We start from the raw sequence: 44,245 nt of genomic DNA, 5'->3' as shown, positions 1-44,245 counted from the left end.
AAGCTTGCACACGCGGAGCGTTCAAACCATTCAAAGTCTTTCTCTGTCGAGGTTTTAGGCTTTTTCGGCAAGCCCTATTTAGGATGAGTGATTCCCGCGATGAAGGTGTAGAAGTACCTTTGTTGATATGCAGCAGCAAAACGGATTTTGTTGTATCTCATATTGTCATGCGCCGCTGGTCTAAATTTCTTAAAAAAGGAGTTTGCCTTTGGGAATGTCAAGACGGTAGGCATTTTTTTACCCACTTCTATCCCGAAAAACTCGGCGAAAAAACACTAAATTTTGCGATATCTCTACACAGCCGCCAAGCAATTTTAAATTTTAAATTTTATGTCGCTCTTGCTGTTTTTTTTCAAGTGATACCGAAACTTTCTGTGGCAAAGACTACATTAATTCCGGTAGTTCATGGGAATTTTTGCAGAGCTGCTTCTATTGTTTTGGTGCAGTTGCCCCAGTCCATTCCGCCAATTTTAGTTTGTAGGGTTTGGAGGGATGGAGTTTGAGTGAGCATCAGTATTTTTTTTAGATTTTAGAATAATTGTAAAAAATATTTAACATATATTCAGATGTTTGAGTAAATGGTATGCTAATTGTATTGGATTTGTCAATTAGTTTTTTTGAATCAACCGCAGAAGCGCTCTTGACGCAGAGGAAGGTAATAGTAGATTAAAAAGGAATTATTGGCAACGATTATAAAATATTTTAACATCTGGTTAACAAACTCAGCCCTAGCCTGGGCAGAGGGATACTAGGTAGTGAGAGAATTTTAATGACTCGCCCCAACTCCTCAAATAGCGATCGAGCAAGCATATATACTTAAATGTTAGGGCGAGCACAGGGGCACCGCCCCTACCGATTCACAATTTATCAAGAATTATGCCAGCAAGTTTTCTGCCAAAGTCGATCGCACAACTCACAGAATCTACCTCAATTGCCTTAGCCCAAAGCATTCAACGAGAGGCAATTACAACTCCCCTATCTTCTGAGCCAATTGCCACAACCTACGTGCGCCAAGGCAGCGGCAACACACCGATTTTACTACTTCACGGCTTCGACAGTTCCTTGTTTGAATTCCGCCGCCTGTTGCCACTGCTAGCTGCCGAAAATGAAACTTGGGCGGTTGATTTGTTGGGTTTCGGGTTTACAGAAAGATCGGCAGGTTTGGCATTCAGCGCGAGGGCAATTGAAAGTCACCTTTACTATTTTTGGAAAACGCTAATTTCGCAGCCTGTAATCTTAGTCGGTGCTTCAATGGGAGGTGCAGCAGCGATTGATTTTACTCTCAATTATCCCCAAGCTGTAAAACAATTAGTGTTAATAGATAGCGCAGGTTTTGCCATCAGTTCTAATAAGGGAAAGTTTTTAATTCCTCCTTTAGGATATCTGGCAACTTCATTTTTACGCAATCCCAAAATTCGCCAGCGAATTAGCGTCAATGCTTATTTCGATAAAAATTTGGCTTCTCTAGACGCTCAAACTTGTGCTGCTTTACACTTGGAAATGCCCAACTGGAATCAAGCTTTAATTGCGTTTACCAAAAGCGGCGGTTACGGTGGTTTTGGGGAAAAATTATCGCAAATTCAGCAGCAGACGCTGATTTTGTGGGGAAAACAAGACCGCATTTTGGGGACGGCGGATGCGGAAAAGTTTGCAAGGGCGATCGCAAATTCTCAACTAATTTGGATACCCGACTGCGGACACGTTCCCCACTTAGAAAAGCCACAGATTATCGCCCAGCATATTTTAGAATTCATCACGAAAAGCGGACTCACGCAAAAAAATTAAACTTAGGGTGCGCGGCGGCGCACCTTACATATATGTTTTCCCTTGCATATTTGGTATAGTTTGAGGTCAAATAGACAGGTTTCAAACTTTCGGCAAATACTTTTGTACGATCGTCCATCCTGTGAGCAACACAGTCACAAATCCCCCAAACAAGGCCAAATTAGTGCCGATGTGGAGGGGACGCGCCCAAGGATGTTTAGGGCCAATTTGCAGCCCACTTCCAACAGAAACTAACACCAAAGCAACAACAGCTAACCCCGCCGGTAAATGAGCCGAGTGACCCAAATTGCCGTAGTATCCTAGCGTACCGACTACACCAATTCCCAGCAGTAAAATTACCAAAGTCGCCATCCCCGCACCAGTCGCCACATGGAAAGGACGCAGCCATTTTGGGCGTGGTTGTTTGGTACTCCGAGTGGCAAACATCCACGTTCCAGTAACGGCCAGCAACAGGTAAGCTAACAGGGAAACACCCATTGACCAAGCAGCTATTTTCCACAACCACAAGAAAGAAGGCAGATTCATCGGTTGCATCCCTAATTAGGATTTTCCACAAAAGGTTTCACTCCGATTTTACCTGGACTTGAAAGCAAAAATGAATAATTTTGAGAGAAAATGCGATCGGGCTATCCACAGCTTGCTTCCGTCTTACCTTGAAGTCAAACGAACTTTCTCTGATACTCAGCATTTACGCTAGAGATTTGTCCCTACCCTTTTTAGGAGCCGCCTTTCCATTCTAGCTCCCCGCTTTTGCTGTCGAAGGGCATTTTATAAAACCCTAATTTTTGTTCTAAGATTAATCGGAAAAAAGGCAGACCTTCAATTAAATATCTTTTCCACAATCTTCTCGGTTCACTTAAGAGTCGGTACGCCCATTCTATGCCGACTTCGCTCATCCATTTGGGAGATCTTGCTTTGCAACCAGCCTCAAAATCAATGGTTGCACCTACTGCTAAGAAAATTTTGACGTGCGTTAATTTGCTCTTGTATTTAACCAGCCACTTCTCTTGCTTGGGCGCTCCCACTCCTATGGCCAGGACTGTAGCTCCGGATTTATTGATCGTGTCTATTATTTTTTCACACTCTTCCTCATTGTTTTCAAACCCAAAAGAAGGAGAATGTGCTTCAACCACTATTTCTCTACCAATTTTTTGGTTGATTTTTTCTTGGGCTTTCTTAGCAATACCTTCGGCGGCTCCTAGTAAAAATATTTTAATCTCCTGGTTATCTTTATGATACATATAAAATGCAGGGAACAAGTCAGAACCAGAAATTTTTTCTTTGATAGGAGTACCCAAAAACTTAGAGGCATACATCAATATTTGACTGTCGCAGACTCTATAAGTAGAGGTATTGTAAGCTTCATAGAAGTCGCGGTCATACTGCAACTTAATCAAGTGGTCTACATTTGGCGTAAATACGACACCACCTTCGTAGTCGAGTTTTTCAAACAACTCTGTTATTGACAAGTTATCGATGGAGACATTCAATAAATTAACTGTTTTCATTTATTATTCCCTTCCCGCCTTATATTAAACTACCACTCAAACTATTATAACCCAAACTACAGCCTGATGTTTTCACTAATTGGACACTTCAGTGAATATACTTTTCTCAGTATATCCTCGTACACCCTACCTGTCCAGTCAGGATGTTTAAAGATTGTGTAAAGAATCAGCTCGTTTTATAAAAAAGTGTATGAAGCCCATTTGTGTTTACAAATCGCAACACAGATTCAATAAAAAAGCCATTCCTTGCTAAGACTAGAAGCATTGCAAATTAATGGAAAAAATAATTTATTTATGAGATTAAAATTTTAACCTAGTAAGAAATATCGTGCAATTTCCGAACTTGATTTTATCCAAAAATGGTAGATTTTTGACTTTTTGTCTCCAGGGAAGGCAAGATAGTTTCAATCTTGAAGTGAAGCAGCGATCGCATTCCCGAAAATCATCCTGATTTTTGGTGAACCAGCGACTGTCTTCTTGGTGGCGAACTGGTTTTCTTGGCCTTAAGACTTTCTGGAGCTTTTAATACCAGACCTGATATTCCTCCAGCAATCAGCGCAAAAATCGGGTTAGTCATAGCATTCAAAACACAGTCAAACACGTACATAGTTAAGGCTATTCCCAGGGTGGCAGCAGGTGCTACTTTGGGATTAGACCAGGTTCTGGCGGGATACTTGAACACGCAAAAGACGATAACAGGAAGTAACAATGAAGAAAATAAACTAACTAAACCGACTACACCGTTGATGCCAAATGCAATAATCCATAAGCTGTCGGTGACTGAGATATCTTGACCGTATTCGTTATACACGCGGTTTCCGCCCGAATCTCCCCAGCCAAACATAAATCTTTGCCGCGCCTTTTCCCCCAATATCTCTTCATTGTCAAATCTAAACTTCAAAGAGCCGGCTCGTTCTTCGCCAAATACTTGATTGATGAATCCAATCACGTCTTGGCTCGAAAATTGACCCGATGCAGCTATATACAGATAAAACACTATATATCCAATTATCAATAGCAAGGGCAAAGAGGTGCGAAACAACTTGGCAGAGAATAATATGACCAAGGCTATTCCAAATAAACTGTAGGCGCCAGTAGAACGGCACAGGAAAAAAGCGATAGTTAATATAATTGCTAAAGTCTTGATGTTACGCCCCATAAACTTTTTGAGCGTCCCAGTTTGCCACAGCCAAACAGCAATTAAGGCGGCTGTCATCATCCACAGGCCCACCATCAAACCGTGCTGCATAAACACTACTGGTCTCCACCCCCCCAAACGCCTTGCTTGACCCCAGTCCTCAAAGGCATTGACGCCGTAAATCATTTGGTGCAGAATTGGGCCCCTAACCCCTTCAACTAAAGTAAAAGGAATGTAGGCTAACCCACCTGCAAAAATCCCGATCGCCAATTGTCGCAGCCCGTCTAAACTACCCACATACAAGCGTCCTAAAAAATAAGGCAGACCCCAAGTAACGATTTGGTTGACAGTCGGAGAAATCGGGCTGCCACCATTACTAACTTGTGAAACAATTGGACACAAACAGTAAATTACCATTGGCACGTCCAGCCAACCGGGCTTAAAAGAGGTGAGGCGCGCAGTATCGTAGATCAGAGTCCCCAGCAAAATGCCGTAGCAAGCTGCGGAGATTTTGGTATACGGTGGCAATGAGGGGATGGGATAAGAAGCTTGCGGTAAAAAAAGCCACGCTACCACAAAACTTATAATTACTGCCCGCTGAGCCGGAAACCTCACAAACAGGTAACAAACGACTGGAATAAAGCCGAACATAGCAAGTGGGATTAATGCAACCATAGTTTTTTAGTGCAGTAAAATTGTAGAAAGACAACTCAAATTGCCCGATAAAAATTCTCGGGCGTTGCTGATTTACGGTATGAAAGGCTAAATATGCCAGTCATAGAAACCAGTATCCACAAAGCTTCTGGATGTTCAACTTATTTTTTTCATACCCTGATTAAGTAACGCCAATTCTCGCTTAAACGATCGCCCAACCCCAATATTTTAAATCAACCTCAATTTTATGTCTTGTTCGTTAATTGTGCCTGACGTTCCAAAGCAGTGTACAGTGCCGCCTCGAAGAGATTAGTTGCATCCTCCCAGGTATAATTTATCACCGTCTGCAAAGCAGTCTCGGACATTGCCCGCCATTCGGCATCAGACAACTGACAAATCTGCTCGATCGCTTTTGCCATATCCTCTGGGTCTTGTGGCTTGACAAGTATGCCACCACCGCCCGCAAGTAGTTCCGGAGCCGCACCAGCAGGAGTGCCAATGACTGGAGTGCCGCAAGCCATAGCTTCTAAAATTGGCAAGCCGAAGCCTTCGGAGCTGCTGGAAAACAGCCAAGCATCGCATTTGCTGTAATAATTTTTTAGTTGGTCTTGAGTAGGTTCTTTATTATACTCAGTACCCTCAGGCAGCAAATTGGGAGGAGGAGTATCGCCGGAACCAAAGGCAACTAACCGAAGGTTGGGAAATTTTTGAGCAGCTAAAGAGAAAGCTTTCAGGGCTAGATCGCTGCCTTTCCAAGGAGTTGTAGTATAGTACATCCCGACTGTAGGAACTAATTGCTTGCCTCGCGGCTGCTTAGCTCGCGACTGGGGATCGTAAAACTGTTTGGTGTCCACCGTAGGAGGGACGAGAGATACAGACAAATCGCCGTATTGATTCCGAGCTATGTCGGCCAGCCACTGGGCCACAGCGATTTTGTGCATCGGCAGCCGCCAAGTTGCCTCTACTCGACCTTTTGGTACGTAGTCAAAAGCCTCATAATGTTGGAGAAAATATACTTTCGTTCCTTTGCTCGGAGAGAGTTCTGCCACCCACTCGGCAGTTTCCCACCAAGTAGCCATGACAATATCGGCATCAGGTACGTCAAGATCGGTAATTGGACCGTTGGTTTCGATAACTCGGCTTTCGACATCTACCTTGTCAAAGTGAGACTTTGGTGTTTTGGGAGCCGACTCCCAACCCCTACCCCTCAGGAGCGATCGCAATTGTTGGATTAAAGTCGGTTGCGGCAGGGGCATAGAGACGATAAATATTTTGTGTCCTCGTTTTTGGAGAAGTTCTGTGTATATGGATAACACCCTCATGCCACCTGTAAGACTAAGGGTAGGCAGGACAAAAGTAATTTTCATGAATAGATGCTGAAGATTGATAGTGGTTAAAACTCCTCCTTAAAGCAAGTTGGCACTTACCAGCCTCTGTTTGGCTTTTCTGCGGGGTGCGGATCTGTGCTGGAGGCGATCGTCACTCGATAGTCGAGCCGATCTTACTTGGTCGTCAGGGACTTTTCCCAATTACAAATCGGCAGATGTTTGACGACTAGACAAGTTTAACCTGTAACGGAGCCAGCCTTAAAACCTCCGTTGCACTCTAGTTCAGATTTGGGCAGATCAATTTATAACCACTATTCCCTCGTCGCTGCAGTCAGAATTCGTGTCGAGACTGCTGCGTAGAAAAGAGGACAGAGGCGATTTTAGTTGGGGGCAGAAGCACCCCACCAAATGATGTTGAGTTTCTGGCCAGAAATCCGGCGCCGAAAACGCGGGTAGCGCCGAATTTCAAATGGCAGCAGTTAGCCAACCGGAATTTTTCCATAGGGAGAAAACGAAACAATCTTAACTTCGCGCTGTTTAGATTTGTCTATAGCAACTTTCAAGGCCGCTTCAAAATGATCCGTGGCATCTTCCCACGTATAATTGTTCACCTTGGCATAAGCTGCTTCAGACAGGGCTTGCCACTTGGAATTTCGCAACTGACAGATAGACTCTATGGCTTTTGCCATTTCTTGGGGATCTTCAGGTCTTACAAGTATGCCAGTACCCCCGCTTAAAATTTCAGGAGCAGCGCCTGCTGGGGTACTGATGACGGGAGTGCGGCACGCCATCGCTTCGATAATAGGCAAGCCGAAGCCTTCTGAGCGACTCGCCAGCAGCCATACATCGCATTTGCTGTAATAGTCTTTGATTTTGTCTTGGTCTGGTTGAATTACATACTCGGCATTTGCCGGTAGGGGCAATTCCGAGGATGGGGCGTCTGTACCGAAGGCAACCAGACGCAGGTTGGGGATCTTTTCAGCCGCTAGGGAAAAAGCTTTGAGGGCGATGTCGGTTCCTTTCCAGTAGACTGTAGAGTACATTAGGCCAACTGTAGGAACCGATTGTTTGTTGCGAGGACAGGCGTAAAATTGCTTGGTGTCCACGGTAGGAGGAGCTAAGGAAACTTGGCGATCGCCATATTTAGTCCGAGCTAGCTCAACTAACCATTCAGAGATCGTAATTTTGTGCATGGGCAGCATCCAGGTTGCTTCTACTCTTCCTTGAGGTAGATAGTCAAAAATTTCGTGGTGCTGGATAAAATAAGCTTTTGCTCCTTTGCTAGGAGAGAGTTTGGCTACCCACTCGGCGGTTTCCCACCAGGTGGCAATTACTACGTCAGCGTCAGGTACATCTTTGTCTTCTACCGGGCGGTAGCGATCAATAATTTTGTGTTCTACACCTAAGTTATCGAAAAAGGAGGGCTCGTTTTCAGGCGTAGAAATCCAACCCCGTCCCCGCAGCAGCGACTTGACTTGCTGGCGCATACTCGCTTGGGGGTGGGGTAAAGAGATGACGAACACGGAGTGTCCTCGCTTTCTCAAACGTTCTGCGAAAATAGATATTACTCGTATTCCACCAGTCAGAGACAGAGTAGGAAGAACAAAGGTGATTTTCATTTTTAAGTCCCGCTGAAGACTTTGACTCGCGTTCGGCACTGCTACCAGCGCTGATGTTAGAGTCCAAAAGGAAAGAGGGGCGGGTGAATATTAATTACCGCTTTCCTGGTGTTTACATAGAATCCAACCGATCGACTGTTCGTAACACCCCAATATCTATCTGCAAAAACTTTGCTGTCGTTGCATTGATAATAACGATTGATGTGATAGCGAAACAGTTACCCTAGGGATAATTTGCAGGTCAGCGAAATTTCATCCTGAAGATAGATACCTCATCAAATAGTAGCTTTTTTCGCCACACAAACCAAGCTAGACAACAGCATCTGTTAAAGATAACATCATTTACTATACAACAGACAAGGATGTACGGTAAACCGAATATCAGCCAACTTTTAATGTGGGGGATAAAGGTAGCATTTGCAACAATATTCAGTAGATTGACATCGCCTTTGGCAAAATTTTATACTGAATTAAAGAGGGAAATTCTTACCTTGAGAATGTTGAGTCCTTCATCGCTGCAATAGATATAAAAATCGATCGCTAGCTTTGATTTTTTGGTAACAGTCCTGTAGGTACTGCTTGACACAATATCGTAGTTTGTCAGGATTCAGACATGGTAGTTTTCTCAGATACTTACAGGGACGATCGCGCGAATGAGCGTCGTGGAGGCGCGAATGGGGAGAGAAACCCTGTTTTTCAAGCGATATCCCTCGCCCTCACTTGTCGTATGTTTGTGAAACAACCCGGTTGATAGATCCACTGCTTGAAAAAATAGGTTTCCCAATCGTGCTACAGAACATAGAGTTTCACCGATATAAATTTAATTAGCTACATGAGTTTTAAATTTGTTAATAAAAGGCGATCACATGAAAAAGTTACCACAAGAGACTGCCACTTCCGGGCCGAGTATATGTAGCATCCCTGCCCAAGTCGTGTATAAGTAATTACCGTAAAAATTTCCGTAGCAAATTATCAAATGACCCTATAAAGATCAAAGGAACACTCAATGTTAATCGGCTTATATCGTGCCAACCTTGACTCCTAAGCAGTAGCAACAGCTTGGTGTATGTATCACAGATTTCGCAGGCAAAAAATTTCATGTTATGAAAGCATCATTTTTCCTAAGTTTGCAATTCCCGATGACAATCGGTGTGCTCTTGGGGGTTGCGCCACCGATGCTTGCAGCGATATGTTAGCCAGTTTTCATGCAGCTAAAATTATGGGATCGCAAGCAAAACCAAACCTATAATTAAAAGCAGATGCCTTAACGGAAAGCATCTTCCGGTGGGAATATAGCAATCCTAAATGATTTTCTCTATCTAGAGCCATCCTAAATGATTTTATGTGTGTAAGTATATTGACGTATTTTGGGGAAATCAAATTTATGTTCGTTAGTAAAAAACTCCAACAAAAATTTGACAATCTTAAAAGACCTACATAAATACCCATACTTTCTTAAAAAGTTTTTAGCTTGTAACCAAATATCTTCAACGGGATTCTGTTGGGGAGCATTGGGAGCAAATAAAATACAAGTAATTGACCAATTATCAGGTTCTTTGTCACCATTTAGTTCTAATAAAAAGTCTCTAAATTCTCCATACTTATGATAACTAGCTCCATCCCAAATCCAGATAATTTTTCGATTTTTATATTTATTTTGTAAGTATTTTATGAATTTAACTGTTGATTTTCCATCACCAGATGGATGGCTCTGAACATGGAATTCTTTGCTTGGATAATTGAGTGCGCCAAAATAAGTTTGTCTATCTTTTTCATTGGTAATTGGGACTTCAATTCTGATGCAAGGATTGACCCCAAACATAACCAGTCAGATCACCATGAAGTAGATGACATTCATCTAAAAAAAATATTATTATTTCCCCAGATTCTATACCAGCCTTGTTTTTAAATAAAATATCGTTAATTTCTTCCGTCTTTTTTTTACCAGTTTTTTATCAAATTTAGGATGATTTTTTTGAGTTTTTTTCCAACTAATTCTCCCCAGGTTGAAAAGTTCATATTAACTGGGTTTTGATTTATACATCCCACCAAATTCTTGCTCTAAATAAGTAACCAGCTCATCTAAATTCCCATACTATTTATTCTTTAACCACTCGATTACTTCAGTATTTTGTAGAGCTGTTAAATACCCTTTTGACCCTTTATGTCCTAGTTTAATTTCTGCGATGCATTTGGTTTTAAATTGTTTTTTCCAATAACAAATAAAAAAATTACTTACACGCCATATCTTGCTGCTCTCATGGTAGATATTACCTGAAATCGCCATCCTTACAGCTATTGCTCGTTTTAGTTCTCTGGCATCGATATCGCTTTTAATGAAAGATTCTCTCATAAGCTATTTCTTTTTCCCTATTTTTTTGTGGCAGTTGTAAGTTATTCATTTTTTTATTGTCACAATCAAGTATTGCAGATAATTGTATCATAGTCTTGATAATAATTTAGGATTGCTATATATGAACGTTCGATTATTGCACAGCATCAGTCAAGAGCCCCGTACAATCAGCATGAATGCCAGCAAACAGTTGCCGCTGCTAGTTGGCATCAACCGCAGCTATAGCTATAGCCACATATAGCTTGCCGCGTCGCCCGCGGCAGCGGCACGCCGCCCGCATGACGGGGGGAGATATTAGTCTGGAGAGTGTGTTGGGAAAACGGTCAATGTTTACTATAGAATTGCCTGCGATTGTCGCTAAAAAAGCAGCTAGTTAAAGAGGATTTGCCAACCAATACTTGCCAGGGCCAAATCTGCGATCGCGTGGCTGATATAACTAGGCCAAAGCGAACGGTAAGTTAGATAAGAGTGAGACCAAATTATCCCGGCAGTGAAGACAGCTAAGGAACCTAAGAGAACAGCCTGCCAGTCGCTGTAAGCTGCTATTACAAAAATGTGGTGGATAGTGAAAAATAGCGAACTCAGAAATATTGCTTTTGTTCCCGGTATGAGAAGCTGGCATTTCTTGCAGACAAACCACCGCCAAGTAAATTCTTCAATCAGCGAGTTAACTAGCACAAAATATGCTTCTACAGTCAAGTAAATATTAAGGCTGCTAATACCTAATTGGTGCGATTTTTCTTTAGCAACTACAGGCTCGATCCACTGCTGGCCAAAAAGGCTATAGATACCCACAATCACCGCAAACATGAATATTCCCCAAATAGATCCAGCCAGCAATTCTTGGCGCTTGGGTAGGGATAAACTGAGCTTTTCGCGATCGACAAAAACAGACCACGCGATCGGAAAAACCAGCAACCAAACTTGACACAAGACTGACAGTGTTTGTCCCCAGCTTCCCGGCGCAATATACAAGCCTGCTATGATACCAATACTAGCCGCAGGGACAAGCAGTGTTAGAGCCAATAGTGCTGTTTGGCGATCGTCCATGTTCAGCATTTTTCACGCTTTATTGTAAAATTGGATTGATATAAAAGGTAAAAGCTTGGTGTCGGCGGGCAAGTTATACCACTTTCAAGAAACAATGCAACTGTATGCCCCAATTCCCAACCCTTATGCAGTTAGTCATTCTCAAGTTTTTAATCTAAAATGGTATGAGTTTTGTGCAGTTTACAAAAGTGGCATGCCTTTGTGGCAACAAAAAATTGGTAAAATGGCGATCGCACGGACGATGCTACTAACCCGGAATTACTCTAAATCTACTCAGTTGTGTGCTTTCTGAAATCCGAGCGATCGTTCTATTTCAGGTTCAGCACCATTTTGCAGCCAATCAAGGGGTTTTTCTGCTATTTGGGCTGGGTTTACCCATATAATATCTTTAAGCGGATCGACATCTACTGCTACTTTAGTAAAACTTTGTCTGACTTTGTTATCAAGTGAAATTACTGTGCGATCGGTAGCGATCGCAGCTTCCACCAACCGCAAATCTTTAACCATTACTTTCCGCTCTTTATCGCTCTCGGCTATTGCTTCAACTTGACACCACAAATCATTGTCTACCGCGATATCGCAGGGACATAGTTTCTTCTTTGCTACCATCCGGCGCAGCCATATACGAGCAGATTTTGATTGATGTTTGTTCCACTCATCTCTAATATCTGGAGTCATCACAACTAAGTGAGAAAGATCCAAGACAGCTTCGAGAAAATCCCGACAGTACACCGATATGGGATAGGTTGCATCTTCTCCACCAGCAGCACGCGCAACAGAAGCATCTATTACCAGGCGTTTAGAAACTTTATCTGCCATATTAACGCTTCCACAAAACAGCTTCTGCTGCATCCAAATAGCGGTTTTCTAGATGCAAAGAAACATCGCCCAAATCTTCAGGCCAATCTCCAAAAGCTCCCGTCTCGTCTAAATCGGCACTGCTGACTTCTGTAACACCATCGTCGCGCCGTTTAAACCAGTGAAGTGTTACTAAATCCGGTAATATTTTACCCTCGGCAACTAACGATTGAACTGCTAAAAGCAGCAATTCGCTGTGAGTTTCTATAACTACTCGCACACCTCTATTTGCAGAATTCACTAAGATTTGTGCTAAAGCAACTTGAGCGCGAGGATGCAAGTGAATTTCCGGCTGTTCTAGATAAACTAATTGTCCTGGTTCTGCTACAAGCAAGGCAACTAAAACAGGCAACGTTTGCGATACTCCCAAGCCAACATCAGCAATACTAACCGTATCGCTTGCACTCCCGCTGCGGGATAAACGACCTACTAGCAGTTCAATTTGTACGTCATTAATCTGTCTGGCTTCAACTTTCCAGTTAAGTCCTAAGAACTCTAAAGCTTGACCCAACTTGAGCAGTCGATCGTCTTTTGTTTCTTGCCAGTAATTAACTATACTAGCAACATAATTTTCAAAAAAGCCAGGAAATTCACTGCCAACTGCTGCGGTATTGTACGTGCGTTCTGGATTACCTCTCAACCCCGGAACGTGGACTATGCGGCGAATATGGTGGGAAAAATTTATTGCAAAAGAGGATGGACCAAACTGCCAGTCGCCAAGTTGCAAGCCTAGAAAACACCGGACATTACTCACACTCCATAGTAGCGGTTTTTCCTCGTTGATATCTAACAATGAAGTGTACTCTTCAGCCAGATATTCTGGAATAGTTTTCACCAATTCTTGATGCTGCATTCCGGGAAAGATAGTAATATTTTTACCATCGTAATCAGGAATACAGTAAGTCGCTCTAACAACTTTAATTCCGTGCTTTGGCTGCTTTCTAAATAAGTTGATCAAAAAATTATCGGTATCTATATTCAGTTTGACAGAAAACTCATCGCTGTATTTTTCTGGAGATAGTTTAGACAATACCTGTTCTGCTGATGTAAATTTAACATTAGGCCCGTCAAGTTTCAAACTACCGGGGTCGTAAGGGGCTTCTAGCGTTTGCTTCATCAGCAATAGTGGCTGCATGATGCTAGACTTACCAGAACTGTTCGCACCGGCTAGAATTGTCAGCGATCGCACTTCAATCTGGCACTCTTCGTAAATAGACTTGTAGCCGCATACTGCAATTTGAGTAATTCCCTGTACAGGGTCTTTGTTCTCAGTTTCAAAGAAAGTGGATTGAGTCATGATATTATGGTTGTATTTACGGCTATAAATACCATAATATAATCTAATCCCTAGTAGCTGTGTATTTTGGCTGAATGACGATCGCAATTGATTTTGGAACTAGCAACACCGTCGTCGCTCGCTGGAATCAAGCCCTCCAGCAGCCCGAAACTTTGAAATTACCGGGATTGTCGGCAATCTCGGCTCAAAATCCGCCCCTAATTCCCAGTTTACTCTACGTTGAGGACGCTGCTCAAAGTAAAGTCATACTCGGTCAGCAAGTCCGCGACAAAGGCCTGGATTTGAGTGGAGATTCTCGGTTTTTTCGCAATTTTAAGCGGGGAATTGCCACTTCTGTTCAGGGTTTTGTGCCGGAACTTGACGGGCAACTTATTTCTTTTGAACAAGTAGGTAAGTGGTATTTGAGCCAAATTGTAAACTCAATTCGCGAACTGCCTTTGCCGATCGATTCTTTGATTTTTACTGTGCCGGTAGATAGTTTTGAAGCTTACCGCCATTGGTTGGGCAAAGTGTCTCAATCTCTGCAAGTAGAACAGGTGCGGATGTTGGACGAACCTACGGCGGCTGCTTTGGGTTACGGTTTAGCCGATCGCGAAAATCTGTTAGTCATTGATTTCGGCGGCGGAACTCTCGATCTTTCTTTGGTGCGTTTGGACGCTTCCTCCGACAAAAAGCCCCTCGGTTTTATTCTTAAGTGGGGCGAAAAGCTATTAGCTGAATCTTCAGCGCAAAAAACAAAAGTTGCCCGGGTTTTGGCTAAAGCCGGACAAAATTTAGGCGGTTCTGATATTGATAATTGGCTGGTTGACTATTTTGTTCAAACAAAAGGGCTGGCAAAATCTCCGATTACAACGAGATTGGCAGAACGGTTAAAGATTCAATTGTCTTTGGTGAATCAGGCGGTTGAGGTTTATTTTGATGACGAAAATTTTGAGAGTTACGAATTAGAATTAGACAGATCTCGTTTTGAATCTATCCTCGCTGAACATCAGTTTTTTGACAAACTAGACGAGTGCATGAATCAAGTATTGCAACAAGCGCGGCGCCAAGGCTTAGAAATTGGCGACATCGACGCAGTTTTGCTAGTTGGCGGTACTGTACAAATTCCCGCTGTCGGGCGTTGGGTGCAGCAATATTTCGAGCCGGCAAAAATTCGCTGCGACAAACCCTTTGAGGCGATCGCCCAAGGTGCTCTGCAACTGAGTCAAGGCATAGAAATCAAAGATTTTCTCTATCACAGTTACGGCATTCGCTACTGGAACCGCCGCGAAAATTGCCACAGTTGGCACAGTTTAATCAAATCCGGCCAGTCTTATCCGATGAGCGAACCGGTAGAATTAGTCTTGGGAGCTTCTTTAGAAAATCAGCCAAGTATAGAATTAATTATCGGCGAATTGGGAGCGGAAACTGGCGGCACGGAGATATATTTTGACGGCGACAGGCTAATTACTCGTCAACTCGCGGGTCAAACATCGGTACAGGCCCTAAATGATAAAGAAGGAGCCCGCAGCATCGCTCAATTGACGCCGCCTGGGTATCCGGGGAGCGATCGCATCAAAATCTTCTTCCGCGTTGACGAACAGCGCTTTTTGCGAATTACCGTGGAAGATTTGCTGACAAATGAAACTTTGTTAGAGGATAAACCCGTGGTGCAGCTAAGTTAAAGTTTATTTGTCATAAATAAAAGGTATTGGTAGTGAGTACGATCGTCCGAGCGATTTTTATGAGGACGATCGTACTCACTACTAACCTGCAATCTGCTGTATTAAATGACAGAACTGACTAACTTGTTTGTCACTTAAACCTGAGATTTGTGCACAACCACGGGTGTTCCCACCGAGGCCCATTCAAATAGCCATTTAGCGTGATTGACAGCTACATTTGTGCAGCCGTGAGTAACGGGATTGCCAAACAAATTGTGCCAGTAAGCGCCGTGAATTGCCATGCCTCCGTCGTAATACATTGTATAGGGAACGTCGGGCACGTCGTAGTCATCCCCAGTCATTCTAGTAACGCGGTGTTTGGTTTGAACGGCAAAGGTTCCCGTGCGGGTGGGAGTCGATGATTTGCCACTGGAAATAATCACCGCGTAAACGGGTGTATTTCCTTCCCAAGCTATTAACCTTTGTCTTGACAAATCTATTTCAATCCAGCGTTCGCTGGATTGCTGCAACAGCATAATTTTATTGGCAATTATGTTGTGCTGTTCGCCGGCAAATGCGGTCATTGAACCGCCGCAGAATGTAGCAAAAGTGAGGGCGCAGCCGGCACAGAAAGTTCCAGCGCGGCGGAAGTAAATTGAGTTGATAATGCTGTTCATTTCTCACACCTCGTACTATTTTAGATTTTAGATTTTAGATTTTAGATTGGCTTGTCCTATTTTAGATTGTAGGTTTGAAATGTTGGATTGGGAAACAGGGCTTAACAAGTTGTTAAGTTTTGGCTAAGATATCGGGCAATTTGGACGATCGCCCGCCAATCGCGATTTTCCACTAAGTGTTTAGGAAATAAGTCTCCGGCTAAACCAACGGCGATCGCCCCGGCGTCAATAAATACTTTCGCATTTTCCAGCGTCACCCCGCCAGTGGGAATTAAAGGAATGTTTCCCAGGGGGCCTTGCAGGCTTTTCAGGTAAGCCGCGCCTCCCAAAGCCGATATCGGAAACACTTTAACGCAGGTAGCACCTGCTTGCCACGCGGTTACAATTTCCGTGGGAGAAAAAGCACCGGGGACGATCGGCACTCCGGCGTCAACTGCTGTTTTAATCATAGTTAAATCGGTGTGGGGAGTAAACAGAAATTGAGCGCCGCAGTCTATTGCTTGTTGCAACTCTTCTAATTTTAATAAAGTGCCGGTACCAATACTAAAAGTTGGGAATTCGGAGCGGAGTTCGGCAATTAATTCAGCAGCTTTGTGGGTATTCCAAGTAATTTCAATAAACTGGATTCCTCCCGCTGCTACCGCTTTTGCCATCTGCCAAGCAAGTTCCTTTTCGGAGGAACGGATGACTGCGATCGCGCGGTGTTTTTTTAGGAGTGTCAACCAAGATTGATGATTCATACAATTTTAGATTTTAGATTTTAGATTTTAGATTTGGGAAGGCTCCCAAATTTTAAACTCATATCATTGTGACTCGCATCTAATTTTAATACAGGTTACTAACTTCGATATATGGCAATTTACAATATGCACGGCGTTCAGTTTTTAACTGACAAGTTAGGTAAAAAACTGCTGCAATTGTTGACCTCAAAGAACACAGAGATTTTTGGGCGGACGTGCTGGCTGAATGCGGCGAACCGACAGACTTTCAGTTTTTAGTTGATTCTCAAGGCTAAAAAATCGCGTTGCTGCTTGACTTCGAGTACCCAGGCGAACTCTGGGAGGATGTTGACGACTGTCTGATTATTGAATCTAGAAAAGATGAACCAAGAGTTCCCTGGGAAGAAGTTAAGCGCCAGCTTGAGGAAAAGGGTATGTTGAATGTCGGAGTGCTTGGTCATTCTTTAGATTAAATCTAAAATCCAAAATTTAAAATCTCAAATCGATCGCACTCATAAAAAAATCGGGGCGATTCCAGACATTCCCAGAATCACCCCACTTATCGATTTCAAACTTTAGATTTAATCTAAAATCCAAAATCCAAAATCCAAAATTGATTAGGCGATCGTCGCCATTTTCACATCGCTATTAGCTAACAAATTTTGCAATTCATCAGCATCAACAGTTTCCTTTTCAACTAGCATATCTGCCAAAGCATTAAGGACATGGCGGTTGCCGACGAGTACATCTTTAGCGCGACGGTAAGCTTGCTCTACCAACAAACGCACTTCATCATCGATCGTCGCTGCGGTTTCTTCAGAGAAATCGCGTTCAGCCATGATATCGCGACCCATGAACATATTGCCTTGTTGGCGACCGAGAGCTACAGGGCCTAGCCGATCGCTCATTCCGAAGCGAGTCACCATTTGCCGCGCTACTCTGGCTACTTCCTGCAAGTCGCTCGACGCCCCAGTCGTCACCTCTTCCTCGCCGAAGACAATCTCCTCAGCAATGCGGCCGCCCAAAGCTACCGCCATTTTATTTTGCAAGTAAGAGCGAGAATACAAGCCAGAATCCATCCGATCTTCGCTGGGTGTGAACCAAGTCAAACCGCCAGCGCGGCCGCGGGGGATAATGCTAATTTTCTGCACGGGGTCATAGTCGGGCATCAGCGCGCCGACTAAAGCGTGACCAGCTTCGTGGTAAGCTACCAAAGTTTTGCGCTTTTCGCTCATCACGCGGTCTTTCTTTTCTGGGCCTGCGAGCACGCGGTCGATCGCATCGTTGACTTCATCCATCGAGACTTCGGTCAAGTTGCGACGGGCGGCCAAAATTGCTGCTTCGTTGAGCAGGTTGGCCAAATCCGCACCTGTGAAACCGGGTGTCCGGCGGGCGATTTTCTCCAAGTCCACATCTTTCGACAAAGTTTTGCCGCGGGCGTGAACGTTGAGAATTTCCAGGCGGCCGGAGAAATCAGGGCGATCGACTACAACTTGGCGATCGAAGCGACCCGGACGCAGCAGCGCCGCATCGAGTACATCGGGGCGGTTCGTGGCAGCAATCAGAATGATGCCAGTATTACCCTCAAAGCCGTCCATTTCGGTCAGCAACTGGTTCAGGGTTTGTTCCCGTTCGTCGTTGCCACCGCCCAAACCAGCGCCCCGCTGGCGGCCTACTGCGTCAATTTCATCGATAAATACGATACAAGGAGCGTTCGATTTAGCTTGTTCAAACAAGTCGCGGACGCGGGAAGCACCGACACCCACGAACATTTCCACAAATTCTGAACCGGAAATCGAGAAGAAGGGAACGCCTGCTTCTCCAGCAACTGCTTTAGCCAGCAGGGTTTTGCCAGTTCCGGGAGGGCCCACTAGCAGCACGCCTTTAGGGATTTTGGCGCCGACTGCGGTGAAGCGGTCTGCATTTTTCAGGAAGTCCACGACTTCTGCGAGCTCTAGCTTGGCTTGTTCGATGCCGGCCACGTCGCCGAAAGTCACCTGAGTTTGTGGCTCCATTTGGACTCTAGCTTTGGATTTGCCGAAGTTCATGGCTTGGTTGCCGGGCCCGTTTTGGGCGCGCCGCACCAGGAAAAACAGTCCCACCAAAAGCAGAATCGGGAAGAACAGACTGCTGAGGGCTTTTACCCAAAAGCCTTCGTCGCTTTGGGGCAGAACTGAAATATCTACGTTATTTTTGCTCAGGATGTTGATCAGTTCGGGGTCGTTAGGCAGGTTGACAATCACCTTGTTGCCGTCCTGAGCCGTGACGAGGGCTTTGCTGCGATCGGAACTGATATTTATTTTGTCTACTCTCTTGCCTTCGACTTCCTGAATGAATTGACTATACTTCCAGACTTCCCGGCTTGGGGGCTGTTTATCAAAAAATGCGGTTGCTAAGGCAATGACTACAATAGCCAGAAGTGCGTACAGGCCAGCGTTTCTCCAGCGTTTATTCACCGAGGTCGATCTCCTAATTTTTAGTCCCTGTGATCTGGGAATTTTTATTTATGTTCATCAATCTTAACGTAATTATAACTTGTTTTTGGGTGGTGAGGAATCCCGGCCATGCTGTGGCGGTCTGAGGTGAGGTTGTGGAAACCGAACGGCCCTGGGCTTCGTCAGGAGATGCGGGTGCTGTCTTAATCGGTGAATTTCCGATTACACTATAAGAGAGAATTTGTCAATAAATTGTCTCTCGATCGACTGACAAATTAACTTGTTCGGAGTTGCACACTCTTTGCACCGCGTGGCATTGAAACGCAACTTCTGTTTTGACCGACAATTTGACGTATAAATTAAGATGCACCGATCCCAATTCACCGATCGCGAATAGCCCAAGGAAAACTCAAAATGTCAGATTCGCAAGATACTTTCATTTTCAACGGTCAACGGCTCGCCTACAACCGGCTCAAGCACAACAACTATCCAGCCTCGGAGAGAGCGGTAGAAATACCCATAGCCTGCAACTTTATTGCCGGATTGCAGGATAAAAGCAGACTGCTGGAAGTGGGTAACGTGCTGCAATATTACCCCGAACTGATCCCGACAGATATTGCCGAAATTCAAGCTAGAAGAATTATCGACAAATACGAAACTGCTGTGGGAGTAGACAAAATTGATTTAATGGATACCGATCCTGAAGAGAAGTATAGCGGTATAATTTGCATCTCTACAGTAGAACACATAGGACAAGGATCTGACCCGAGTGAAGCTTACGGTGAAGAGCAGGAAAAATATGATTGGCAAGGGCCTTTAAAGGCGATCGCCAAAATCTACGATTTGCTGTCAGATAACGGTAGAGCGCTGATTACAGTACCCTTCGGTAAATTCCTCGAAAGGGGATGGTATATCCAGTTCAGTCAAGATTACTTGAATCTCTTATTCGATCTATACAATATTCCTAAAAATGCAGTCAGTGCCAGTTATTTAAAGTTAGTTAAAGTGGACACTTCCCAGCCGGCGCCTTCAGTTTGGCAACAAGCAAATCCCGAAGAACTTGTTAGCGCACAATACAATGCACCTTTTCCTTTTGCAAATGCGATCGCCGTTCTAGATATTACCAAAATTCCTGGTACTCGATCGGCATTGACTCAACCCCCAACCGCCGACAAACAGCCGCCAGTATTTAGTAGAGTAACAAGCAAGCTGTGCGTCAACAGAGACTTTGAGACAGATTACTATGAGCATTGGATAGACAAACTCCAAGCTTCCAAAACTATTCACCGCAAATATTGGGAGTGGGTTGTCATGTCTCAAGCTTTGAATGAAAGAGGATTTCTCAAAGCGGGAAAAAAAGGCATGGGTTTTGCGGTTGGTAACGAACCGCTACCGTCAGCATTCGCTTCTTTGGGCTGCGAAATTGTCGCCACAGACCAAAATTACGACATCCCTGAAGCCAAGGAACACTGGGCCACAACAGATCAACTTTGCCGCGGCAAACAAGCACTTAACGAAAAGCAAATCTGCCCGCCAGAAACCTTTGACAAACTTGTCAGCTTCCGCGATGTTGACATGAACAATATCCCCGAAGACTTAAAGCAAGGTGAGTTCGATTTTATTTGGTCTTCCTGTGCCTTTGAGCATATAGGATCGATCGAACACGGACTCAGATTTGCCAAAGAATCTCTGAAATGCTTAAAGCCCGGCGGTATCGCAATTCATACAACAGAGTTCAACTGTTCATCAAATGAAGGAACCTTAAACACAGACAATTTAGTATTCTTCAGACACAGAGACATTCAGCGTTTAATCAGTGAACTAACAGCCGAGGGATATCGCGTAGAATCTCCAGATTACTGGATGGGCGACAGCAAATACGATTTGACGCCGATGAAAGATCTTAGCAATCAATGGGCACCGCACCTGAAAATAGAATTGGGCGGTTACATTGCAACTTCCTTGCTTTTAATAATCCACAAACCCCAGGAAATATATGCAGAATCTTACCCCCCAGTCTATGCGTATGGCGAAAAACAGCAGGAGTTGATCAAGATTTTTTATGACATATCTGTACTGGGATACGGACACTACGATTCGCGTTCTCGAACCGGTGTTGCCAGAGTCATAGAGAATATCGCATCGGGTTTAATTGCCTCGAAAGAATTCGATTTATCTTTTTCTGCCACTCGTTCTTGGTACGCTGTGAATTCTTGCCTGGATTACTTGCAGACTCAGCCCAATTTTAGGGGGATACCTTTGGCTCACTCCAGCTTTTTCAGAATTTTTGAAAGCAAATTAATCGAGCTTTACAAGATGTTAGAAAACCGGGAAAAAATCTTCCCGGAACACAGCCAAGAACCCCAATCCAAACTTTTAACAGACAACTTAAAAAAATACCTTTCAAATTCGATCGGCATTTCCAAGCAGGGCAGCCATTTAATCGACCAGGAGAGCTTGAGCGCAGCCGATATTTTCCACGCAACATTCTATCAGATTCCGCAGCAAGCACGCGAGTGCAAAAATGTCAAAAAAATTGCCACTGTTTACGATTTGATTCCCATCCTATTGTCGCAGTTCTTTATCGGTAAAAATGATGACGACTACCAGAGAATGCTGGAATCTTTAAACAGCTTAACGGCCGAGGATTACATTCTCTGCATATCTCAAGCCACCAAAAACGATTTGCTAAATCACGTCAAACTAAACCCGGAAAGAGTGTTTGTAACTCATCTAGCGGCAAATACCGCTTTATTTTACCGCTGCAATGATGCGGAAAATATTACATCGGTCAAGCATAAATACGGCATTCCCAACGCACCGTATATCTTGGGTGTCAGCACATTAGAACCTCGAAAAAACATCGAACACGTCATCCGCTGCTTCGCAAAAGTCGTGCAGCAACAAGGTATCAAAGACCTCAGCTTAGTTTTAGTCGGTGCCAAAGGTTGGGAGTACGAAAAAATCTTTCAAGAAATTGCTAACTTCGGTCTCTCAAAAGACCGTATCATTATTACTGGCTATGTAGCCGATGAAGATTTAGCTGCCATCTACAGCGGTGCGATGGTTTTTGTTTACCCGTCGCTATATGAAGGTTTCGGTTTGCCGCCTTTAGAAGCAATGCAGTGCGGTATTCCTGTCATCACCTCGAATAATTCATCGTTTCCCGAAGTAGTCGGCGATGCGGGAATTATGCTAGAGCCGACAGATGCTGACGGACTTTGCCACAGCATCCTAAAACTGTACCGTACACCTGCTTTGCGGCAAGAAATGTCTTTAAAGTCGCTAGCACAAGCGAAAAAGTTTAGCTGGGAAAGGTGCACTCAGGAGACAATTGCTGCTTACAAAACAGCTTTGTCTGGTTGAGAAATCTCAGCAGCTTGACTGCCTAAATCCTGTCTGCAATTCTGAGTGAAGCGAAGAATCTCAAACCATGTCAACAGCGCCATTGGGTGCGTAGGTCCTGTAAGTGTACGAAGCGAGTTAACCGAGTATGTCAATTGAACGGGAGCATCAAATTAAAGTTATTTACGATATCTCTGTCCTCGGACAGGGACACCTGCACCAGCGCGCTAGAACCGGCATTTTTAGAGTAGTTGAAAGTCTTGCTGAGAATTTGGCAAACGCGAAAGAATGCGATTTGTTATTTTGTGTCAGTCAGTATTTGCATTTGTTGGATGCGAGTTTCGATTATCTGGAAACCAATCCCAAATTAGCGGGTATTCCCCTGCTGCATTCGAGCTTTGCCAGGGTTTTTTACAGGCAGCTACTCGATGTTTACAATATGCTGGGTCTTCAAATCCAAGCAAATGATGCGGGCCATGCAGTCGCCCAAAAAGCTGTTTTTGACCATTTGAAAAACAATTTACAAAATGCCGTTCAAATCATGGGCGGTTCCTTTGTTCCGGTAGATGCTAATAATTTAGAGTCAGCAGATATTTTTCACTCGCCCTACGATGAAATCCCTGTTTCGGCAAAGCAAACAAGTAAAGCTCAGATTTTTTTGACTATCTATGACTTGATTCCTGTTTTGTACCCGCAGTTTCTGCTGAGCGAGCAAATCCCTTTACTTTACAAAAAAACCTTAGCAAGCATCTCTCAAAAGGATTGGGTGATGTGCATATCGCATTCAACTAAGAACGACCTTTGCAATTATCTCAAGATTGACCCTTCGAGAGTTTTCGTCACGCATCTCGCTGCGGAACCGACGGTATTTTACCTCTGCGGCGATGCGGAAAAACTTGCTTCGACTCGCCGCAAATACGGCATTCCCGATGCTCCTTATATTTTGAGTTTGGGTACATTGGAACCTCGAAAAAATCTCGACGGTGCAATCCGCAGTTTTGCTAAACTAATTGAGGAACAAAATATTAAAGATTTATATTTGGTGTTAGTGGGCACTCCAGGATGGAAATACGATAAAATTATGGCAGAAGTTTCTAAGCAAAAATTTATAAAAGAGCGGATAATTTTTACAGGATACGTCCCAGAATCGGATTTGGCAGCGCTTTACAGCAGTGCTTTAGCATTTGTCTACCCGTCGTTTTATGAAGGTTTTGGTTTGCCACCTCTGGAAGCGATGCAGTGCGGAGTACCGGTGATTACCTCAAATACATCTTCGCTTCCCGAAGTAGTTGGGGAAGCGGGAATTATGGTAGATCCCAAAGATACCGATGCGCTTTGTCATAGTATGCTGGAAATCTACAACAAATCATCGCTGCGAGAAAGTATGTCTTTAAAATCCTTAGCACAGGCTAAACTTTTTAGCTGGAAAAGGTGCACTGACGAAACTATCGCTGCTTATCGAACTGCTTTATCGTAATTTTACAGGAAACTCACCAATCATGAAGATAGTTATTGACGGCATATTTTTTCAAAGCCAGCAAAAAAGCGGGATTGCTCGCGTTTGGCAGTCTTTGATGGAAGAATGGGTAAAAAGCGGTTTTGCTGAGAATATAGTAATGCTGGATCGCGCAGGCACAGTACCGAAGATTGCCGGCATTCAATATCGCTCGATTCCGGTTTACGATTACAACAAAACCGATGCTGACAAACAAATGTTGCAGCAAATGTGCGATCGAGAAAATGCAGATTTATTTGTTTCTACCTACTATACAACACCGATTTCGACGCGATCGGCATTTGTCGCCTACGATATGATACCCGAAGTTACGGGAGGCGACCTGAATAATCCCATGTGGCGAGAAAAACATCATGCTATCCGCCAAGCATCTTCCTACATCGCCATTTCTCAAAGCACTGCCCGCGACTTAGTAAAGTTTTTCCCCCAAATATCTCCCGCATCAATTACTGTCGCTCACTGCGGCATTCAAAAACATTTTTATCCTTCTAGGATACCAGAAATAGAAGCATTTAAAACTGCACACCGGATTGATAAACCCTACTTTTTAATAGTGGGAGAACGTTTGGGATTCAACGGTTATAAAAATACAATTGCTTTTTTTCAAGCTTTATCTAGACTCAGCAGCAAGTACGCATTTGATATCGTTTGTACGAGCGGTCAACCTTCGCTAGAACCTAAATTACAACCGTACACTGCTGGTTTAAACGTCCACCTGCTATATTTAGGTGACGATGAATTAAGAGCTGCTTACTCGGGTGCGATCGCCCTCATATTTCCCTCGAAGTATGAAGGTTTCGGACTGCCAATATTGGAAGCAATGACTTGCGGTTGTCCCGTCGTCACTTGTCCCAACAGCTCGATTCCAGAAGTAGCAGGCGAAGCAGCATTTTATGTAGGTGAAAATGATGTTAATGCACTGGGAAATGCGCTGCTTGACGTGCAGAAACCGGATATTCGCAACTCGTTAATTGCTGCCGGACTTGGACAATCCCGCAAATTTTCTTGGTCAAAAATGGCAACAACAGTTAGTTCAGCGTTGATGCAAGCCTGCGGGAGCCAACAGCAAATCCCGGCAAAATCGCCGGAAGCTCCAATCTTATTGTCAAGCATTATCGAGCAATACCAGAAAAATTCCGCTGATTTATCTGCACTAGAAAATGTCCGCCAAGCTAGAAAACAAATTGCAGCAATTTGGCTTAGCTTACCAGCCGAACAAGTTGCAAGTGCCTTTGCAGGCGAAGCAGGCAAACAGCACCAAGCGCTGCTGGCCAGCGACATTAGATATGAACCGCTAACGGATACAGAAGAGAGTTTTGTGAGCGAATTAGTCGCCAATGTGGCGAAAGGATTTAACGAGCCAAAAGCCATCAATTACCTGCTAGCAGCCATGCTGTACCGACGGGCAGACCAATTGCCGCTCAAGTACGATCGCGCTACAGTGCCTAATTGGTTCGCCAACGAATATCTCAAATTCATGTTTACTTGTCCGAACGTATTTCAAACAAGAGGAGAAGCAGACAGTTACTATCAATTCATCCAAGGTTGGATTGATTACTTACATACTAATTTGTTCAACAATGTAGATTCGCCACTGTGGCAGAATATTGCTTTGTTGTTCGCGCAAGTAGCGAACTTTATCCCGCTGTACTTTACCACGGCAAACCTACGCGATATTTACACCAAACGGGCGGAAATTATTGAGTTTTCGCTCAAAAATCGCGGCAGTTCAATTGATTGTATCTTCCCGGCGCGATCGCCAAATCGGACAAAAATCCGCCTCGGCATCATCAACGACCATTTCGCGCCGCAAACCGAAACCTTCGCTACCATCCCGGTTTTCGAGCATTTAAACCGCAACGAGTTCGAGATTTACCTGTACGCGCTCAACACCAGCGGCCACCAATTAGAACAATACTGTCAAAGTCGCGCCGACAAACTGGTTGCACTCCCGAAAGACTTTGCATCGCAAGTCCAAACAATCCGCGCCGACGACTTAGATATCCTGTTTTTCGGTACGAATTTAACAGCTATTAACAAACCGCTGACTTCACTGGCAATGCACCGTTTGGCGCGGGTACAAACTACTTCTTTCTGTTCCCCGACAACCACCGGAATCCGGCACATGGATTACTACATCGCAGGCCAATTTACCGCGCCCGATGCTAGTTATCAAGAACAATATCGCGAACAGTTGGCTGTTCTCCAAGGCAGCGGTTTTTGTTTCACATACGCAACAGAATCGGAAGTAGCTACAGTTAAACCTACCCGCCAAAGTCTGGGGATTTCAGACAATACAACAGTTTTTATCTCCGGCGCCAACTTCTACAAAATTCTGCCGGAGTTGAGGGAGAGTTGGGTAAAAATTCTAGCTGCTGTACCCGATTCAATCTTGATTTTATATCCCTTCGGACCGGCTTGGACTCGCACCTATCCTGCCACACCTTTTGTCAACAATCTGAACGCTGTCTGCGCTAAATACGGCGTCAATAACAACCGCTTGCGGTTCGTAAAACAACTGCCTAGTCGCGCGGATGTGAAAGAATTTTTGCAGCTAGCAGATGTTTATCTCGATTCCTATCCTTATGCTGGGGCAACATCGTTAATTGATCCTTTGCAAGTAGGATTGCCGGCGGTGGTTGTGGAAGGAAATGCTTTGCGGTTCCGCCAAGGTTCGGCGATGCTGCGGGAACTGCAAATGTCTGATTTAATTGCTTATGACGAAGCATCTTACATTCAACTAGCAGTTACCCTCGGCACTAACCCGCAATTGCGGCAGCAAAAACGGCAGGAAATTCAGCAAAAAATGCAAGGCAATCCGCGCTGTTTTGACAGTGTTGCATACTCTGGGGCGATCGGCAAATTATTCCAAGAACTCTTTGGCAAATGGCAAACCAGCCACCTGGAAGCATCCCGCAGCTTACAGGATACCATTCCCCAGCAAGCAGATTTGGGCGATCTTCTCTCGAATGCCATCAACCTTTACCAAAGAAACTCATCAAACATCTCAGCAATATCCGAACTGCGTCAAATCCGCAAACAAATCGCTGATTTTTGGCTGAACCTTTCCGCCGAAAACCTCGAAACCGCCTACAGAAGCGCTTCAGGTAACAGCTATCAAATCCTGCTCAAGAGCGGTTTCCAACGTCAACCGATGATCGAAAGCGAACAAATATTTTTGCAGCAATTAACCCAGATTAGCAAAGGATTAGTGCATCCCAAAGCTGTCAACGCCTTACTCGCGGCGATGCTGTATTTCCCACCGGAAACCATGCGAATTCCCGATGCTCGTAACCGTTTGCCCCACTGGTTAATTGGGGATTACGAACAAGTTTTTGAGACTGAAGCCGCCGTCAAGTCTGATTCAACTTCTGACTTGCTAGCTCAATACATTCAATCCCCGGAATTTGCGAATCAACTGTTAGGATGCGTCAATCTTTACCGAATAGATTCGTCTGACGAATCGGTAGTTTTGGAACTCCGACAAATCAGAAAACAAATGGCTGATTTTTGGCTGACTGTTCCTTCAGAGAAACTAGAAATTTTTTACAGAGGAGAAGTTCGCAAGGGATATCAAGCAATACTTAGCTGCGGCTTGCAAGCAGAATCAATGACTGAAGCCGAACAAAAATTTTTGCAGCAATTGACCGAAATTAGCAAAGGGTTGGTCCAGCCTCAAGCTATCAATGCTCTGCTGGGGGCGATGCTGTATTTTGTACCAGGTAAAATGCGGGTTCCCGATGCTCGCACCCGCTTGCCACAGTGGTTAGTTGAAGATTACGAAAAGGTGTTTGAAATCGCATTTGCGGCAACAGAACCAACACTTGTCAAACAAGATTATCTGCCGCAGTTTCTCAATCAATTAACTGCTGCCGTCAATCTTTATGAAATCGACCCGACGGCGGAATTGGTAATAGCAGATTTGCGGCATATTCGCAAGCAAATTGCCGATTTTTGGCTGAGCGTTTCCAGCGAACAAGTAGAAGTGTTGTACCGGAGCGATTTTGGCAAGGGTTACAAAGCAATGCTGAGCAGCGGGTTTATTAACGAGCCGCTGCATGAGAGCGATCACGAGGTTTTTAACTCGTTGGTTGTTGAGTTGAGTAAAGGGTTTGGAACCCCTAAAGCTGTGAATAATTTGTTGGCGGCGATGCTGTATTGTCGCCCTGGACAGTTGCGGGTTCAGGATGCGAAGACTTGTTTGCCTCCGTGGTTGTTGGCGGATTACGAGCAGTTGGTTGGGGGTGCGATCGAGCTGGCTGTGAAGTAAATGCATCTCGCGTAGGGCGGGCAGCGGCTCGCCCGACAAGATATCGAAATGGGATTCAAGGGTGATCGAGCTTGCTGTTGCTTGAAAAAGTGCGATCGCGCCGCTGTTTGTATCGGGTTTACTGGTAAAATATCTCTAATTAATGATTAACGGTGGCAAGGGTGTAGCGAATACAGTGCGAACCAGCACTTATCGATCAATTAATAATGTCCGTATTTATGGCGATCGCCTGCTCAAGGCAACGCTGGTAATTCTACTCCTCTGGGGTATCGTCAGTTGGCTCCACTGGCCACCCCAAATGCAATGGTTGATGGCGGGATTAACGGCACTTTTCAGCGCTAAAACAGTAAGGATGCTAATCGTAAAACAGACTTTTCCAAGTATTGTATAATTTTTTTAAATAGAGAGCTGGTTTTTATACTTGTTATAATAAAATATTTTGTAAATTCACTCGCTAGAATTATGCTGATTACTGAACTAACTAGACGAAATATTATTGAAGCTCTCTTACCAAAGAACATCTATGGTAAGCTTCAACTTTTGGATTTTTTAGAGCGGACTTGGAAATTGTCAGAAATCCCCTCTCGTGATATCTGGCAACACATGGTAAATAACTATGATTGGGAGGAAGACTATTTATTCTTCACGTGTCTTGATATTCTTCAATTATCAGATCAGCGTTTTTTACATTTCCTAGAGCAGGTAATACACCCTATTGTTCGAGATTCAGAGAGTCAAGCGGAGTACGCTGAGCTGATCAATTTATACTTAGTCAAGGATGGATTTCGACTAAATCCAACAGAGCAGATGTCTGGTTGTCCAGTTTATAAAGCTACTAAGCTACAAGGAGGTGTACCTAGTCGAGTTAAGAATTTGATATTTGCTTCAAACGGGCATAAGCCAGAGATTGTCTTGGTTGATGCTGTGAATAATGATATTCGGATTACTCGAAATGACAAAAACTGCTTAGTTTATGAAGAATCAGTACCATCATCAGGTTTATCCTGGTCTAATTTAGTCCAATGGTGGGCAGCACTCACTAACACAGATCCTATTAGTAGTGAAACGGAGAAAGCTTTACGTGAGCGATTGTGTGACTCACTTGGCTCTGTGCCTGAACGTTTATTGTTTAATAGCTATTTTGAAAGAATTCATCCATTGATGCAGGAACCACCAGCTTTAATCCCTCAAATTTATTTGCACTATGACCCCTACACAGTTCGTGAGCGCAATGGGCAGAAAGTGCTACCCCAACAGCGTATGGATTTTCTCTTACTATTACCTCACTCACAGCGCGTGGTTATTGAAGTTGATGGTAAGCAGCATTATGCAAATGACGACGGCACAGCAAGTCCTCGGCTCTATGCTGAGATGGTTGCAGCCGATCGTGAATTAAAGTTGAGGGGATATGAAGTGTATCGTTTTGGTGGTTACGAGCTACAAGGAGATCCCGGAAAGCAAGTTGTAGAAGATTTTTTTCGCAAACTTTTTGGGCGACATGGATTACTTTAGGACTTACGCAAGTAACACAATAGAGGTTGAGAGTATCAAATAATAAGCGATCGCCCTCCTTATGCGAAACCCGACAAACAGGAAATATTATACTGTATAGCTTATAGCTGCACTACAACCCTAACCAGCCTCGAAGAGATTGCTCAAGTCGCTCAGCATCAGAATCCGCTAATTTGCCAAGCGTCGTTACAACCAAGCTTTCATGCACTGTATACAAACCTCGCTTGACTGCTGTAGCCACATTTAACCCTGCTGTTGACCATTCAGCAAGTACGAACTCACCCTCCAGTAAGGATGCAGTTTTGCTTGTCAATGGCACAATCATAATGTCTTGAGATACGTGCGGCGCACTCACAACTATTGCTGGTCTTACCTTAGAACTAGACAAGTTTGAAAAGGGATATCTAACTAAAAAAATTATGTCATTTTTAGAGGAGCTGGGCATAAACATCATCCTCAGTATTGTCCCAAACTCTATCTAGTGATGTTTGACTCGCTTGAAGTCAAAACTCAGCTTCATCATCAGGTAAGAGTGTTACTAATACTTTTGCCCCTTCCGGTAACTCTGATAACTCCAGCAGTTCAATTTTCCCTTGTCGAACAGTAGCCCAAAGTGTTTTTAGCATATCCACCTCATAAACTGTGCTTTATGCAATTTGCAGATTTCTGGTACATTGTCGCACTGAGCGACTAATTACAACCTCACACACATAGATAGAGGAAGTATTTAAGCCTGATTTAGGCTCAATTTAACACAAGTTCTGGATGTTGTGGCTCAAATAAGGGGCGAGTTACCTGACGCAAGAGCACTGTTTCTAAACTGCCTTCTACTACATTTTCTGCTTCTATTTCTAACTCGCCCCACAATAGCCGATCGCCTTGATTGGGCATTTTACCTAAATTGTGGATCACGAATCCGGCGATTGTTTGGTAAGCTTGGTTGGTTGGCAGGTTTAACCCGAGTTTTTCGTTAACTGCTGTCAGTTCCCATAGGCCAGAAATTAGTGCCGAATGAGCATCTTTTTGGACGAGAGTTACCTGGGAATTTGACAGCAGCGGTTGAGACTCTTTACTGGTAATCCAACCAGTCAGCAGCCGCACGGTACCGTTGAGAATTGCTAGCAGCGGCCACAGTAATTTTGAGCAGAGTTCGAGGGCCGGCATTAACAGCAAAGCGGTGCGTTCAGGGGCGTGGTTTGCTAATACTTTGGGGATTAGCTCTCCTAAAACTATTTCTATGTAAGTTACTAAGATGAAAGCTGCGGGAACTGCGATCGAATGAGCAGTCAGCATAGCGGGAAAATGACCGATCGGCAATTTGTCGATCCACGGTTCGATCCAGTGTACAGTCGCTCCCTCACCCAACCAACCCAACAGCAAACTCCCTGCTGTTGTGCCAGTTTGAGTCACAGACAGGTAATGCGGTATGTTGTTTTGAGCTTGGTGGACGAGTTCGGCGGTTTTAGCGGTTGGGCGATCGTCCAAGTGGGCAAGTTGGCGGATTTGATGGCGATCGGCTGATACTAATGCTAGTTCTGACGCCACAAAAAACGCGATTAAAAGGGTTAAGCCCAGCAACATTGCTAATCTCAGCATTGTTTGAGCGACTTCTATTTCCAGGCAAGTAAGGTTGTTCAAGATAGATATCTAATATGATAGAGGTTTTAGGTTAATTCTTTTATTTTAGCTTGGGATTCAGATAGCTTTATTCCGCGACATTTCGGATATCCCCACTACCCTTATTCCTAGGTGCGCCTCGGCGCACCTTACCCGTAGAACTTGTAAACTCTTTCTCTTCTCTTATCCTCCTTCGCGATAATAGGGCTAACGCGAGTTTCATCGGTTCGTTAAAAAAATCTAATTCACAACACCGGAACTCATTCCTGTATCAACTCTCCCTTACTCCCCGGAGCGAGTTAATTTCCGTAAAAGTCTGCACCGGATCGGACTTCAACCCGCCTTGAATGTAATTCAACTTCACTTCTTCCAACAAATCCGACAGCAGCGACTGCAATTCTCCGAGAGTTTTCTCATCTTGCAATTCCCGTCGCAAACTTTGATTAAATTCTTGGCTGAAGTTATCGAGAATTTTTCGACCTTTATCGTCTTCATAAGTAGTAGCTACCACATCCACGGCAGTTTGAGCCAAATAATTCGCTACCTGTTCCGTCATCTCGGTCGGCCAAATATTAATCGGAGAGAAATTTTGCAGGATTTGATAAAAATCCGACTGTTTGATTGTTGTTTCCAAATTGTGGTGCAGCAATTCTTCCAAATCCGGTTGCACCTGCGGCAAAACTTTGTAAATTGTCAGATCCAAAATCCGCTTGGTAATTTGTTCGATCGTATTGTCCTGATTGACGTGAAGGTACGGCTGCTGCGCCAGCAACATCTGCGCCGCGTCGCCCTGTTTGATCGAACTTTTAGCTTGATTGATAAACCGCACCATCATGTATTCCGACATCGTATTCGCTAAATAAGCCACCGGTTCGTAGGTAACTTGAGTAACTACGCGATCGAGATTCACCAAACCCGACTTGTGCAGCCGCACCAATACCGGCAGAATCCGCCACCCCTGCCAAATCGGTATCACCAGAAACACCTCGTACCAGCGCCTCAGCACAAAATCCAACCAAGTTACCCCCGGTTTACGGCGGGTATGGAACAGACTTTTAATCAAAAATTCCGCCCCAAAAAAACCAATAAAAAACGTATCTATTCGCCAAAACTGGTCAGCGCTTTTCAAATATTCGGGATTGGGCAAACTTGAATCAATCCCTTTAATCGGGTCATAAATTTTAACTAAACCCGGAAAATAGCTTTGATAAACAGGGCGCAACTGAAGGTAAGTGAAATGGAAAAGCACCAGCAAGAAATTGACCACCGCTACTAATGCGCTCATTTTTGCCCAAGAAATTGCTTTTTTGGACGATTTTACATCGGTGCTGTTAAAAGTTGTCTGGGAATCTGACATAAAAGTAATCTTCCGAATTTGCTAATCGATAAATCTATCTTGTGGCCGAGGCTAAAAAACTCTTAACCTACTATAATCCCTTGGACGATAAGTATAAGGAAACCAAATGCCGTGAAATTAAAAACAGTCATATCGCTGCTCAAACAAACTTTTAGTGAATGGCAAGAAGATAAAGCGCCAACCTTAGCCGCCGCCCTAGCCTATTACACAGTCTTCTCCCTTGCCCCGCTGCTAATTATCGTGATTGCGATCGTCGGTTTAGTCTTTGGTGCAGAGGCAGCCCAAGGTCAAATCGTCGCCCAACTCCAAAGTTTAATCGGTAAAGATGGCGCCCAAACTGTCCAAGAACTGATTCTTAAAGCCTCCGAACCCAAGTCGGGAATGATTGCTACTCTAGTCGGCATCGCTACACTTTTGTGGGGCGCTTCTAACGTTTTTACGAATCTCAAAGAAGCCCTCAATACTATTTGGAATGTTTCACCGCCTCCGGGACGCGGCATCTGGGGATTCCTCAAAGACCGAGTATTGTCTTTTGCGATGATTTTAGGCATAGGCTTTTTACTGCTAGTATCTTTAGTCCTTAGCGCCGTTTTAGCTGCCGTCAGCTATTGGTTGAACAGCAGGCTGCAATTACCAGTGGGTATTTGGCAGATTGTGGACTTTGCTATCTCCTTTGGCGTAGTTACGCTGCTTTTTGCCTTAATTTACAAACTTTTGCCCGATGTCCATCTTGCCTGGAATGATGTTTGGATCGGCGCCGCCATCACCTCAATGCTGTTTACGATCGGCAAATCCCTAATTGGAGTTTACCTCGGAGGTAGCGGTATTGCCTCTACCTACGGTGCTGCGGGATCGTTCGTGATTATCCTGCTTTGGATTAATTATTCCGCTCAAATTCTCTTCTTAGGTGCCGAGTTTACCCAAGTTTGGGCTAACCGATACGGGTCCAGGATGCAAGGTTCGCAAAAGAATATCCTCAACAGCGAAAACGGGGAATCCTCCGCACGCAAACCTCGGAAGAACTCTTAACATTAGACAAACGGGAAATTTGAGGTTGAACTCGCACTCCGGGTTTGACAGAATAAGCAAGAAGGAAGAGGGAAAAAGGCAGAAGGTGCAAGGCGGAACGAAAGAAAAATTTTGAATGCAATAACTTTGCTTTTTTTTTCGCTTCCCCTGTAAAATTCGGTCTTCGGGACGACCGACTTCTGCTTTCTCGAAAGCTCTACTTATTTATTCAGAGGGGTAAAATTCTACCTTCTGCTGACCTCGCATCTCTAGCAGCAAGCTGAAAGCAGGCTCTAGTTAGATATGGCTAGAAGGTGCGAGTTTGACACAGGCAAGGATACGGAAAATTCCCTTCACCCTCGTTCATTTCTATTCAGATTATCTAGAGTTTGAGCTGCTGCACGTCTCTGTCAGCAGAAGGAACTCGTCTTTCAATTTTTTCCTCCAACTTATCCCTGAAGGATGATTTATCGATCCCGCATTTTGACTTTAATACAAATTACCTAGAAGATTCCAGTCCCGGCGCAGCAGCCAAAATTGCACTTTCAATCTTCTCCTAAAATATTTTTAAATTTTGGTAAACAATCATGATTTCATTAACTAAAAAACGCATCGCTCTCATCTCCGTACACGGTGATCCCGCTGTGGAAATTGGCAAAGAAGAAGCGGGCGGACAAAATGTTTACGTGCGTCAAGTAGGAGAATCTCTGGCGAAACAGGGGTGGCAAGTTGATATGTTCACCCGCTCATCCGATCGCCAACAAGCAAGAATTGTAGAGCACAGTTCCAATTGCCGGACAATTCGGCTAGTAGCAGGGCCACAAGAATTTATTCCCCGCGACGAACTTTACGGATATTTGCCAACCTTTGTTCAAGAATTTCAGAAGTTTCAGTTAGAGTCAGGCTTTCAATATTCGTTAGTTCATACAAATTACTGGCTGTCTTCTTGGGTGGGAATGGAGTTGAAAAAATCGCAACCTCTGCTGCAAGTTCACACTTACCATTCTTTGGCAGCAATTAAATACAAGTCGGTTTCGACAATTCCGATGATTGCCAAAACCAGGCTGCAAGTCGAAAAAACACTTTTGGAAACAGCCGATCGCGTGGTGGCTACCAGTCCCCAAGAAAAAGAACACATGAGGTCTCTGGTTTCCTCCAAAGGAAATATTGACATCATTCCCTGCGGTACCGACATAGAACGGTTCGGCTCGATCGCCCGATCGACCGCCCGCCGCCACTTGGGCATAGCCCCCGAAACCAAAGTCGTGTTGTACGTAGGCCGTTTCGACCCCCGCAAGGGAATCGAAACCTTAGTCCGCGCCGTCAGTATGTCCGCGCTTCGCAAAGCCGATTTAAAACTAATAATTGCTGGTGGCTGGCGTCCGGGGGAAAGCGACGGCAAAGAGCGCGATCGTATCGGCTGCCTCGTTGAAGAACTCGGTCTGAGCGACATTACGGGTTTTTCCGGCGCCTTAAGCCGAGAGATTCTCCCCGCCTACTACGCCGCCGCCGATGTGTGCGTCATTCCCAGCCATTACGAACCCTTCGGTTTAGTCGCCATTGAAGCGATGGCCAGTGGCACGCCCGTAGTCGCCTCCGACGTGGGAGGGCTCAAATATACTGTAGTGCCACAAGAAACAGGTTTGCTCGCGCCGCCGAAAAATGAAGCAGTTTTTGCTGATGCGATCGATCGCTTGTTACTTGACTCAGTATGGCGCCAGCAACTCGGACACACAGGCCGCCAGCGCGTCGAAACCTATTTCAGTTGGGACGGTATCGCCTCTCAACTCAGTCAACTTTACACTCAACTGCTCGAACAATCCGCCCTTCAGCTTGACCCGGTGAGCGCTTAGTAGTATCACTTAGTATGGTTGAAGCCAGTTTCCCTTGATCCCTGTTTCACTCATCCGTTATAACTGGGAACCTTCAACTATAAGTGATATCAGGAGGTACTCTTGTACGCATCAAAACATCTGGGACGCCACCTGCTCCCTATGTCAGACATGGAGCTAATTCGCCTGTGGGTAAACCGCCAATCCCCCCGCAACCGGCACTTTAGCTGGCAGGCGGCTAACCATTTTCGAGTGTTTGTCGCAAAACCGCTGGCACAAGTTACTCTGACAGATGTCGAGACTTTCGCCACAGCGATGAGAGCTCGGAAACTTCCACCACGTTTTTACAAGCAAACCTTAGTAGCGCTGAAATCGCTGTTCGCCTTCGGCCAGCAAACGAAAATTTTGCCCGCAACACTCCCCCTTCACCGGTGGCCCATTCTGCGCCGGAATCGCTCCAAACGCCTTCGTTTTCAACTCTATTGGGGTTTCTTAATCTGTTTGTGCTTTTTCTTAGGTCGAATGACGCCGAGGCTGCTGTGGGGACAATCGGTCTCGGCAGGAAGCTCGCCCACCCCGAAACGCCTGCAGGAAGTTGCGGCCCTCGATTCACCAGACAAAGGAGAGAATAACATCGATCGCGATCGATCACCCGAAACTGCAACCCTGAATTCACCAGCTCCCAGACAGGATAGCAGACTCGATAGCATCGGACCCGAACGTCGAGTCAAAGCCTTTCTCGACACCATAGCCGCCGCCGAAGGAACCGCTAGCCCCGACGGCTACCGCACCCAGTACACCGGCACCAAATTTGTCAGCTTTCAAGATCACCCCAGGGAAATGAGGTGCGGTCGTCGTTACCGCAAAAAACTCTGTTCCGATGCAGCGGGGCGATATCAGTTTCTCAGCACCACGTGGGACAGATTTGCCAAAAAATTTGGCGTCCGCGATTTCAGCCCAGAAAATCAAGATTGGATGGCTATAGAGTTAATCCGAGAAAAAGGTGCCTTAGAAGATATAGAAGCGGGTCGATTAGAGTCAGCAGTGAGAAAACTCGCTTACATCTGGCCATCTTTTCGCCGTTATGGTGGTTCTGTGGAATCGTCGATGCCCACACTCGAAGCCATGTATCAGAAAAATTTGGGGATTGACCGCCCAGGATTGGTTGTTAGCAATTAGTGAACAGTCCCAGGACGAGTTTAGATTGGGGTGTGGCAATTTTGGATTAAATTTTAACATCCAAAATTGAAAATGAGGGAGTTATGGGTGATGTCTATTCTTCGGAAATTTAAAAATTAGGCTAATTTTCCATCTTCCATGTGAACGATGCGATCGGCAATATCTAAAATTCGGTTATCGTGGGTTACTAACAGAATAGTACAGCCTTGCTCTTTGGCTAATTGCTGCATCAAATTCACCACTTCGCGACCGGATTTGCTGTCCAGGGCGGCTGTCGGTTCGTCAGCCAAAACAATTTGCGGTTGACTGACCAAAGCGCGGGCGATCGCAACTCTTTGTTTTTGTCCCCCTGACAAATCATCTGGATAATAGTTAATCCGCTGTTCCAGTCCTACTAACTCTAGCATTTTTGCAGAGCGATCGCGCATTTGAGAACGCGACAAATTTCCGTGAACTTCCAAACCCATCTGCACGTTTTGCAGCGCCGTCAAACTGCGGTGCAAGTTGTGCGCCTGAAAAATATAGCCAATTTTGCGTCGCGCCTTTACCAATTGGTCTGAACTCGCTTTGCACATTTCTTGACCGATAATTTTGAGACTTCCCGATTGACCGGATCTCAATCCGCCAATCAAAGTTAAAAGCGTTGTTTTTCCCGAACCCGAAGGCCCCGTCATCAGCACAATTTCACCTGCTTTAATTTCGAGATTAATGTCAAAAAGTACCTGTTTTCGCAGTTGACCTTGACCGAAGTAGTGGTCGAGTTGGTGCGCGGAAATTACAGGTGCAGGAATCTGTAATGCGTTGGTTGTTGGGTAGAGAGTAGTAGAATTCATAACTTATTGGTTTGAGGTTTGAGATTTAAGAATAAACCGCTTTCTTCGCCGATAATGCAGAGTAAAAAGAAGAGAATGATTACCACAACTATGTGTGTTGCAAGCACTTTATAGCAAATCTGGCTTTAATACCCCCTTTATTCTTTAGTCCGCGCAGGCGGACTTCGTTTGTGTAGTAGCGGTTTCAACCGCCGAATATTATAAACTGATTCATTTTGCCTTAAAACATATCTGCCGGATCTGCTGCTTGCAGCTTGCGAGTGGCAATTGCTCCCGAAATAGTGCACATAATCACGTTCAAAAGTAATACTATAACTGCTCTAAGCAGCGTCATATAAAGGGGTAAATTTGTAGCTTTGCGAGTTAAAGAGTAGAGGCCGAAAGAGACTCCTACTCCCGGCAAAAAACCGAGGAGGGAAAGAATTAGAGCTTCTTCAAAAACGATGCCGAGTAAATAAACATTGCGGTAGCCCATCGCTTTGAAAGTAGCGTATTCTCCCATGTGGTCGCTGACATCGGTGGAGAGAACTTGATAAACAATAATCACCCCAACTACAAAACCCATCGCTACGCCTAAATTAAACACAAAGCCGATCGCAGTATTCTTAGCCCAATAGTTTTTCTCAAAATCGATAAATTCTTGTTTGGTTAGTACCTTGACATCCTGCGGCAAGTATGCTTTCAAAACTTGTTGAACTTCCACGGGGTCAGCACCCGGTTGCAGTTGAATTAATCCGGCATTAACACTCGCGGCGTTTTGTCTCGCAAACAGGCGCAGGTAATTTTGATCGCTAGTCATCAAAATACCGTCGGCGGCAAAAGATGCTCCCACTGTGAATAAACCGCTGACGTTAATAGTGCGTCGCTCAACCTCAGCTTTAACGGCTTTTCCTCGATCGATTTGCGCGATCGTCCCCTGGTACTCTCCCCTAGAAGCTCGATCGAACAACACGGTATCCGGCAATTTAATCGCGCTCAAATTTTGGTTAACTTCTGGAAGCGCAAATGCAGGGCGATCGGGATTGAAACCCACAACCATCAGCGACGTTTCGCGCCGAGTTTCGGGATTTTTCCAGTTAGCAATTTTTACGTAAAGCGGCTCGGCTGATTTCACGCCCGGTACGTTCATTGCTTGATACAATCTGCGCCTGGGGAAGGAAGACAAATTAATCAAATTTCGCGCTTGGGGGTGAATCAAAACTAAGTCTGTTTGCAAGCTTTGATGCAGCCGCGTATTGCTGGTGTAAAGCGCATTTTGAAAGCCTAGCTGCATGAACATCAAAACGTCAGCAAAGGCAATTCCTGCTACTGCAACGAGCATTCGCCCTTTGTCGTGACTCAGTTGCAGCCATCCGAGGGAAGTTCTGCGTCTTAATTGTTGTAAGGGTTTTATGAGTCCAAGCATATGATTTTAGATTTTAGATTTTGGATTTTCGATTGAAGAAAGCTACCCTGCGGTTTAAGTCTTCTTAATCTTTAATTTCCCCGATCGCCACTTTGACTTGCAAATTGGTTAATCCCGCTACTTTCTGGCTGGAAGCTTCATCTAAGCGCACTTTTACTTCCACAATTCGACCATCAATATTCGCAGAAGGATCGGTGTTAACAATGTTTTGTCGCTGCACTTGCAAACCAATATGTTCGACAGTTCCCCGCAATTCGCCGGTCAAAGCATCGCTAGTAATTTTGGCGGTTTGTCCGAGGCGTACTTTGTCCACATCGCTTTCGTAGATTTCCGCAACAGCTAGCATCTCGCGAGTTTGTCCGAGTTCGACAATGCCGTCGTTTCCCACTTTTTCTCCCGGATGGGTGTGAATTTTCAGGACTTGGGCGTCTCTGGGAGCACGGATGTAAGCTAGATCAAGATTTGCTTTGGCTTGTTTGGCTGCTGAAGCGGCGGAACTGACTTCGGCGGCGGCTGCTGCTATGTCAACGGGACGCACTTCGGCGATGCGATCGAGATTTGCTTTGGCTTCGTCAATTTGCTGGTGTCGAGATTGCTCAACTTGGCTGAGTTTGGCTTGCGCTTCGTTAATCTGCTGTTGGCGGGATTGTTGAATTTGATTGAGTTTGGCTTGGGCTTCGTTAATTTGTTGTTGGCGGGATTGGCGAATTTGATTCAGTTTTGCCTTTCCTTCGTTGATTTGCTGTTGGGCTGTTTCGGCGGCGAGGCTTTTGCTGTCGCTAGTTGAAGCGGAAATTGCTCCCTGTTCATACAGTTGGGAGTAGCGCTGATCTTCGCTTATGGCGTTGCGGAGTTCGGCTTGTAGACGGGCAATTGTGGCTTGTTGGGTTTGAATTTCTCCTTGTTGTTCGGCCCTGATGCGGGCAATTGTGGCTTGTTGCGCTGCAATTTCGGTGCTGCGATCGATTTCTAGACGCGCCACGATCGCCTGTTGCGCTGTAATTTCGTTGCTGCGATCGGCTTGTAAGCGGGCAATGGTTGCTTTCTGGGCTTGAATTTCCCCGTTTTTGGCTCCGGCTTTCACTTTTGCTAGGTTTGCTTCGGCGACGCGCACTTGTTCTTGAGCTTGGTCGAGGGCGGCCGAGAGGCGATCGCGGCTGTCCAGAATTGCGATCGCCTGACCTGTTTTCACCCTGTCTCCTTCTTTTACCAAAAGTCGATCGATCCGGTTCCCTTCCGCCGCACCGGAGGCGGAGACTTTAATTACTTCTCCTCTGGGTTCGAGTCGCCCCAAGGCTGTAACTGTGGTTAATTGGGATGCTGCGACGGCTGCTGCTGCGGCTACTGCATTGGGATCGGGTATGCGCGATCGCCAGATCGTGTAGCCTGTGGTTCCCGCTGCCCCCAGGGTTGCTACTGCTGCCACAACTAGGAGTTGTTTAACTAGGGATGGACTTGAGGATAAGCCGTCTGCTGTTGGTTGGTGTACCATGACATACCTCTTTGTGAGAAAATAAAACTAAACGGTTTAGTTCCGATGCCTCTCTATACTAAACCGTTCAGTATAATAATGTCAAGATCCCAAATAAAAATTACAGAAGCAAGGTATGGCAAGGGCAAAACCGATCGAACCAGACGCAGCAGCAAGTGACAAAACCGAGCAAATCCTGCAAGGTGCGATGCAAGAATTTTTAGCCCACGGCTACGCGGGGACGAGTATGGACAAGGTAGCGAAGACGGGCGGAGTTTCCAAAGCCACGGTTTACAGCTATTTTGCAGATAAAGAAGGATTATTCGCGGCTTTGGTACAGCGGCTGGCGCGAAAAAAAGTCCATTTTACAGTTCTGGATGAAGAACCCGCCGTAGCGCTGCGATTCGTTGCCACAACTATATTGGATCAGGCGATTCAGGAACCAGAATATCTCAATTTTGTGAGGTTAGTGATTGCGGAGTCGGGGCGTTTTCCCCAGCTAGCGCAGACCTTTGTGAGAAACTTAGGTAAACCGGGGATTGAGCGGCTTACTCAATATTTGGCATCGCATCCAGAGTTAAAATTGCCCGATGCGGAGGCAACGGCACGGATTTTTATTGGATCTTTGGTATATTTCCAGTTAATGCAGGAGATGATGCACGGTAAAGATATTATCCCAATGGAGCGCGATCGACTGATCGACGGTCTGCTGCACTTGATTTTAGGCCCGCAGTCCAATTCCTAAAGTGCGATCGACAAAATCTAGGATTTTTATTCGAGAATGATTTAAATGCCATAAAGAGCGAGATCCCTTTATGGCTGCGATCGCAGGTTTTAGTCAGGTGTTTTCCCTAACCGTTCCCTCAATTCCTCAGCCGATAACTGTGGCAGTTGTTCTACAAACAATGTCAATTCTGCCACAGGCAATGCCAATAAATTAGTAACGGCTGTAGGCAGAATATCGCCCAATTCAGGCGATCGCATTTGCAACGCACTTTCAGCTAACAATTTAACGGCTGCTTCGCGCCCTGTTTGATCGACTGTCAGCATCGATATTGCCAGCAACAAAACTGTAAATTCCGCCGCCGCCAAGTTGGATATTGGAGAGAGAAAAACTGTCATTTTTGGACTTAATTCTCCAAATCTAACTCGCAGAAAGTTTTCTAATATTAAGCGCTGTTGTTCTTGTCTGCCTCGTTCTAGTCCTTGTTCTAGCCCTTGTTCTAGCCCTTGTTCTAGTCCTTGTTCTAGTCCTTCTTCTCTAGCTTGTTGCTGTGCGGCTTGTATTTGTTGTTGAAAAAGTGGTGCAATGGCCATAATTAACTCCCGCTCTTCTGGCTCTAATTCTTGTGGCGCATCGGTTACTAAATTTGACTGTAACCGATACAGCAATTCTAGCGCGATAATCCGCAACGGATCGTCTGCAGCTAAACCGCTTAATTGGGAAATAGCCCTTTGCTGCACTCCCCCTTTGCCCAAAATCCTCAACCACAGGGTGTCTGGAGTTTCTGGCAACTGGTGAATCGCCACAATTGCAGTTCGCAAAGATTCACCCAAAAAATAAATGCCCTGCATCCAATTCTCTGTGTCTGGTATCGCATTAAAGCTATCTACCAATGCTTTCGATGCTGTGGGCATCAAAATCCACAGTTTGGGTAACTGAGCATCATCATAGCGAGTATTTTCTCTCCTAAATTTTCGCTCCAATTCACCTCGCACATCCAATAACTTGCCCAGACAGCTACAAATTTCGCTGACGTTGGCTGGATTGCGAAACGGTTCAAAAATGGCAGTTGTGCTTGCCATTTTGCCCAATAATCCCAGGGTGTCTGAGTATTCGGGAATTGCGGTGCTGGGAGTGAAGTAAACATCGATTTCTCGGACTTCGGAAGTCACATCGCGGCCGATATTCACCGTTCCGATCGGCGACAGCAATTCCTCCAGGTATTCTTTGGCAAAAAGATCGTGAATAAATCGCGTCATAGAAATTATTTCAAATACTAAATAGATTTTTTAGCCGTTTTCTCACCCATTCTACAGGATTTTCATCGTCTTCCGCTGCATCTACCAATTCCATTTCTCGAAGTTGTTGGTGTCTCTCGCTGAGTTCTTCTTTGTGTTTGACTATTTCTTTAATTATCTGTTCAGATAAATCCGGTCGTTCAGTTAAAACTTTCTGGAAACCTTCTTTATTGATCGCAAACAAAATTGTTTCTTCCAAAGCTCTCACCGAAGCAGTTCTCGGAATTCCCAACATCAAAGAAAGTTCCCCGAAAAACTGACCAGTGCCGAGGTTATTCAGGTGTTTGTCAATAGCTTCGACAAAAACTTCGACTGAACCTGAAAGAATCATGTAAAAAGCATCTCCGGGGTCGTTTTCGTGAAATAAAAATTCTTGCGATCGCAGCCGTTTGCGATATCCAACTTCAATCAATTGCCGCAATTCAAGATCGGTCAGATTTTCAAAGTATTCCACCTCTCGTAGCAAACAGCTAAGGGACGATCGCTTTTTCAGTTTCTCTGCAAAAAGTGGCGGTTCTTGCTCATTTTCCGAGTAACTGTTCGGGAGGTCTATTGCAGTTTCTTTGTTGTTGAACATTGACAACAGAACTTCGGGGTTTTGCAAATAAATTTCTCTGTCATTGAATGGAAATTCGATTTTTTGGTGGCGGAAATTGTATTCAATTGCAAAATTCAAAGAACTTTTAATTACTTCTCTTTCAGTCGGCCTGTCCGTCCAAACTAAAAGTTCAAATTTAAAACTATCATCACCAAACTCGACAAACAATACTTTCGGATTAGGTTCGTACAAAACTCCCGCTTCCGCGTAAGCAATATTTAACAAAGTTTCTGTCACTAACAGCGGGTTACTATTCTCCGCTACTTCTACCGGAACTCGCAGACAGAGTAGCGAGTTTTCGTAACTCCAGTTAACAATTTTGTTGCTAATCATTTTGCTGTTGGGAACTATGACGCTAGAGTCCTCACTTGTTTCGATGATGGTCGATCGAATCGAGATTTTTTTGACGATTCCCATTAATCCTTCTAATTCCACAAAGTCTCCGACTTTCACGGGCCTGTCTAAAAGCAGCGTTAAGCCACTGACAAAATTAGTTGTTAAATCTTGGATTCCGAAGCCAATTCCGACTCCCAATCCCCCCGCAACTACTGCAAAAGAAGCGAGGTTGAAGCCGATGCTTTGGATGGCGACTATTACTCCCAAAGCTACTATTAAATACCCAATAATTACTGCGATTGCTTCCCGATTTCCCTCGTCAATTCCCAGTCTGACTAACAAGCGTTCTTTAAGAAAGTTCGTGAAAGATCGTGCTATCACAAGGATAGCCATAAACAATACAATCAGTTCCACAAGTGACTGCAGCGATACAGGATTATCACCTATTTTAAATAGGGTAGCTGTAAATATTTGCGATATCTTTGTCAATACTTCTTCGGGGATTCCGTTCAAGTTAAATCCAGTAAACAATATTGTTTGTGTTTTCATTTTTTAAGCCTTTGGCAGTAAGGAATAAAGTTGTTAGTTCCCCGTCGTGCAATAAAATTTTGAAGTTTTTATTACGAATTTTTTACCTATTTTTAGGGTAAAAAACTGAATTGCTGACATATATCTGTGGTTGCTCAGACTAGGTAGTTATCCGTCTTGCCAATTTCTAGGATATATTTTTTTCCCATGCCTGCGGTTAGCGTGCCATTTTTTCAAAATTGCGGAATCATCTATTATTAATGCCTATTCCCCCTACAATACTCCGGACAGTTTTTAAGCAGCCAAAGTACCATAAGACAAGACTGAAGAAAGATTAGGATGGTTTAAAATC

Annotated in this window: 36 protein-coding genes and 1 pseudogene; 15 read left to right on the top strand and 22 right to left on the bottom strand. The window is 44.6% G+C overall.

The genetic code is table 11. The features are described 5' to 3' along the window. Window positions 1-503: pseudogene (locus QUA70_RS20620) on the top strand (hypothetical protein); the annotation flags it as partial. A 373-nt stretch (window positions 504-876) separates the two neighbouring features. Further along, on the top strand, window positions 877-1,785 hold the full coding sequence (locus QUA70_RS20615) for an alpha/beta hydrolase (RefSeq protein WP_333349544.1): 909 nt from the start codon (window positions 877-879) through the stop codon (window positions 1,783-1,785). Window positions 1,786-1,866: 81 nt separating this feature from the next. On the opposite strand, the gene QUA70_RS20610 is transcribed toward QUA70_RS20615, so the two are convergent. From QUA70_RS20610 to QUA70_RS20580, 7 genes are all read right to left on the bottom strand, one after another. Next, window positions 1,867-2,310, bottom strand: coding sequence for a DUF4079 domain-containing protein (locus QUA70_RS20610; protein WP_333331381.1), 444 nt, complete (start codon window positions 2,308-2,310; stop codon window positions 1,867-1,869). A gap of 191 nt (window positions 2,311-2,501) precedes the next feature. Continuing rightward, the gene (locus QUA70_RS20605; protein ID WP_333331383.1) at window positions 2,502-3,293 is read right to left on the bottom strand and encodes a WecB/TagA/CpsF family glycosyltransferase; all 792 of its coding nucleotides are present in this window, start codon (window positions 3,291-3,293) and stop codon (window positions 2,502-2,504) included. A gap of 442 nt (window positions 3,294-3,735) precedes the next feature. Then, window positions 3,736-5,106 carry an O-antigen ligase domain-containing protein gene (locus tag QUA70_RS20600; RefSeq protein ID WP_333331386.1) on the bottom strand — a complete coding sequence of 457 codons (1,371 nt, stop codon included), beginning with the start codon at window positions 5,104-5,106 and terminating at the stop codon, window positions 3,736-3,738. Between the two features lie 224 nt (window positions 5,107-5,330). Further along, window positions 5,331-6,452, bottom strand: a complete 1,122-nt coding sequence (locus tag QUA70_RS20595; RefSeq protein WP_333331389.1) for a glycosyltransferase family 4 protein — start codon at window positions 6,450-6,452, stop codon at window positions 5,331-5,333. Window positions 6,453-6,892: 440 nt separating this feature from the next. Continuing rightward, the gene (locus QUA70_RS20590; protein WP_333349542.1) at window positions 6,893-8,032 is read right to left on the bottom strand and encodes a glycosyltransferase family 4 protein; all 1,140 of its coding nucleotides are present in this window, start codon (window positions 8,030-8,032) and stop codon (window positions 6,893-6,895) included. Between the two features lie 1,330 nt (window positions 8,033-9,362). Continuing rightward, on the bottom strand, window positions 9,363-9,854 hold the full coding sequence (locus tag QUA70_RS20585) for a transposase (RefSeq protein ID WP_333349540.1): 492 nt from the start codon (window positions 9,852-9,854) through the stop codon (window positions 9,363-9,365). A 273-nt stretch (window positions 9,855-10,127) separates the two neighbouring features. Continuing rightward, a complete protein-coding gene (locus QUA70_RS20580) occupies window positions 10,128-10,385 on the bottom strand; it encodes a hypothetical protein (protein ID WP_333349538.1) in 258 nt (85 codons plus the stop codon). A gap of 242 nt (window positions 10,386-10,627) precedes the next feature. Here QUA70_RS20580 and QUA70_RS20575 point away from each other — a divergent pair, with 242 nt between their 5' ends. Continuing rightward, window positions 10,628-10,762 (top strand): hypothetical protein, encoded by a 135-nt coding sequence (locus QUA70_RS20575; protein WP_333410651.1) that lies wholly within the window; start codon window positions 10,628-10,630, stop codon window positions 10,760-10,762. On the opposite strand, the gene QUA70_RS20570 is transcribed toward QUA70_RS20575, so the two are convergent. From QUA70_RS20570 to QUA70_RS20560, 3 genes are all read right to left on the bottom strand, one after another. Then, on the bottom strand, window positions 10,755-11,444 hold the full coding sequence (locus tag QUA70_RS20570; RefSeq protein WP_333349536.1) for a CPBP family intramembrane glutamic endopeptidase: 690 nt from the start codon (window positions 11,442-11,444) through the stop codon (window positions 10,755-10,757). The genes QUA70_RS20575 and QUA70_RS20570 overlap by 8 nt on opposite strands. Window positions 11,445-11,708: 264 nt before the next feature. Further along, the gene (locus QUA70_RS20565; protein ID WP_333349534.1) at window positions 11,709-12,254 is read right to left on the bottom strand and encodes a hypothetical protein; all 546 of its coding nucleotides are present in this window, start codon (window positions 12,252-12,254) and stop codon (window positions 11,709-11,711) included. Window position 12,255: 1 nt separating this feature from the next. Next, the gene (locus QUA70_RS20560; RefSeq protein ID WP_333349532.1) at window positions 12,256-13,590 is read right to left on the bottom strand and encodes an AAA family ATPase; all 1,335 of its coding nucleotides are present in this window, start codon (window positions 13,588-13,590) and stop codon (window positions 12,256-12,258) included. Between the two features lie 74 nt (window positions 13,591-13,664). Here QUA70_RS20560 and QUA70_RS20555 point away from each other — a divergent pair, with 74 nt between their 5' ends. After that, entirely contained in the window at window positions 13,665-15,254 is a 1,590-nt protein-coding gene (locus QUA70_RS20555) for an Hsp70 family protein (RefSeq protein WP_333349530.1), read from the top strand. A gap of 134 nt (window positions 15,255-15,388) precedes the next feature. On the opposite strand, the gene QUA70_RS20550 is transcribed toward QUA70_RS20555, so the two are convergent. Continuing rightward, the gene (locus tag QUA70_RS20550) at window positions 15,389-15,910 is read right to left on the bottom strand and encodes a L,D-transpeptidase (protein WP_333331411.1); all 522 of its coding nucleotides are present in this window, start codon (window positions 15,908-15,910) and stop codon (window positions 15,389-15,391) included. Window positions 15,911-16,011: 101 nt separating this feature from the next. After that, entirely contained in the window at window positions 16,012-16,650 is a 639-nt protein-coding gene (locus QUA70_RS20545) for a bifunctional 4-hydroxy-2-oxoglutarate aldolase/2-dehydro-3-deoxy-phosphogluconate aldolase (protein WP_333331414.1), read from the bottom strand. Between the two features lie 111 nt (window positions 16,651-16,761). Between QUA70_RS20545 and QUA70_RS20540 the strand changes: the two genes are divergently transcribed. Continuing rightward, entirely contained in the window at window positions 16,762-16,908 is a 147-nt protein-coding gene (locus QUA70_RS20540) for a hypothetical protein (protein ID WP_333331418.1), read from the top strand. Between the two features lie 26 nt (window positions 16,909-16,934). Beyond that, window positions 16,935-17,102, top strand: coding sequence for a hypothetical protein (locus tag QUA70_RS20535; RefSeq protein ID WP_333331421.1), 168 nt, complete (start codon window positions 16,935-16,937; stop codon window positions 17,100-17,102). Window positions 17,103-17,246: 144 nt separating this feature from the next. Here QUA70_RS20535 and ftsH3 read toward each other — a convergent pair whose 3' ends face one another. Further along, window positions 17,247-19,085, bottom strand: coding sequence for an ATP-dependent zinc metalloprotease FtsH3 (gene ftsH3, locus QUA70_RS20530; protein WP_333331424.1), 1,839 nt, complete (start codon window positions 19,083-19,085; stop codon window positions 17,247-17,249). Between the two features lie 393 nt (window positions 19,086-19,478). Between ftsH3 and QUA70_RS20525 the strand changes: the two genes are divergently transcribed. The 5 genes from QUA70_RS20525 (at window position 19,479) to QUA70_RS20505 (ending at window position 29,707) form a co-directional block, all read left to right on the top strand. Further along, the gene (locus QUA70_RS20525; RefSeq protein ID WP_333349528.1) at window positions 19,479-22,430 is read left to right on the top strand and encodes a glycosyltransferase; all 2,952 of its coding nucleotides are present in this window, start codon (window positions 19,479-19,481) and stop codon (window positions 22,428-22,430) included. Between the two features lie 127 nt (window positions 22,431-22,557). Further along, window positions 22,558-23,886 carry a glycosyltransferase family 1 protein gene (locus tag QUA70_RS20520; protein WP_333349527.1) on the top strand — a complete coding sequence of 443 codons (1,329 nt, stop codon included), beginning with the start codon at window positions 22,558-22,560 and terminating at the stop codon, window positions 23,884-23,886. A gap of 22 nt (window positions 23,887-23,908) precedes the next feature. After that, complete coding sequence (locus QUA70_RS20515; RefSeq protein ID WP_333349525.1) at window positions 23,909-28,195, top strand: O-linked N-acetylglucosamine transferase family protein; 4,287 nt, start codon at window positions 23,909-23,911, stop codon at window positions 28,193-28,195. 142 nt (window positions 28,196-28,337) lie between these two features. Next, on the top strand, window positions 28,338-28,586 hold the full coding sequence (locus tag QUA70_RS20510; protein ID WP_333331436.1) for a hypothetical protein: 249 nt from the start codon (window positions 28,338-28,340) through the stop codon (window positions 28,584-28,586). 71 nt (window positions 28,587-28,657) lie between these two features. After that, on the top strand, window positions 28,658-29,707 hold the full coding sequence (locus QUA70_RS20505) for an AbiJ-related protein (RefSeq protein ID WP_333331439.1): 1,050 nt from the start codon (window positions 28,658-28,660) through the stop codon (window positions 29,705-29,707). A gap of 112 nt (window positions 29,708-29,819) precedes the next feature. Here QUA70_RS20505 and QUA70_RS20500 read toward each other — a convergent pair whose 3' ends face one another. The 4 genes from QUA70_RS20500 to QUA70_RS20485 form a co-directional block, all read right to left on the bottom strand. Beyond that, window positions 29,820-30,152 (bottom strand): type II toxin-antitoxin system PemK/MazF family toxin, encoded by a 333-nt coding sequence (locus tag QUA70_RS20500; RefSeq protein ID WP_333349523.1) that lies wholly within the window; start codon window positions 30,150-30,152, stop codon window positions 29,820-29,822. A 58-nt stretch (window positions 30,153-30,210) separates the two neighbouring features. Further along, window positions 30,211-30,333 carry a hypothetical protein gene (locus QUA70_RS20495; protein ID WP_333349521.1) on the bottom strand — a complete coding sequence of 41 codons (123 nt, stop codon included), beginning with the start codon at window positions 30,331-30,333 and terminating at the stop codon, window positions 30,211-30,213. Window positions 30,334-30,451: 118 nt separating this feature from the next. Then, window positions 30,452-31,345, bottom strand: a complete 894-nt coding sequence (locus tag QUA70_RS20490) for a CNNM domain-containing protein (protein WP_333331448.1) — start codon at window positions 31,343-31,345, stop codon at window positions 30,452-30,454. Between the two features lie 250 nt (window positions 31,346-31,595). Then, window positions 31,596-32,681 carry a hypothetical protein gene (locus QUA70_RS20485; RefSeq protein ID WP_333331451.1) on the bottom strand — a complete coding sequence of 362 codons (1,086 nt, stop codon included), beginning with the start codon at window positions 32,679-32,681 and terminating at the stop codon, window positions 31,596-31,598. A gap of 111 nt (window positions 32,682-32,792) precedes the next feature. Here QUA70_RS20485 and QUA70_RS20480 point away from each other — a divergent pair, with 111 nt between their 5' ends. From QUA70_RS20480 to QUA70_RS20470, 3 genes are all read left to right on the top strand, one after another. Next, window positions 32,793-33,710, top strand: coding sequence for a YihY/virulence factor BrkB family protein (locus QUA70_RS20480; RefSeq protein WP_333331454.1), 918 nt, complete (start codon window positions 32,793-32,795; stop codon window positions 33,708-33,710). A gap of 566 nt (window positions 33,711-34,276) precedes the next feature. Then, window positions 34,277-35,542: a glycosyltransferase family 1 protein gene (locus QUA70_RS20475; RefSeq protein WP_333331457.1), complete on the top strand. Its 1,266-nt coding sequence runs from the start codon at window positions 34,277-34,279 to the stop codon at window positions 35,540-35,542. Window positions 35,543-35,644: 102 nt separating this feature from the next. Beyond that, window positions 35,645-36,700, top strand: a complete 1,056-nt coding sequence (locus QUA70_RS20470) for a glycoside hydrolase family 104 protein (protein WP_333410649.1) — start codon at window positions 35,645-35,647, stop codon at window positions 36,698-36,700. A gap of 116 nt (window positions 36,701-36,816) precedes the next feature. Here the strand turns inward: QUA70_RS20470 and QUA70_RS20465 are convergent, their stop codons facing one another. The 3 genes from QUA70_RS20465 to QUA70_RS20455 form a co-directional block, all read right to left on the bottom strand. Next, a complete protein-coding gene (locus QUA70_RS20465) occupies window positions 36,817-37,533 on the bottom strand; it encodes a DevA family ABC transporter ATP-binding protein (protein ID WP_333331463.1) in 717 nt (238 codons plus the stop codon). A 220-nt stretch (window positions 37,534-37,753) separates the two neighbouring features. Next, window positions 37,754-38,938, bottom strand: a complete 1,185-nt coding sequence (gene devC / locus QUA70_RS20460) for an ABC transporter permease DevC (protein WP_333331466.1) — start codon at window positions 38,936-38,938, stop codon at window positions 37,754-37,756. A gap of 64 nt (window positions 38,939-39,002) precedes the next feature. Further along, window positions 39,003-40,430: an HlyD family efflux transporter periplasmic adaptor subunit gene (locus tag QUA70_RS20455; protein ID WP_333349519.1), complete on the bottom strand. Its 1,428-nt coding sequence runs from the start codon at window positions 40,428-40,430 to the stop codon at window positions 39,003-39,005. Between the two features lie 115 nt (window positions 40,431-40,545). Between QUA70_RS20455 and QUA70_RS20450 the strand changes: the two genes are divergently transcribed. Next, window positions 40,546-41,154, top strand: coding sequence for a TetR/AcrR family transcriptional regulator (locus tag QUA70_RS20450; RefSeq protein WP_333349517.1), 609 nt, complete (start codon window positions 40,546-40,548; stop codon window positions 41,152-41,154). Window positions 41,155-41,243: 89 nt separating this feature from the next. On the opposite strand, the gene QUA70_RS20445 is transcribed toward QUA70_RS20450, so the two are convergent. Beyond that, window positions 41,244-42,392: a flagellar assembly protein H gene (locus QUA70_RS20445; protein ID WP_333349515.1), complete on the bottom strand. Its 1,149-nt coding sequence runs from the start codon at window positions 42,390-42,392 to the stop codon at window positions 41,244-41,246. A gap of 10 nt (window positions 42,393-42,402) precedes the next feature. Then, window positions 42,403-43,914: a mechanosensitive ion channel domain-containing protein gene (locus QUA70_RS20440; RefSeq protein WP_333349513.1), complete on the bottom strand. Its 1,512-nt coding sequence runs from the start codon at window positions 43,912-43,914 to the stop codon at window positions 42,403-42,405. Between the last annotated feature and the right edge of the window lie 331 nt (window positions 43,915-44,245).

This window comes from Microcoleus sp. LAD1_D5, assembly GCF_036702115.1.
In the GTDB taxonomy this organism is placed as follows: Bacteria; Cyanobacteriota; Cyanobacteriia; order Cyanobacteriales; family Microcoleaceae; genus Microcoleus.
Note: the sequence above shows the minus strand (reverse complement) of the source record. Positions and strands in the feature narration are given on the sequence as shown.

Bases quoted from the DNA above. Each gene is read 5' to 3' on its own strand.
- QUA70_RS20615 (WP_333349544.1), top strand. From the start codon at position 877: ATGCCAGCAAGTTTTCTGCCAAAGTCGATCGCACAACTCACAGAATCT.
- QUA70_RS20610 (WP_333331381.1), bottom strand. From the start codon at position 2,310: ATGAATCTGCCTTCTTTCTTGTGGTTGTGGAAAATAGCTGCTTGGTCA.
- QUA70_RS20605 (WP_333331383.1), bottom strand. From the start codon at position 3,293: ATGAAAACAGTTAATTTATTGAATGTCTCCATCGATAACTTGTCAATA.
- QUA70_RS20600 (WP_333331386.1), bottom strand. From the start codon at position 5,106: ATGGTTGCATTAATCCCACTTGCTATGTTCGGCTTTATTCCAGTCGTT.
- QUA70_RS20595 (WP_333331389.1), bottom strand. From the start codon at position 6,452: ATGAAAATTACTTTTGTCCTGCCTACCCTTAGTCTTACAGGTGGCATG.
- QUA70_RS20590 (WP_333349542.1), bottom strand. From the start codon at position 8,032: ATGAAAATCACCTTTGTTCTTCCTACTCTGTCTCTGACTGGTGGAATA.
- QUA70_RS20585 (WP_333349540.1), bottom strand. From the start codon at position 9,854: ATGTTTGGGGTCAATCCTTGCATCAGAATTGAAGTCCCAATTACCAAT.
- QUA70_RS20580 (WP_333349538.1), bottom strand. From the start codon at position 10,385: ATGAGAGAATCTTTCATTAAAAGCGATATCGATGCCAGAGAACTAAAA.
- QUA70_RS20570 (WP_333349536.1), bottom strand. From the start codon at position 11,444: ATGCTGAACATGGACGATCGCCAAACAGCACTATTGGCTCTAACACTG.
- QUA70_RS20565 (WP_333349534.1), bottom strand. From the start codon at position 12,254: ATGGCAGATAAAGTTTCTAAACGCCTGGTAATAGATGCTTCTGTTGCG.
- QUA70_RS20560 (WP_333349532.1), bottom strand. From the start codon at position 13,590: ATGACTCAATCCACTTTCTTTGAAACTGAGAACAAAGACCCTGTACAG.
- QUA70_RS20555 (WP_333349530.1), top strand. From the start codon at position 13,665: ATGACGATCGCAATTGATTTTGGAACTAGCAACACCGTCGTCGCTCGC.
- QUA70_RS20550 (WP_333331411.1), bottom strand. From the start codon at position 15,910: ATGAACAGCATTATCAACTCAATTTACTTCCGCCGCGCTGGAACTTTC.
- QUA70_RS20545 (WP_333331414.1), bottom strand. From the start codon at position 16,650: ATGAATCATCAATCTTGGTTGACACTCCTAAAAAAACACCGCGCGATC.
- QUA70_RS20540 (WP_333331418.1), top strand. From the start codon at position 16,762: ATGGCAATTTACAATATGCACGGCGTTCAGTTTTTAACTGACAAGTTA.
- QUA70_RS20525 (WP_333349528.1), top strand. From the start codon at position 19,479: ATGTCAGATTCGCAAGATACTTTCATTTTCAACGGTCAACGGCTCGCC.
- QUA70_RS20520 (WP_333349527.1), top strand. From the start codon at position 22,558: ATGTCAATTGAACGGGAGCATCAAATTAAAGTTATTTACGATATCTCT.
- QUA70_RS20515 (WP_333349525.1), top strand. From the start codon at position 23,909: ATGAAGATAGTTATTGACGGCATATTTTTTCAAAGCCAGCAAAAAAGC.
- QUA70_RS20510 (WP_333331436.1), top strand. From the start codon at position 28,338: ATGATTAACGGTGGCAAGGGTGTAGCGAATACAGTGCGAACCAGCACT.
- QUA70_RS20505 (WP_333331439.1), top strand. From the start codon at position 28,658: ATGCTGATTACTGAACTAACTAGACGAAATATTATTGAAGCTCTCTTA.
- QUA70_RS20500 (WP_333349523.1), bottom strand. From the start codon at position 30,152: ATGCCCAGCTCCTCTAAAAATGACATAATTTTTTTAGTTAGATATCCC.
- QUA70_RS20495 (WP_333349521.1), bottom strand. From the start codon at position 30,333: ATGCTAAAAACACTTTGGGCTACTGTTCGACAAGGGAAAATTGAACTG.
- QUA70_RS20485 (WP_333331451.1), bottom strand. From the start codon at position 32,681: ATGTCAGATTCCCAGACAACTTTTAACAGCACCGATGTAAAATCGTCC.
- QUA70_RS20475 (WP_333331457.1), top strand. From the start codon at position 34,277: ATGATTTCATTAACTAAAAAACGCATCGCTCTCATCTCCGTACACGGT.
- QUA70_RS20465 (WP_333331463.1), bottom strand. From the start codon at position 37,533: ATGAATTCTACTACTCTCTACCCAACAACCAACGCATTACAGATTCCT.
- devC (WP_333331466.1), bottom strand. From the start codon at position 38,938: ATGCTTGGACTCATAAAACCCTTACAACAATTAAGACGCAGAACTTCC.
- QUA70_RS20455 (WP_333349519.1), bottom strand. From the start codon at position 40,430: ATGGTACACCAACCAACAGCAGACGGCTTATCCTCAAGTCCATCCCTA.
- QUA70_RS20450 (WP_333349517.1), top strand. From the start codon at position 40,546: ATGGCAAGGGCAAAACCGATCGAACCAGACGCAGCAGCAAGTGACAAA.
- QUA70_RS20445 (WP_333349515.1), bottom strand. From the start codon at position 42,392: ATGACGCGATTTATTCACGATCTTTTTGCCAAAGAATACCTGGAGGAA.
- QUA70_RS20440 (WP_333349513.1), bottom strand. From the start codon at position 43,914: ATGAAAACACAAACAATATTGTTTACTGGATTTAACTTGAACGGAATC.